The organism is Cupriavidus sp. TMH.W2 (assembly GCF_050847365.1).
Taxonomy (GTDB): domain Bacteria; phylum Pseudomonadota; class Gammaproteobacteria; order Burkholderiales; family Burkholderiaceae; genus Cupriavidus.
The window spans coordinates 1359908-1417578 of sequence record NZ_CP193793.1; the positions used below are offsets into that span (position 1 = coordinate 1359908).

Annotated in this window: 50 protein-coding genes and 2 pseudogenes (2 of these 52 running past the window's edge); 32 read left to right on the forward strand and 20 right to left on the reverse strand. The window is 61.8% G+C overall.

Annotated elements, in window-relative coordinates; genetic code table 11:
• The 12 genes from ACREYQ_RS23760 to ACREYQ_RS23815 all read left to right on the forward strand — a co-directional run.
• Positions 1–104, forward strand: the 3' portion of a protein-coding gene (locus ACREYQ_RS23760; protein ID WP_432260466.1) for a lipopolysaccharide biosynthesis protein. It extends 1099 nt beyond the left edge of the window; only the last 104 of its 1203 coding nucleotides appear in the window; the start codon falls outside the window, past its left edge; its stop codon occupies positions 102–104.
• 33 nt (positions 105–137) lie between these two features.
• A complete protein-coding gene (locus ACREYQ_RS23765; protein WP_432260467.1) occupies positions 138–1157 on the forward strand; it encodes a glycosyltransferase family 4 protein in 1020 nt (339 codons plus the stop codon).
• Positions 1150–2496, forward strand: a complete 1347-nt coding sequence (locus ACREYQ_RS23770) for an O-antigen ligase family protein (protein ID WP_432260468.1) — start codon at positions 1150–1152, stop codon at positions 2494–2496. The genes ACREYQ_RS23765 and ACREYQ_RS23770 overlap by 8 nt, the downstream gene beginning before the upstream one ends.
• A 538-nt stretch (positions 2497–3034) precedes the next feature.
• Entirely contained in the window at positions 3035–3604 is a 570-nt protein-coding gene (locus ACREYQ_RS23775) for a hypothetical protein (protein WP_432260469.1), read from the forward strand.
• Complete coding sequence (locus ACREYQ_RS23780) at positions 3597–4541, forward strand: hypothetical protein (RefSeq protein ID WP_432260470.1); 945 nt, start codon at positions 3597–3599, stop codon at positions 4539–4541. Before ACREYQ_RS23775 ends, ACREYQ_RS23780 begins: the two co-directional genes overlap by 8 nt.
• 35 nt (positions 4542–4576) lie before the next feature.
• Positions 4577–6673 (forward strand): bi-domain-containing oxidoreductase, encoded by a 2097-nt coding sequence (locus ACREYQ_RS23785; RefSeq protein ID WP_432260471.1) that lies wholly within the window; start codon positions 4577–4579, stop codon positions 6671–6673.
• A 371-nt stretch (positions 6674–7044) separates the two neighbouring features.
• Positions 7045–8508, forward strand: coding sequence for a heparinase II/III domain-containing protein (locus tag ACREYQ_RS23790; RefSeq protein WP_432262641.1), 1464 nt, complete (start codon positions 7045–7047; stop codon positions 8506–8508).
• A complete protein-coding gene (locus tag ACREYQ_RS23795) occupies positions 8505–9755 on the forward strand; it encodes a glycosyltransferase family 4 protein (RefSeq protein ID WP_432260472.1) in 1251 nt (416 codons plus the stop codon). Before ACREYQ_RS23790 ends, ACREYQ_RS23795 begins: the two co-directional genes overlap by 4 nt.
• Positions 9756–9778: 23 nt before the next feature.
• Complete coding sequence (locus tag ACREYQ_RS23800; RefSeq protein ID WP_432260473.1) at positions 9779–10387, forward strand: sugar transferase; 609 nt, start codon at positions 9779–9781, stop codon at positions 10385–10387.
• 3 nt (positions 10388–10390) lie between these two features.
• Complete coding sequence (locus ACREYQ_RS23805; protein ID WP_432260474.1) at positions 10391–11041, forward strand: acetyltransferase; 651 nt, start codon at positions 10391–10393, stop codon at positions 11039–11041.
• Between the two features lie 12 nt (positions 11042–11053).
• Complete coding sequence (locus ACREYQ_RS23810; protein ID WP_432260475.1) at positions 11054–12232, forward strand: DegT/DnrJ/EryC1/StrS family aminotransferase; 1179 nt, start codon at positions 11054–11056, stop codon at positions 12230–12232.
• A gap of 84 nt (positions 12233–12316) precedes the next feature.
• Entirely contained in the window at positions 12317–12988 is a 672-nt protein-coding gene (locus tag ACREYQ_RS23815) for a phosphatase PAP2 family protein (protein WP_432260476.1), read from the forward strand.
• Here ACREYQ_RS23815 and ACREYQ_RS23820 read toward each other — a convergent pair.
• Complete coding sequence (locus ACREYQ_RS23820; protein ID WP_432262642.1) at positions 12972–14978, reverse strand: polysaccharide biosynthesis protein; 2007 nt, start codon at positions 14976–14978, stop codon at positions 12972–12974. The two genes, ACREYQ_RS23815 and ACREYQ_RS23820, sit on opposite strands and share 17 nt — an antisense overlap.
• A gap of 2 nt (positions 14979–14980) precedes the next feature.
• A complete protein-coding gene (locus ACREYQ_RS23825) occupies positions 14981–15136 on the reverse strand; it encodes a hypothetical protein (protein ID WP_432262695.1) in 156 nt (51 codons plus the stop codon).
• 532 nt (positions 15137–15668) lie between these two features.
• Here ACREYQ_RS23825 and ACREYQ_RS23830 point away from each other — a divergent pair.
• Positions 15669–16487: a transcriptional regulator gene (locus tag ACREYQ_RS23830; protein WP_432260477.1), complete on the forward strand. Its 819-nt coding sequence runs from the start codon at positions 15669–15671 to the stop codon at positions 16485–16487.
• A 30-nt stretch (positions 16488–16517) separates the two neighbouring features.
• Here the strand turns inward: ACREYQ_RS23830 and ACREYQ_RS23835 are convergent, their stop codons facing one another.
• Positions 16518–17519 carry a helix-turn-helix domain-containing protein gene (locus ACREYQ_RS23835; protein WP_432260478.1) on the reverse strand — a complete coding sequence of 334 codons (1002 nt, stop codon included), beginning with the start codon at positions 17517–17519 and terminating at the stop codon, positions 16518–16520.
• Between the two features lie 458 nt (positions 17520–17977).
• Here ACREYQ_RS23835 and ACREYQ_RS23840 point away from each other — a divergent pair, with 458 nt between their 5' ends.
• The 13 genes and pseudogenes from ACREYQ_RS23840 (at position 17978) to ACREYQ_RS23900 (ending at position 31192) form a co-directional block, all read left to right on the forward strand.
• Positions 17978–18790: a transcriptional regulator gene (locus ACREYQ_RS23840; protein WP_432260479.1), complete on the forward strand. Its 813-nt coding sequence runs from the start codon at positions 17978–17980 to the stop codon at positions 18788–18790.
• 315 nt (positions 18791–19105) lie between these two features.
• Positions 19106–20806 (forward strand): hypothetical protein, encoded by a 1701-nt coding sequence (locus tag ACREYQ_RS23845; protein ID WP_432260480.1) that lies wholly within the window; start codon positions 19106–19108, stop codon positions 20804–20806.
• A 173-nt stretch (positions 20807–20979) separates the two neighbouring features.
• Positions 20980–22101: a hypothetical protein gene (locus ACREYQ_RS23850; RefSeq protein ID WP_432260481.1), complete on the forward strand. Its 1122-nt coding sequence runs from the start codon at positions 20980–20982 to the stop codon at positions 22099–22101.
• Positions 22102–22237: 136 nt separating this feature from the next.
• On the forward strand, positions 22238–22945 hold the full coding sequence (locus ACREYQ_RS23855; protein WP_432260482.1) for a PadR family transcriptional regulator: 708 nt from the start codon (positions 22238–22240) through the stop codon (positions 22943–22945).
• 78 nt (positions 22946–23023) lie between these two features.
• Positions 23024–23284 (forward strand): annotated as a pseudogene (locus tag ACREYQ_RS23860) (siderophore-interacting protein); the annotation flags it as partial.
• 667 nt (positions 23285–23951) lie between these two features.
• Positions 23952–24392 (forward strand): Hsp20/alpha crystallin family protein, encoded by a 441-nt coding sequence (locus ACREYQ_RS23865; RefSeq protein WP_432260189.1) that lies wholly within the window; start codon positions 23952–23954, stop codon positions 24390–24392.
• 15 nt (positions 24393–24407) lie between these two features.
• Entirely contained in the window at positions 24408–24815 is a 408-nt protein-coding gene (locus tag ACREYQ_RS23870; protein WP_078196397.1) for an Hsp20/alpha crystallin family protein, read from the forward strand.
• An 89-nt stretch (positions 24816–24904) separates the two neighbouring features.
• The gene (locus ACREYQ_RS23875; protein WP_432260190.1) at positions 24905–25471 is read left to right on the forward strand and encodes an Hsp20/alpha crystallin family protein; all 567 of its coding nucleotides are present in this window, start codon (positions 24905–24907) and stop codon (positions 25469–25471) included.
• Between the two features lie 238 nt (positions 25472–25709).
• Entirely contained in the window at positions 25710–26090 is a 381-nt protein-coding gene (locus ACREYQ_RS23880) for a hypothetical protein (RefSeq protein ID WP_116322964.1), read from the forward strand.
• Positions 26091–26238: 148 nt separating this feature from the next.
• On the forward strand, positions 26239–26526 hold the full coding sequence (locus ACREYQ_RS23885) for a co-chaperone GroES (protein ID WP_022540319.1): 288 nt from the start codon (positions 26239–26241) through the stop codon (positions 26524–26526).
• 41 nt (positions 26527–26567) lie between these two features.
• Positions 26568–28190 carry a chaperonin GroEL gene (groL, locus tag ACREYQ_RS23890; protein ID WP_432260191.1) on the forward strand — a complete coding sequence of 541 codons (1623 nt, stop codon included), beginning with the start codon at positions 26568–26570 and terminating at the stop codon, positions 28188–28190.
• A gap of 87 nt (positions 28191–28277) precedes the next feature.
• Positions 28278–30215: a molecular chaperone DnaK gene (dnaK, locus tag ACREYQ_RS23895; RefSeq protein WP_432260192.1), complete on the forward strand. Its 1938-nt coding sequence runs from the start codon at positions 28278–28280 to the stop codon at positions 30213–30215.
• 413 nt (positions 30216–30628) lie between these two features.
• Entirely contained in the window at positions 30629–31192 is a 564-nt protein-coding gene (locus ACREYQ_RS23900) for an Hsp20/alpha crystallin family protein (RefSeq protein ID WP_432260193.1), read from the forward strand.
• A 398-nt stretch (positions 31193–31590) separates the two neighbouring features.
• On the opposite strand, the gene ACREYQ_RS23905 is transcribed toward ACREYQ_RS23900, so the two are convergent.
• From ACREYQ_RS23905 to ACREYQ_RS23930, 6 genes are all read right to left on the reverse strand, one after another.
• Positions 31591–32856 carry a sensor histidine kinase gene (locus ACREYQ_RS23905; protein WP_432260194.1) on the reverse strand — a complete coding sequence of 422 codons (1266 nt, stop codon included), beginning with the start codon at positions 32854–32856 and terminating at the stop codon, positions 31591–31593.
• Positions 32857–33105: 249 nt separating this feature from the next.
• Positions 33106–34194: a sigma factor-like helix-turn-helix DNA-binding protein gene (locus ACREYQ_RS23910; protein WP_432260195.1), complete on the reverse strand. Its 1089-nt coding sequence runs from the start codon at positions 34192–34194 to the stop codon at positions 33106–33108.
• A gap of 319 nt (positions 34195–34513) precedes the next feature.
• Positions 34514–34792 (reverse strand): DUF1488 domain-containing protein, encoded by a 279-nt coding sequence (locus tag ACREYQ_RS23915; protein ID WP_317923264.1) that lies wholly within the window; start codon positions 34790–34792, stop codon positions 34514–34516.
• Positions 34779–34925, reverse strand: a complete 147-nt coding sequence (locus tag ACREYQ_RS23920; RefSeq protein ID WP_432260196.1) for a hypothetical protein — start codon at positions 34923–34925, stop codon at positions 34779–34781. The genes ACREYQ_RS23915 and ACREYQ_RS23920 overlap by 14 nt, the downstream gene beginning before the upstream one ends.
• Before the next feature lie 119 nt (positions 34926–35044).
• Positions 35045–35308, reverse strand: a complete 264-nt coding sequence (locus ACREYQ_RS23925) for a hypothetical protein (RefSeq protein ID WP_432260197.1) — start codon at positions 35306–35308, stop codon at positions 35045–35047.
• Positions 35309–35407: 99 nt separating this feature from the next.
• Positions 35408–35695 carry a hypothetical protein gene (locus tag ACREYQ_RS23930; protein ID WP_432260198.1) on the reverse strand — a complete coding sequence of 96 codons (288 nt, stop codon included), beginning with the start codon at positions 35693–35695 and terminating at the stop codon, positions 35408–35410.
• Between the two features lie 370 nt (positions 35696–36065).
• On the opposite strand from ACREYQ_RS23930, the gene ACREYQ_RS23935 reads away from it, so the two are divergent.
• Positions 36066–39146, forward strand: coding sequence for a transglycosylase domain-containing protein (locus ACREYQ_RS23935; RefSeq protein WP_432260199.1), 3081 nt, complete (start codon positions 36066–36068; stop codon positions 39144–39146).
• An 80-nt stretch (positions 39147–39226) separates the two neighbouring features.
• Here the strand turns inward: ACREYQ_RS23935 and ACREYQ_RS23940 are convergent, their stop codons facing one another.
• The gene (locus ACREYQ_RS23940; RefSeq protein WP_432260380.1) at positions 39227–39598 is read right to left on the reverse strand and encodes a response regulator; all 372 of its coding nucleotides are present in this window, start codon (positions 39596–39598) and stop codon (positions 39227–39229) included.
• A 316-nt stretch (positions 39599–39914) separates the two neighbouring features.
• A complete protein-coding gene (locus ACREYQ_RS23945) occupies positions 39915–42878 on the reverse strand; it encodes a Tn3 family transposase (protein ID WP_432260200.1) in 2964 nt (987 codons plus the stop codon).
• Positions 42879–43038: 160 nt separating this feature from the next.
• On the opposite strand from ACREYQ_RS23945, the gene ACREYQ_RS23950 reads away from it, so the two are divergent.
• The 4 genes and pseudogenes from ACREYQ_RS23950 (at position 43039) to alaC (ending at position 47166) form a co-directional block, all read left to right on the forward strand.
• Positions 43039–44730, forward strand: coding sequence for a phage integrase family protein (locus ACREYQ_RS23950; protein ID WP_432260381.1), 1692 nt, complete (start codon positions 43039–43041; stop codon positions 44728–44730).
• Positions 44721–45368: pseudogene (locus ACREYQ_RS23955) on the forward strand (siderophore-interacting protein); the annotation flags it as partial. The gene ACREYQ_RS23950 and the pseudogene ACREYQ_RS23955, both read left to right, overlap by 10 nt.
• A gap of 73 nt (positions 45369–45441) precedes the next feature.
• Positions 45442–45837 (forward strand): hypothetical protein, encoded by a 396-nt coding sequence (locus ACREYQ_RS23960; protein WP_432260483.1) that lies wholly within the window; start codon positions 45442–45444, stop codon positions 45835–45837.
• A gap of 120 nt (positions 45838–45957) precedes the next feature.
• A complete protein-coding gene (alaC, locus tag ACREYQ_RS23965; RefSeq protein WP_432260484.1) occupies positions 45958–47166 on the forward strand; it encodes an alanine transaminase in 1209 nt (402 codons plus the stop codon).
• Between the two features lie 19 nt (positions 47167–47185).
• Here alaC and ACREYQ_RS23970 read toward each other — a convergent pair whose 3' ends face one another.
• The 5 genes from ACREYQ_RS23970 to ACREYQ_RS23990 form a co-directional block, all read right to left on the reverse strand.
• Complete coding sequence (locus ACREYQ_RS23970; RefSeq protein WP_432260485.1) at positions 47186–48337, reverse strand: enoyl-CoA hydratase/isomerase family protein; 1152 nt, start codon at positions 48335–48337, stop codon at positions 47186–47188.
• A gap of 9 nt (positions 48338–48346) precedes the next feature.
• Positions 48347–49117: an enoyl-CoA hydratase gene (locus ACREYQ_RS23975; protein WP_432260486.1), complete on the reverse strand. Its 771-nt coding sequence runs from the start codon at positions 49115–49117 to the stop codon at positions 48347–48349.
• Positions 49114–50019 carry a 3-hydroxyisobutyrate dehydrogenase gene (gene mmsB, locus ACREYQ_RS23980; protein WP_432260487.1) on the reverse strand — a complete coding sequence of 302 codons (906 nt, stop codon included), beginning with the start codon at positions 50017–50019 and terminating at the stop codon, positions 49114–49116. The genes ACREYQ_RS23975 and mmsB overlap by 4 nt, the downstream gene beginning before the upstream one ends.
• A 255-nt stretch (positions 50020–50274) precedes the next feature.
• Positions 50275–51798, reverse strand: a complete 1524-nt coding sequence (locus ACREYQ_RS23985) for a CoA-acylating methylmalonate-semialdehyde dehydrogenase (protein WP_432260488.1) — start codon at positions 51796–51798, stop codon at positions 50275–50277.
• 45 nt (positions 51799–51843) lie between these two features.
• Positions 51844–52977, reverse strand: a complete 1134-nt coding sequence (locus ACREYQ_RS23990) for an acyl-CoA dehydrogenase family protein (protein WP_432260489.1) — start codon at positions 52975–52977, stop codon at positions 51844–51846.
• A gap of 153 nt (positions 52978–53130) precedes the next feature.
• Here ACREYQ_RS23990 and ACREYQ_RS23995 point away from each other — a divergent pair, with 153 nt between their 5' ends.
• Positions 53131–54144 carry an AraC family transcriptional regulator gene (locus ACREYQ_RS23995; protein ID WP_432260490.1) on the forward strand — a complete coding sequence of 338 codons (1014 nt, stop codon included), beginning with the start codon at positions 53131–53133 and terminating at the stop codon, positions 54142–54144.
• Between the two features lie 10 nt (positions 54145–54154).
• Here the strand turns inward: ACREYQ_RS23995 and fghA are convergent, their stop codons facing one another.
• The 4 genes in view from fghA to ACREYQ_RS24015 are tightly spaced (at most 24 nt apart) and all read right to left on the reverse strand, a layout consistent with a single transcriptional unit that may run on beyond the window.
• Complete coding sequence (gene fghA, locus ACREYQ_RS24000) at positions 54155–54997, reverse strand: S-formylglutathione hydrolase (protein ID WP_432260491.1); 843 nt, start codon at positions 54995–54997, stop codon at positions 54155–54157.
• A 13-nt stretch (positions 54998–55010) separates the two neighbouring features.
• Positions 55011–56117, reverse strand: a complete 1107-nt coding sequence (locus ACREYQ_RS24005; protein ID WP_432260492.1) for an S-(hydroxymethyl)glutathione dehydrogenase/class III alcohol dehydrogenase — start codon at positions 56115–56117, stop codon at positions 55011–55013.
• Between the two features lie 24 nt (positions 56118–56141).
• Complete coding sequence (locus ACREYQ_RS24010; protein WP_432260493.1) at positions 56142–57143, reverse strand: xylose isomerase; 1002 nt, start codon at positions 57141–57143, stop codon at positions 56142–56144.
• Between the two features lie 15 nt (positions 57144–57158).
• Positions 57159–57671: the final stretch of a Rieske 2Fe-2S domain-containing protein gene (locus ACREYQ_RS24015; protein WP_432260494.1), read on the reverse strand. It continues 537 nt past the right edge of the window; the window shows 513 of its 1050 coding nt (coding positions 538–1050); its start codon lies off the right edge, out of view; it ends in the stop codon at positions 57159–57161.

Consider the following 57671-nt stretch of genomic DNA (forward strand, 5'->3'; position numbering starts at 1 on the left):
TGGTAAGTACCTTTGGCCTCATAGGGGTGATCATATCGATGTGCTTGGTTGCAGTTTTGTCACTCGGCATAAATTCTTACTGGCTAGTTTCAACTCAAAATTAGAATAATTTAAGACGTGGCTGAGGTTAAGTGATTATGAAGAAGATAGTATTCAATGCGTATCCTCGTTTTGGGCTGGATTTGGGCGGTCTACAAATACAAGTTCTTCGGACCGAAGGTGCACTTCGCAAGCTTGGACACAATGTAATCTATCATAATCCTTGGGCTGATTTGGATTCTACTGCCAATATATTGCACTGCTTTTCAATTGATGCCAGTAACTTGTACTTATCACTGAGGGCAAAAAAGTATGGAATAAGAGTCGTTGTCTCTCCGGTATTAAATGCATTCGAGGTTGGTCGGCGTCTTCTAAAGGCCAAGATTGCAGCCTCTCGACTGCCTGGAATTTACACCGGCTATAGGGTGGCGCGGGCTCTATTTGATGTATCTGACGTGGTTGTCGCTTTGAACGATCAAGAAGCAGAACTGCTGAGCGATTGTTTCAAAATTAACGAAGATAAAATATCAATTATTCCTAATGGTGTAGACGAGAGGTTTTTTTGCTCCACGCCATCTGAATTCGAGACACGTTATCCAGACATTAGAAATATGCTTCTGCAGGTAAGCTCAGTGGAAGAAAGAAAGAATCAATTAAACGTGGTACGCGCAATTCGACTGTTAGAGGAGCAGGGTCTGGCAGACTTCAGCTATGTGAATATAGGGCCTGCTCGAGATGGCAGTGAAGCATACATTGAGAAAATCAACGAGATGCGATCAAGAAAAATACATCTCTTGCCGGCTGTGGACAATGCGGATTCGTTGCTGCCATCTGCCTATGCTGCAGCCAGAGCGTTCATACTTCCCTCATTCAGCGAAGTTATGCCATTGGTTCTCTATGAGGCAGCAGCAGCAGGTTGTCGATTGTTAGTTTCAAACCATGTTCCCGTAGAGGCATCGGTTATGGATAGGGTAGTAAGATTTAAACCGGATGATCCTGCGGACATTGCAGAGAAGATCGCCAGCCTATCCCTTGAAGAGAGGACAGGGTTACCTGCTCCAGCACTCCAAACATGGCTTGGTGTGGCACGTGAAATAGATCGACATTGCTATGAATAGCCCGAAACGGGGAACAGTCGCCTGTGTACTAGCGGCAGGTTTCATCATCCTCTCGTTGATTGGGATTATGACAAGCTCGCAATCAACTTATCGAGCGGTAGTCATAATTTATCTGTTGATTTTGTCAACGAACAGAGTTGCACTGGTTTGCGCCATACCGTATATATTTTTTAGCCCTGTTGCGTTGATGTCAGACCTGCCATTGATTATGGCAATCTGTTGCGCTATTTTTTTTCATGCTCTGTTTTCCGCTGTTGGGAATGGGTTGAGTGTGAAATTTTCCTCCTTCGGGAAGAGTTGGACGGTATCGTTGCTCGCTTTGATATTGGCGTCATTAATTTCGGCTATTATTTCAAATAACGAAATTGCCAGTTTGGGGGCTTTGTCAATTTACGTTCAAGGTTTTTTTCTATTAATTTTGTTGTGCGTGTCAGTTAGAGGAGAGAACGAGTATCAATATCTCTTGGTCAGTATCTGTATTGCCTCAGCATTCGCGCTTGTGTACAAGGTTTTCTGTTACTACTCCGAAATTCCACCGGTACTTTTATCTGCTGCAGTAGATGGTGGATCCTCTTGGGAGTCGAAGGCCCAGATATTTTTGGATTCGGAGTTCGTGAAAAGGCTGCTGTGGCTCGGGCAGGAACCCAACTACACCGCCGCTCTTCACTTCGTTCCCACGGCGATCGCCATTAGCCTGTACGCCAAAGCGAAGAGGTGGAAGCTGCTGTTCTTGCTTTGTGCCGCCGCGAATGCGATGCAGATATTAGGGACCTTGAGTCGATCTGGCGCGGTCTCCTTGCTGCTCATGATGGTGCTACTGGTTTTATTCGGGGGAATGAAGTCGAAGAATAAATTGCAGATAGGTAGCGCGATGATATTGGCTGTAATTCTTCTTTACAGCCAGGTGGGATATTTATTTGACCGGTTGGGGTCAATCCAGAGTTCAGTGGTGAGTGATGGTGCGAGTGGGAGATTTGAGTTCTGGGGGAAAGCGGTTGAATTAATCAATCAATCGCCCGTCTTTGGTATTGGGCCAGGTGGTTTTAGGGCTGATGTGGGAGATGCCGCTCATAATACTTACATTGAAGTAATTGCTGAACTTGGTTTTATCGGAGGGGTAATTTACATTGCATTTGTCGTCTTCCCTGTGGCTTACTCGGTAATCTCAAAAAGGCGTAGTGATAGAATTATTTTGATTGGTTATTTGTCATATCTTTTGATGGGTATGTCAATTTCATTTTATCAATTTTTTTTAATAGTATTTATGGGATTTGTATGTGTGCGCGGATATTCGTCGGTGCGCAGCTCTGCCTCTCATGGGGGAATCTATGTTATGTAGATATAGCGGTTAATTTTGGCGTGACCACTTAATCGCGATTAGCGGTAGTTTTCATTAAAATCTCGGTGCCTTTTTTATGAGATACGCATTTTGTTTTTCTGGGGTTTCGGAAGAAAATGCAGTCGGCCTAGCTTGGTCCAGAATTTTTAATCAGTTCGTTGATGCTGGGGCGAATGCGGAGAAAGTGTTGGTTGGTGGTAGCCTTAGATGTCTATCGATTTCTGATTTGAAATGCCTGAGATCTTTTGACTTTGTGGTTTGCCTCAACGTTTGGCAGGTTCTGGCAATAAGATTTTTGCTTTTTGGGTCGAAAGCGAGAGTTATCTACTGGATCCAAGGGTTGGTTGCGGAGGAGAGTTATCTAAAGCATAAGTCCCGGGTGAGGTACTTGGCTTTGAGGGTATTTGAGTATATGGCACTCTATTTTTCTTATGCCTATATATACGTATCGGAGTTTATGAGGGGTTTATATGGTGATAGATGTTCCGCATCACTGAGTAAGCCTTCGTTGATCTTGCCTTGCACATCCGATTTGACCATGAATGAAAATGTGTATCGGAATCCTTTCTCGTATTGCTATTTAGGTGGGATGGCTCCGTGGCAAAATTTTGAAATAATTGTTCGTTTGATGAGTGGCGTGGTGAGAGGTAATCCTGAGGCTTTTTTCAGTGTTGCTACCAAAGAAGTGGAAGAGTGCTGGAAAATATTGAGCAGTGTGGCGAGTGATGAGTTGCTAGGTAAGGTGAAGGTGGTCTCTTTGTCAAAGAAGAGCGAGGTTCAGGATTTTCTTTCGAGCCAGCAATTTGGGTTTTTGATCAGGGATGATCATGTAATAAATAATGTCTCCTCTCCAATAAAGCTCGCAGAATATTTGTCGTGTGGTGTTAATGTCGTTACCACGAATGCCATCCGGTCATACTCTCCCGTTCTTGGTGTTGCCGGTCATATTATAGAGTTTTCTAGTGAGGCTGATGTGATCCTGGTTGGTGAGTTTTCATATCCTGGTTCTGACGTCTCTATAGGCGTTTTCGAAAGACATTTTTCTGTGAAATCGGCGATGAATGCGATCGAAGTGTTTCTTTGTGAGCTAGGAGCGAGATATGGCTGAGGTGGTGGTAGGTAGATTTCCGCCTCCGCTCGGTGGTGTAAGCGTTTTCGTTCAGAGAAAATTTTTGAGTATTAAGGAGCGAGGTGGGAAATATATTGATTTTGGCGAGAAGGCATGGATTCTTAGTCTGGTAAGGTTGAGCGCCAGGAGAGATAATGTTTTTCTGCTTAATTCTGCAAGCCTTAAAGTGCTGGCAGTTTTTTTTGTTTTCGGGATACTCTCGCGAACAATATTATATGATCACAACGCAAGCCGTCATTTGTGGCGCAATAATCTTTTGGCTTTTGTGTACATTTTCTTTGTTCGGCGACTCTTGGCCGTGAGAGTTGTGCATCAACACTTGGTAGATGAGTACGGACTCAGGGGGTGTGGTGATAAAGTTGCCGTTGAATCGCCGTTTATACCGCCGAATGAAAGTGAGAGGCAGCAAGTTTTGGGGACATATCCCCGAGAAGTTGTCGAGTTCATAAATGACCCGCGCCCGTTCAAAGTCGTCACGGCGGCTTGGAGATACTCCGTGGATGCCGACGGACGCGATTTGTATGGGATAGATTCTTTGGTCTTATTAATTAACCATCTGTTGTCGGCTGGAATTGAATCGAGATTCCTGGTAGCGTTCGGTGATTTCAATGTAGAAAATATTCCGAGGCCCCTCTTGGATCAATTATTGGAATTGAGACGGACGGGTTATTTGATTGTACTGGAAGGGCAGCGCGAACTCTGGCCTATATTCGATAAGGTGGATCTATTCTTGCGGCTGACATCGACGGATGGAGAGAGCGTAAGTGTGCTAGAGGCTTTGCATTTCGATTGTAGTGTTTTAGCATCGAATGTGGTTCCTCGTCCCGCAGCGGTAGTTACCTATAAATATGGCGACAAGTCTGATTTGATAGAGAAATTTTTCGAACTTTACAAATGTTGTGCTTCTGAAAAATGAAACAGCTACTGCAGAATCTACAGGACGGAAGCACCATGATCAAGGTTGCTCCATCGCCGGCCAATAACTATAACTGTCTAATTGCACAAACTCGCATAACGCTTATTTCCGCAGGTACCGAGCGAATGCTGGTGGATTTTAGTCGGGCGTCGATGCTACAAAAGGCCCGGCAGCAACCGGACAAGGTCAAGATGGTACTTGAGAAGGTTCGAACCGACGGACTCGTGACCACAATTGAAGCGGTGCAATCAAAATTGATGCAACCTTTGCCGCTGGGCTACTGCAATGTGGGTGTGGTGTCTGAGGTCGGCGAAGGGGTTGACGGCTTCAAATGCGGTGACCGAGTAGTGTCCAATGGCCCCCACGCCGACGTGGTCAGAGTGCCAAAGAATCTGTGTGCCCGTATTCCGGATTCGGTGGATGACGAATCCGCATCATTTGTTGTTGTCGCCAGTATTGGCTTGCAGGGTATTCGTCTTGCCCAGCCGACATTGGGCGAGTCTTTCGTAGTGACAGGCGCCGGGCTTATCGGTTTGTTGACCGTTCAGCTTCTACGGGCACACGGTTGTCGTGTATTGGCGATTGATTTTGATGAAGCTAAGTTGGCTTTGGCGCGGAAGTACGGGGCGGCTACCTGCAATCCAGGTGCCGGCGAGGATCCCGTCGCTGCGGGCATGGCGTTCAGCCGTGGATATGGTGTCGATGGAGTGATTGTTACAGCATCTACTAAATCGACGGATCCAATAACCCAAGCCGCCAGGATGAGTCGAAAGCGAGGGCGCATCGTATTGGTAGGCGTCACCGGACTTGAACTCAATCGTGCAGATTTTTACGAGAAGGAGCTGAGCTTTCAGGTGTCCTGCTCCTATGGACCAGGACGATACGACCCGGACTATGAGGATAAAGGACAAGACTATCCGCGGGGTTTTGTCCGCTGGACAGAGCAGCGTAACTTTGAAGCGGTGCTTGACATGCTGGCCAGTGGTCAGCTGGATGTTAGGGAACTCATAACGCACCGCTTTTCATTTGAGGACGCAACCAAAGCCTATGAAACGCTCACTCAAGACAGGCGTGGGCTGGGCATTCTCTTGCGATACACTTCGCCAGTTGATGAGCGGGCAGGTCGTAGCGTTGCCCTTTCCACTAACGTGCGATTCGACCGACAGCGACCCGTACTCGGTTTTATCGGTGCGGGAAACTATGCATCTCGTATGTTGATGCCTGCGTTCAAGGCGGCCGGCGCTCAGTTGCACACGATCGTCACTGCGGGTGGGATCAACGGCGTGATCCATGGTGAAAAGCTAGGGTTTGCAGTTGCCTCCACTGATCTGAGCGCCATGTTGGCCGACAACGCAATTAATACGGTGGCGATCGCCACTCGCCACGATACTCACGCGAATTTTGTTGCACAGGCACTCCGCGCAGGTAAGAACGTGTTTGTGGAGAAGCCGCTAGCGATCCAACGCGACGGACTGGCGGCCGTTGAGGCTGCGTATGCCGAGGCGCATTATGCCCCGAAAGGCCCGCAATTGATGGTGGGATTCAATCGCCGTTTCTCGCCTCAGGTTCAAAGAATGAAGGCGTTACTGCATGCAGTGAAGGAACCAAAGTCCTTCATTATGACCATGAACGTTGGTGCAATTCCGGCTGACCATTGGACACAGGACGAAGCAGTGGGGGGAGGGCGCATCATTGGGGAGGCTTGTCACTTCATTGACTTGATGCGTTTCTTCGCCGGTAGTCCGATTGTCTCCGTTCAAGCGCGCCGCATGGGCAACGCTCCAGGGATGGAAATTACCGAAGATAAGGCTTCCATTACTCTCGGCTTCGAAGACGGTTCGTTCGGTACCATTTTGTATCTCGCTAACGGGGCAGCTAGCTTTCCAAAGGAGCGGGTAGAAGTATTTGCTGCTGGTCGCGTACTCCAGTTGGATAATTTTCGTAAGCTCAAAGGCTATGGCTGGCCGGGTTTCAATAAGTTCAACCTTTGGAAGCGAGATAAAGGTCAGAAGGCGTGTGCTGCGGCATTTCTCCGGGCGATCGAAAGTGGTTCTCCCGCCATCCCTTTGGAGGAGATTTTTGAGGTTGCACAGGTCACGATAGGGGTGGCTGAACAATTGCGCAGACAATGAACGCGCTCGTGACAAAGGCACGCACAGTCCTCTCGTTGGGACTACCTAACATCGCCCGCGTTGCGGGCTATCGTTTAGGTGTCAAGCTAGGCCTGAACCCAGTGCGACGACTACGGGCCACCGTGCCCAAGGGGCCATTTTACTTGGCACCGTCAGAGGGCACGCGGTTTGCTGCGCCTGCTGTCGGTGATTGGGAGGTATCCGCGCGGTTGTTTAGCCACTGGCCGATTCGGTTGACAATGCAGCCACCCGATTGGCTTGCTAACCCGTTCAATGGCCAGCGTATACCAGCGCCGAAACGCCCTTGGTGGCTAATTCCAGACTTTGATCCTGTGGCAGGCGACATCAAAGTCATTTGGGAATTATCCCGCATGGATTGGCTGCTAGCGTTCGCCCAGCGGGCACACAAGGGGGACTCGGAGGCACTAAGCCGTTTGAACGCTTGGCTAGCCGATTGGTGTGAGTCTAATCCACCCTACTTGGGACCTAACTGGAAATGTGGCCAGGAGGCCGCGCTGCGAGTAATGCAACTGGCGGTGGCGGCGCAAATGCTGGGGGACGTGAAGCAGACGACGCCAGGGCTAATGGATTTACTCCGGGTTCACCTACAGCGCATTGAGCCCACGCTGCAGTATGCAATGGCACAGGACAATAACCATGGGACATCCGAGGCGGCTGCTCTATTTATCGGTGGGAGTTGGCTAGCAGGGGCTGGTGTTACGGAGGCGGTGCGCTGGCAGGATAAAGGGCGCTATTGGCTGGAGAATCGCGCCGGGCGCTTGATTGGGGACCAAGGGAGTTTCAGCCAATATTCACTGAATTACCACCGTGTGATGCTGGATACCTTCTGTATCGTGGAGGTATGGCGAAGAGAGAACAGGCTGCCTAGATTTTCCGATCATTTCGAAACGAGAGCACGAGAGGCTGCGCGCTGGTTGCACGACATGGTCAGTCCGACAAGCGGCGATGGTCCAAATCTTGGCGCGAATGATGGCGCGCGGTTACTGCAATTAGCCGATACAGCTTATCGAGACTATCGCCCGACTGTGCAACTGGCGATGGCCGTTTTTGCAGGGCAGTGTGCCTATAAGGAGGACGGTCCATGGAATCACGTGCTGCATTGGTTAGGAGTTCGAACGCCTGAGGAGTGCGCTCCGGGGCCGAGCAGCCGCGTCGCGGATGATGGGGGCTTCGCAGTTCTTCGTCGTAGAGATGCTATGGCAATGCTGCGCTATCCCCGCTTTCGATTCCGGCCAAGCCAAGCTGATGCTCTCCATCTCGATTTTTGGGTGGATGGTGAAAACCTGCTGCGTGATGGTGGTACCTTTAGCTACAACGCCGACCAGCGATGGTTGAACTATTTCGCCGGTACCGCGAGTCACAACACAGTACAATTTGACGATCGCGACCAAATGCCGCGTTTGAGCCGATTTCTATTCTGCGATTGGTTGAAGACAACGAAGGTTGCGCAATTAGAGGTGGGCCAGCTTACTTCAACATTTTCCGCCTCATACATCGACAGACTGAAGGCTAGTCACAGTCGTCATGTGAATCTTGCCGATTCCCATCTGCAGGTTATAGATGAGATTGCTGGCTTCGCGCACAAAGCTGTACTGCGCTGGCGTATCGCGCCAGGTAATTGGCAGTTAGATGGGCATCGTTTGACTAACGGTGCTTGTTCGCTGGCAGTGCGGGCAAGCGTCCCCATAGTCCGTTTGGAATTGGTGGAGGGCTGGGAGTCGCGCCACTATCTTGAGAAAGCCCCCGTGCCTGTTCTCGAGATTGAAGTCACGCAACCGGGCACCTTGACAACGGAGTTTCGCTGGACTGTATGAGAGTTCTCTATTTTCATCAGCATTTTTCTACCCCGCAAGGCTCAGTTGGCATTCGCTCTTATGAAATGGCGCGCCAGTTGTTGGGCCGAGGCCACCAAGTCACTATGGTCTGTGGTAGCTACGGGGGCGGGGAAACGGGCCTAACTTTGCCGTTCGCCAAGGGGAGCCGACGAGGGGTGGTAGACGGTATCGATATCGTAGAATTCGACTTGGCTTATTCCAATAGCGATGGGTTTGTTAAGCGCGGATTCACATTTTTGAAGTTCGCGATGCGCAGCGTTGGTTTGGCTTTCACCGAAGAGTACGACGTACTGTTCGCCACAACGACTCCGCTAACGGCGGGCATTCCTGGTGTTTTTGCCCGCTGGCTGAAAGGGAAGCCCTTTGTGTTTGAGGTGCGTGACCTCTGGCCAGAACTCCCCCGCGCTATGGGTGTGATTCGTAATCCGCTGGTGTTGCAGGCTATGTCGCTGCTTGAATGGGCCAGCTATCAGTCCGCTCACCGGCTTGTCGGTCTTTCTCCTGGCATTGCAAAGGGCATTGCGCATAGGGGTGTGTCAGCAGAGCGCATCGCTTTGTTGCCAAATGGATGTGACCTCGATATTTTTGCCAGCGCGGTGGAGCCTTGGCGACCAGACGGAGTGAAATCAAGTGACTTGTTAGCCGTATTCGCTGGGACCCATGGGGTGGCAAACGGGCTGGATGCGGTACTTGATACTGCGGCCGAACTTAAGCGTCGCGGCCGGGATGATATCAAGCTCCTGCTGATTGGTCAGGGAAAACTGAAAGTCGGTTTGCAGGAGCGGGCAGTGCGCGAGGGTCTGGACAATGTGGTGTTCCACAACCCTGTCAACAAGACTCGCCTAGCGGGTCTGATGGCCGCTACTGATGTGGGGCTGCAGATATTGTCCAACGTTCCGGCATTCTACTACGGCACATCTCCAAATAAGTTCTTTGATTATATTTCGTCTGGATTGCCAGTACTGAACAACTACCCGGGCTGGCTGGCAGAGTTGATCGAGCAACATCGCTGCGGATTTGCTGTGCGTCCTGGCGATCCTGTCGCATTTGCTGACGCGCTCGAAGTTGCGTCCAATGACCGAGCTGCCCTCAAGACTATGGGCGAGCGTGGCCGCGCTCTTGCGGAGAGGGAGTTTAGCCGGGCGGTGTTGGCGGACAAGTGGGTGGATTGGCTTGAAGGCGCCCTACCTATCGCCGGCAAGACGCACGTAGCGATCAACAAATGATGTATTGAGACGGGAGCTGATTGATGAAGCGCGTTTTCGATATCGTTCTTGCAACCTTAGCCCTGCTCCTTTTCGGGCTGCCACTTCTACTCTTGACTTGGCAGGTACGGCGCAAGTTGGGCAGCCCAGCGTTTTTCCGCCAAACTCGCCCGGGACTGCAGGGACGGCCATTCCACATGATCAAATTTCGTACCATGACAAATAGCCGCGGATCGGATGGCGAGTTGTTACCCGATGCCGTTCGGTTAACGCCTTTTGGCCGTTTTCTCCGGTCCACTAGCCTGGACGAATTGCCCGAGCTATGGAACGTGCTTAAAGGGGATATGAGCTTGGTAGGCCCAAGGCCGTTGCTCATGGAGTACCTACCTTTGTACACTCCCGCGCAAGCTCGTCGGCATGAGGTACGTCCTGGTATCACCGGTTGGGCGCAGATCAACGGCCGGAACGCGCTGTCCTGGGAGCAGAAGTTTGTCTTGGATACGTGGTACGTAGACCATCGTACGCTCGGGCTGGATCTGAAGATCCTGGCATTGACCATAAAGAAGGTACTGGTGCGCGACGGGATCAGCGCAGCCGGCGAAGCTACCATGACGCGATTCACCGGTGTCCCGACGAACGAACAGAAGGAGTAAGCGATGAGGTTGATTGGAATCTATGGCGCGAGCGGATTCGGGCGCGAAGTCATGCCTCTGGCGCGCGCGCAATTGACGGCTGCTCGAACCGGACCGTTTGAGCTGGTGTTCGTGGACGATGGAGAAAATGCGCCGCTAAGCAATGGCCATCGGGTGCTGTCATATGCGCAGTTTTTGGAGGTACCGGCGGACAAAAGACAGCTTGGTTTCGCGATTGCGGACAGCCAGGTACGAGAACGGCTGGCCTTGCGCGCGGAGCAGGATGGCGTTGGTTGCATCGACATACTTGCATCCAATACGGTGATGCTGGATGACGTCAGCATCGGCGCAGGCGCGGTGATTTGTCCTTTTGTCACCCTGACAAGCAACATCCGGATCGGCAAGCAATTTCACGCCAATCTCTATGCCTACGTGGCTCACGATTGCGTCATAGGGGATTACGTAACCTTCGCTCCTGGGGTCAAGTGCAATGGAAACGTGCTGATTGAAGACCACGCCTACATCGGTACCGGCGCGGTACTCAAGCAGGGCAAGCCAGGCAAGCCGCTGGTTATCGGGCGCGGGGCGGTGGTTGGCATGGGTGCCGTGGTAACGCGCGATGTGCCCGCTGGCGCGACGGTAGTGGGTAATCCTGCGCGCTCGATGATCAAGTGAGAGGATAGAGAGATGCTGAATACCGGATTTTCACCTTGGCCGAGTTTTTCGCCCGAAGAGATGGCGAGCGTGCAAGCCGTGCTGGCTTCCAACAAAGTCAATTACTGGACCGGCACGGAAGGCCGTGAATTCGAACGCGAGTTCGCCGCCTGGGTGGGCGTGGAACACGCCGTCGCACTGGCCAATGGCACCCTGGCTCTGGACGTGGCCCTGAAGGCGCTGGATATCGGTCCGGGCCACGAAGTGGTGGTCACCTCGCGTACCTTCCTGGCCTCCGTATCCAGTATCGTACTGGCCGGTGCCACCCCGGTCTTCGCCGACGTGGATTGCGATGACCAGAACATTACCGCCGAGACCGTGCGGGCGGTGCTCAGCCCACGCACCAAGGCCATCCTCTGTGTACATCTTGCGGGCTGGCCCTGCGATATGGATCCGCTCATGGCGCTGGCCAGGGAGCATGGTCTTGCTGTGATCGAAGATTGCGCCCAGGCGCATGGGGCGGTTTATAAAGGGCGGGCGGTAGGCTCAATCGGTCATGTCGGAGCCTGGTCCTTCTGCCAGGACAAGATCATGACGACTGGCGGTGAAGGCGGCATGGTAACGACGAACGACCGTGATCTGTGGTCGCGCATGTGGGCTTACAAGGACCATGGCAAGAGCTACGAAGCGGTCTATGAGCGGGAGCATCCGCCGGGCTTCCGCTGGTTGCACGAGTCGTTTGGCACCAACTGGCGCATGCTGGAGATCCAGGCGGCGATCGGCCGTATTCAACTGAAGCGCATGGTGGACTGGACCGCACGGCGTACGGCAAACGCCATGACGTTGGTCGAGGCACTGAAGCCGTGCAAAGCGCTGAGGGTTCCTTTGCCGCCGGCAGGCGTGGATCATGCCTGGTACAAGTTCTATGCCTTCGTACGGCCCGAAGCATTGGCTAATGGCTGGGATCGGGACCGGATCATGGCGGAGATCAACGCAGCGGGCGTGCCGTGCTATTCGGGTTCCTGCTCCGAGGTGTATCTGGAAAAGGCGTTCGATGGTACGGGGTGGCGTCCGGCCGAGCGTTTGCCGGCGGCAATGGAATTGGGCGAGACCAGCTTGCTGTTCCTGGTGCATCCGACCTTGACCGAGGCAGAGATTGCGCGGACCGCACAGGTGGCTCGCGCGGTGGTGGAGCGGGCTACGCGTGGTTGACATGCTAAAGCCCGCAAAAGCGGGAGAGCGGCAAGCGGCTTGCCCCGATGATGGTGGCCGTTTATTTGCGAGGGTCACCTCGTTATGACGCTGTGGGCACATGTCGTTCCCTTCGGCGATAGCACGTGGACTTTGCCGCTTGCCGCGGCAATCGCTCTTGCATTGCTGCTTGCAGGGTATCGAGCCCATGCAGCGCGTTGGCTAGTCTGTTTCAGCGCCGGCATCGCGATGATTGTTGCAGGCAAGCTGGTGTTCGATCTTGGCGGCTGGAGCTTGCCATCGATTGGCTTCTACAGCATCAGCGGCCACGCCATGCAGACTACAGCAATCTATCCGCTGCTGTTCATGATGATTTTATCCGCATTTGGCACACGCGCCGCGCGATGGGGCTTCTATCTGGGGCTGGCTGCAGCCCTGTTCATGGCGATAACCCTACTGAGCGGAAACTATCACACGCTGTCAGAAACTCTGGCTGGCTTGGTCGTTGGTGGAGCGGTAGTCTGTTCGTATCTGCGCTGGCAACTGAGCTTCCGGCCGGCGCATCTGGCTTCGCTCGTCCTGTTGCCACTCGCTGCTGCGGTACTTGTCGATATGCATGGCACGGTCAATCCGGCCAAGGCTGCACTCTGGCAGCGTGCAGCGCATTGGCTGGGTGCGACCGAAAAATATACTCGGCAGATTTATACTGATCCAGCCAGTGGTATGCGGCTGGTTTCTGTGCGGCTGCGGAGCATTCTGTCTAGCTGCTCACCTTGATCTGTTTGGCGTTCAGTTCCGCGAAATCCGCCAGCACGTCCTCCCGCCCGCGCGCACGGGCCCCGAAGGGGAAGGGGAGCAATACACGCGGACGCGATGCCTTGCGGCTCTTGCCGTCCAGCGAGCTGTAGGGTGCGTACTCCGGCACGATCGCTTGCACCAGGTTCTGGATCTTGAGCGAATCGCGCGTCTCGCAGGCGGCAAACAGCGCGGCCAGCAGATCGTGCAGCGTGGCCTCTTCAGTGGAGTCCTCTTTTGCACACAAGATGCGCTCGTGCGAACTGGGTATGACATCCTCGCCAATCAGCAGTTCTTCATAGAGTTTCTCGCCGGGGCGCAGGCCCACCACCTTGATCTCGATATCGCCGCCGGGGTTGTCCCTGGTCTTCTCCTGCAGTCCGGACATATCGATCATGGTACGTGCCAGGTCCACGATGCGTACGGGTTCTCCCATGTCCAGCACGAAGACCTCGCCGCCCTTGGCCATTGCGCCGGCCTGGATCACCAGTTGTGCCGCTTCGGGGATCAGCATGAAGTAGCGGACCACGTCGGCGTGGGTGATCGTGATCGGTCCGCCGGTTTCGATTTGCCGGCGGAACAATGGCACGACCGAGCCCGATGATCCCAGCACGTTGCCGAAACGCACCATCGAGAAGGTGGTGCGGGTGCGCGGACGCGCCGCGGCGGCCTGGAAGACCAGTTCGGCCATGCGCTTGCTCGCGCCCATGACGTTGGTCGGGCGTACCGCCTTGTCGGTCGAGACCAGGACGCAAGTCTCCACGCCGTACAGGTGGGCGATATCGGCGACGGTCAACGTGCCCAGCACATTGTTGCGGATGCCTTCGGGCATGTTCGACTCAACCAGCGGCACATGCTTGTACGCCGCGGCGTGGTAGATGGTATCGACGCGGTTCCGGTGCACCGCAGCGGTGACGGCCTCGGGATCGCACACCGAGCCGATGCGCGCCGATATGTCCAGCCCCGGAAAGAGCTGCCGCAATTCCTGTTCGATTGTATATAGCGCGTACTCGGAGTGTTCGAACAGGACCAGCTTGCGTGGTTCCTGCGTGGCGATCTGCCGGCACAGCTCGCTGCCGATCGAGCCGCCGGCCCCCGTCACCATCACGACCTTGTTGCGCGTGCACCTGGCAAACAGGTTTTTGTTAGGCAGCACCGGCTCGCGGCCAAGCAGGTCCTCGATGCGAATTTCCCGGATTGACTGCGCCGTGATCTTGCCATCCACCAGTTCCAGCAAGGTGGGTAGGGTACGCACTTCTACCGCATGCGTACGCAGGCTTTCCAGTACCTCCCGGCGGCGCTGGGGTGAAATCGAAGGAATGGCCAGGACCACTTCGTCGATGCCCAGCCGACTCAACTGCTCGACCAGGCGACTGTCGTGATAGACCGGCAAGCCAGCGACGGTTTTATTATTCAGCGTGACGTCGTGGTCGAAGAAGCAGAGCGCCTGGTGATCCGGGCTAGCGCGCATCGCGAGGGCAAGCTGGAAACCAGCCTCGCCGGCGCCAAATATCGCAAGGCGAGCCACTTTGCTGTGATTCTTTCGGTAGTGCGAGGTGCGCAGCAGCGAGCGCGCCAGGAAGCGCGAAATAACCACATAGGCGAAGGCAATGAACCAGTAAATCAGCAGACCTGTACGCGGCAGGTAGTCATCCTGTACCACCACCGACACCGTGTATGTGAGCACGATCAGGGCGGCCAGGCTGATACCTGAAACCAACAAGACTTTGATGTCGATATACCGCAGCACCGCGCGGTAGAGACCGCTCAGGTAAAACACCGGAATGGTCAGGAGCGTGATCGCCAGCGGCGGTAGTACGCCATAGTGCTTCAGCAGTTCGGCGCCTCCCGTCCGCAGCAGGAGCGCGAGCGAGAAGCACAGCGGCAGCGCCAGTATGTCGGCCGCAACCATCAGAAGGAATTTTCTGCGGCGCGGGAGAGTGAGTAGCCCGCGGGTAAGGGCGGATGTCATTTTCACTGGACGAACCGGTGTATCGGCGCGTGCGCGGCGGCAAAGCGCAGTTCGCTGGCCAGCAGCGCGGCAAGCCAGATGGCGCCGGCGTCCAGCAGGCGCACCATCAGCGCTAGCTGATCGTGATGCCTGGCAAACATATCTCGATAGACACCCACTGATTTCCCCCGAAAGCATTCGCGTCACTGGCACCCATTTGGGTGCCGATGCTTTTTCCCCTGGCCGAAATGAAGGGGACGCTCTCTGGCGGCCCGGCTCGCCAAGAGCATGCGTCTTGTCTGCGCATGCTTCCTGGCATGGACAAAGCAAAGTCGTGCAGGACTGCTTCCGCGGCAGTGGGTTCCTGGGCGTGACTGCGTTCAGGTGGTGACCTCCACCAGCAGCGTCGTCTGAGGACGATCCCTGGAACTGCAACGCTTTCTTACTGCCGGCACGCTGGTGGCGCCGGTGTGCTTCGTTTTATCTGGGCCGGATCATGCGGCGCAGCGCGATCTGTCGGTACCCTGCAGAGGAAGGGAATGTGCGGTGATGATTGTGTGGCAACTTTGCATCATGCGCTGTCGTTCTGAGACGCACGGTTAAGTGTAAAGGGGAAGCACGGCTACGCTCTGCCCCGTGCATTCAGCACTAAAGTAATGCCTGTCTCATGCCGATATCTATGCCCCTCACCTCAGCAAGAAGCAGCAGGTCATGAAAGGAAACGTCTTTACCCGCGATCAGCTCGATACCTATTTTTCTTCTTTCGTCGGCATGGAGGGGGGAAATCCGACGGCGGCCGTCTGGATTTGCGATCCGGTGCCCACCACGGCGGTGGCGCCGCTAGCGGCGCCACTGGTTCCAGAGCGAGTGCCGCACGCCTGGGACGCGAACTTCCGTGCCGACCATGCACAGGATATGGCAAGGTGGCAGACGCACCAGCGCATCGCGCGCATCATGTCGGCAGCGTGGGAAATGGCGCTGTTCGGCCGGCACGATACCGGCGACTGGCACCGTTATCTGTCTGAATATCTGTACCGTGCACGCGGATGGGAATTCAAGCTGAGTCTGTTCCCGCTGCCGATTCGCGCGGACAACGGACCGCCCTGGAAGCGGCTGTATGGCATGCAGCCTGAACTCAATCCCAAGACCAGTTACCTGGCACTGTGCCGCGATGGCGGGCGGTTCCGCTTTATCGAAGCTTTGCGCCGGCGCCAGCGCCCAAAGGTGGTGATCTGCCTGGGCGAGCGTCACGAGGAAGATTATCTGCACGCCTTCGGCATGCGTGGTCTGCGGTGCACCGAGCATGTTCTGCAGCCGGCCGATCAGGCGCGGATACTCCGCGTCTATCAGGACCAGGGTACGCATCTGGTTGTCAGCCCCGCGGTGGCCGGCGCTGCCGGGCTGGCGTCGGACGTGCTGCTGACTGCGATGGGGCGCTTCATCAGCCAGTGGCTGACGATCGCTGACTTCCAGTTGCGGCCGGAAGAGCCCGATCGGTATCGATGGGAAGCACCCGAAGCCGCGGTGTGACGGCAATTTTCCGGCACGGCCGGCGTGCCCTCACGGGCTACTGCGCAGTAGCCATTGCCGGAAATCCTCGCCTTGGGCGGCGTTCGCAGCTTGCCAGAAGGCGCGGTTGCCGGCGTCGGTAGCGTAGGCGCGCAGGTCACTGGGCGACATGCCGAGCGCGCGGCGGAAGGCGCGCGTAAAGTCGGACGGGCTGTTGAAACCCAGCCCGTAGGCAACATCGTTCACGGCTAGCTGGGGATAGCACACCAGGTCCCGCGCGGCGGCGCGCAGCCGGCTGTTGCGGATATAGGCTTGCACCCCGCCTTCTGGTTCGAACAGGCGGTAAAGGGTAGCTCGCGAGATTCCCAGTTTTGCGAGTAGCGTGGCAGGTGATAGCTCAGCGTGGCCGGGATTGGCGTCGATCAGGCGGCGGGCGCGTGCAAGCAGGGCGCTGCGGGCAGCGGCGCGCGCACTGCCGTCCAGGCCGACTCCCCGCCGGAAGGCCGCTGCAAGCAGTTCCACGCCGGTGCGCATCGCGTCAGCGGCAGCTTCCGGTGACATTGTGGGGAGATCAATATTGAGTGCCATGGCGTGCGCGACCGCCAGGCGGCTCAATGGCGTGTTCGTTTCCACGATGCGTCCGTGCGCGGCCTCAGCTTGCATGAAGATTCCATCCATCATCGCGCGCGGCACAAAGAACGACAGCGCGCGCGACGCCTGGCGCCGCATCTGGATAGGCTGTCCGAGGTCAGTCAGCAGGATTCCGCCCTGAGCCGGCTGTGGATTGCCTCGGTCTCCGGAAACGACTCCGGCATTGCCTTCGACGAAAACCTGCATCACGTGGTGCCGTACGGAATCCGTCGAAATCCGGGCGAGACTGCGCTGCAGCGTGACCGCATCACAGCGGCAGTCGGTGAAAGACATATCCCCGACAAGGTAGCGGTCAATGCCACCCTGGAAGGGCGCGCGAATGCTTTCGCGCGTGACTTCCAGGTCCATGATGTGCCCGACGCGTTCTCGCCATGCAAGGATCTGGCCCTTGGCGGCCTGCAAGCCACCGGTACCCACCTCAAAGTTGCTATGCGGCAGGCGTTCGGGTTCGCTTCGGATGCGGCGGACGCAGCGCGATCTGGCTGTAGCGTTTGGCATGATCGGCGGGCGGGCTCAGACCGGTACAGAGTGTAGATACATCAAGTTTGCGCTGATCCAGGGCTGCGATCCGAAGCGAACGTTCTTCATGCAAGCGAACTTGCCGCTTCCTCCATGGCTGAATGCCGGATTCGCTCGCCATCCTGTCATGGATAGCTTTTATCGCGCGCGACAGATTCGTGCAAGGGAGTTGAACGTTACCCCTCTCATGTAGGGAAACGTGATGACAACGAATACTTCCTAAGTGGGGAAAAGAATGCGCGATTCGCACGCAAAATCTTTGGCGGTCATTTAGTGTTTCGCCCGAACGTGTACAAGCCTCGGCGTTTGGGTAACTTTTACTCAACCAAAGCGGTAGAGGCATGGAAAAAGAAGAAAAAACGGTTTTTACACGTGAGCAGTTGGACAGGTTCTTCGCGTCCTACGTGGGTATGGACGGGGGAAATCCGGGGGCGGCAGTGTGGTTTTGTGACCGCGCGCCGCATCCGAGGGAAGAGTCGCTGGTGGCACCGCTGGTCCCGCACATGGGGCCGAACGCGTGGGATGCCGCTTACCGCGACAAGCACCGCAACCACATGGAGCGCTGGCAATCGCACAAGAAGATTGCCAGGATCATGGCTGCGGCGCGTGCGCATGTCGTCGGCACGGCAGCAGGCGAGCAGGACTGGAAGCATTACTTCCAGCATCAACTGTACGCGCCCGACGGCGCCGAGTTCAAGCTCAGCCTGTTTCCCCTGCCGATGCATCTGATTGGGCAGACGCCGTGGTCAAAGGCATTTCGGGGCCAGCCGGAACTGGTGCCCAAACAGCGCTACCTGGCGCTTTGCCGCGACGGTGAGCGCTTCGCCTTCATCGATAGCATCCGCCGGTACTGGAGGCCCAAGGTGGTGGTCTGCCTTGGCGGGCGGCACTTCGACGACTTCGTGCAGGCTTTTGCGCTTGCGGACGTGAGCGTCACCAACTACATCCTGCAGCCCGCTGACCAGGAAAAGACCCTGCATGTGCTGGAGCGCGACGGCACCACGTGGATTGTCTGTCCGGCGCTGGCCGGCGCATCAGGGTTGACGTCGGACGTGCTGCTCGACGCGATGGGGCAGTTCCTTGCTGGCTGGCTGGTGCCAGGGGATTTTCCTGAGGTGGCATTGACGCAACTGGCGCAAAGGCGAGTGGGGTAGTAGCCAGCCATGGCGGGCTGGCGCGCATTGACGATGCCGCTGACTGGTCCCTCGGACTGTCCGCAAGCGCAGGCTTTCCCCCGCCAAGTAGGGATGACGCCGATGTGAGGATTGTTTATCAAGTGGGCTGGCACGAAATGCAAGTTGCTGCCGCAGGAACCGCGTGCGTATCCCGGCTGACGTGTCCGTGAAGCGCAATATGACGCGGCGGGGCGGGTGCGCGGCGCAGCTGTGGACGGTCGCAGGATTGCCAGATCCATAGACCACAAATCGAAGTATCGAAGTATCGAAGTATCGATCTCAGGAGTGAGAAGCGTGCAAACCAATACCCGGAATATCTTTACCCTCGGCATGATGGCAGCCGCCACGGCGGCTGTGGTCGCTTGCGGAGGGGGCGGCTCGGATTCTCCCTCGACGCCTTCCCAGCCTGCGGCCACCGTGAGCGGCAAGGCCGTGGACTTCTACCTGTCGGGCGCGACGGTCACCTTCCTCGATTGCGCAAACAAGACCGTGACGACGAATGCAACAGGTGACTTCACCTTCCCGGCCGGTTGCACCAAGAGCGCCCTCAGTGTGTCCGGCGGCACCGATATCGGTACCAACGTGCCGTTCACCGGCGTGCTGCAGGCACCGGCGGTGGATTACAAGGCTGGCGTGACACCAGTGGTCTCGCCCCTGACCACGCTGGTGGCGCAACTCGGCGCGGACCAGGCCGCGGCACTGGCGACCAAGCTCGGCCTGGCGGGCAAGGACCTGACCACGCTGGACCCGATGCAGGATGCAGCCGTGCTCAAGGCGGCCGTGGTGGTGCAGCAGTTGGTGGACCAGGTCGCCAAGACGCTGACTGGCCTGGCCAAGGGCGGCACGCTGAGCAGCGCGGATGCGGCCGCCGCGGCGGCAAAGGCAGTCGCCACCGCCGTGGGCAATGCGTCCGGCACGGCCGACCTCGCCAGCACCGCGCTGGTGACGAACGTGGTGTCTTCCGCTGTGCAGAACGCCCAGGCCGGCCTGCCGGCAAGCCTGCAGTCAAACATTGCCGCGGTGGCGGCCAACGTGGCTGCGCTGACCGCTTCGGCGGTGGTGAGCCAGGTGTCGGCCGTGAGCACGGCGTTGAATGGTCTTACGCTGGGCAGCAGCCCGACCGATACGCTGTCCAAGCTGAAGTCGGGCGGTTCGCTCAACGCGGTGGTCGATAGCGCCAAGTCGGCAACGACCACGGCGCTGGTGTCGGCGGTGACGCCGGCCGCGCTGAGCGATGCGTCCAACACGGCCAAGCTGGCCAAGCTCGGCGACGCCGTGGCAACCGGCAACACCACCGCGATCCAGCAGGCGGCCACCGACCTGGGCAGCGCAGTGGATGGCACCGCGGTCAGCAAAGTGGCGGATGCGGTCAAGCCGACCAACTACATCCAGCTGGCGAATCTGACGATCAACGGCTTGCCGTACCCGATTGCCGATACGGTGTCGGTCACGGGCGGCACGCTGAGTTCGATCAAGGTGGCGGCAACGCAGAACGGTGACGCTTTCGCGGGAGGTGCATCGCAAGTACGTGCCGGCCTGAGCTACAGCTACGGTGGCAATCAGGTCGACGTCATCATCGAGAACGTCACGCTGACCTTCAACGGTTCGCAGCTGATCAACGCGGTGGTGCCGGCCAATACGACCTACTCGTTCCGTATCAGCGGCAACCTGTCGACCGCCGCGAGCCTGACCAACGCCACGGCGGACAGCCTGTACGACAGCGCCAACGGCGGCTCGCTGAACCTGCCGTTCACGGTGTTCCTCGGCAAGCTCAAGAACGCCGGCGCGCTGAGCCAGACGCAGATCGACTCGCTCACGCCGAAGTCGGTCAGCACCTTCCCCGTGACGTTGGCGGTCACTGGCATGGGCGGCAAGGCGGTGAGACTGGGTACGCTGGTCAGTGGCAGCGTGCAGAATGCGAAGGCGCAGTCGGTGCAGAGCGGCGTGGCAACGGTGAGCGGCGCCGGCATCAAGACTACGGTCACGCTCAACTAATCTCCGGCGCGTAGTCATGCCCTCTGCCTGGATGGAGAGGGCCATGCCCGGTCAGCTGATGCTCGCCCCCAAGGGGCGCTGCAGCGGGTGACCGGCTTCTTTTTGTCTGCGCGCGGCGGCCCTGGGTCCGCCGCGCGCCATGCCTGAGGCCGGCCTTGGGCCGCGGAGTCTCTATGCTGTTGTATCGCAAGCGCCGGTTCGCCCGGACCGGCGCCCTGATGCTGGGATTATCGTGCGCAGGCGCGGCCAGCGCCGCCCCGGACGACGTATTCATGCAGGCAGAGCCCGCCACGGGCGAATTTACCTCCGTGCGGCTAGAGGCCAGCTACGACATGGTCAATCGCGCCGTGGACGTTTTCGACTTGCGCCAGAGCCAGGGCAGCGTGCCGGACAATGCGGGCGACTATCGTGGCGGCAAGCTGATGCTGGGCTATAAGTTCTCGCCGCATTGGTCGGGCTCGGCCACCTACTGGCGCCGCGACATCGACTACGGCCCGGACACCAATCAGATCAACAGCTGGATGCTGGCCCTGCACTATGACCCGCTGGCCGAGCCGGGCGCCCGCGACCGGATCATGATGCGCTTTGCGCTGTGGGGAGATCACTCCGGCAGCCTGGACCGCTCGTCGCCGCTGAAGGTGCGCAATACTACGTTCAACAGCATCAGGGTGAACAACGCCAACGATATTCAAGGCCAGGCCGACGTGATCTTCTCGGGCGAGCTGACTGAGCGCAACCAGCTCACGGGCTTCTTCGGGCTAGGTGTCAGCCGTGTGACCATTGGCGGCATCAATACGCGTCTGCAGCAGGGCAACTGCAATTTCAATGTCGCCATTGGCTCGGACAATATTGCCAACGGCGCGCTGGCCGCACCGTGCCGCGTAGGCAACGTCAACCTGCAGTCAGCCTCGTTCGCGGTCGACGCCAGCCAGTTCGGGCTCAATATCAACGACGATTTCAACTACACGGCCGGCTACGTGAGCCTGGGCGGCTCATGGCGCTGGAAGTACCAGAACTTCGCCGCGCGGCTGGGCTACCAGTTCCAGTACCTGCTGCGCAGCAATGTCGATAGCCGCGCGCAAACCTATGGCTACTCGCCGATACGCTCGAACCATACGCTGGGGATGGAGCTGTCGTATGCGGTCGTGAAAAACATGGAAGTGTTCGTGCGCGGCCAGGCGTCTCTGCACAATTTCGTCGGCACCATCCCGTTCCTCTACAACGCCGCGACCGCTGGCAAGATGGACCGGTACTACGGCTATGGCTCCATCGGCATTCGCTTCTCGGGGTTCTGACCAGGGGTGGCGACACTTGACGCCGGTATGTGCGGCACACACCAGGAGTCGCCGGCGGCCATGACCGTCTAGCGCTTGACTTTGCCTCGTACGATATATATCGTAAGATATGTTTTACGACATATCGGAGCTAGCCATGCGCCATCATTCCCACCCTTTCGGCTTTTCAGGGCAGGGCCGTCACCTGCTGATGCGCCTTGTGCCGCACTTTGACCGTCATTTCGCCCGCCACGCCGTGGGCCGCCACGGCGGCGGATTCTGGGGCGGCGGCCATGACGATGGCTTCGGCCCGGGCGGCCCCGACGGCCCCGGCAGCTTCGACGGCGAAGGCTGGCGCCGTGGCCGCAAGTTCAGCGCCGATGACCTGCAGCTACTGCTGCTTGCCATGCTCGAGGAGAAGCCGAGCCACGGCTATGAACTGATCAAGGCGATCGAGACCCGCACCAACGGCTTCTACAAGCCCAGCCCCGGCGTGGTCTATCCGGCCCTGACGTATCTGGAAGAAGTCGGCTACGCCACCGTCGATACGGAAGGCAACAAGAAGCGCTACCAGTTGTCCGAGACCGGCAAGGCCCACCTGACGGCCAACCGCGAGCGGGTCGAGGTGATGATCGCCAAGCTGCGCCACGTGGCGCGCAAGGTGGAGTGGATGCGGCGCGCCATGAGCGGCGAGCCGCAGCCTGAGCCGGAGCAGGGTGGCTGGCTGCCCGAGCTGATGCAGGCCCGTGCCGCGATCAAGCGCGCGCTTGCGCTGCGCAGCGATGCCGGCGTCGACGAGCAGCGCCGCATCGCGGAGATCCTGCTGCGCGCCGCGGCAGAGATCGAAGCGGTCCGCAAGGCCTGATACGTGGCACTGACGCTGGCCGCGGCCATCGGCAACCTGACCCGGCAGGTGCCGGGTTTGAATCCAGGGAATTCCAAGATGAGTGAAAACAACCAGGCATCCGCACGCGACCTGACTGTGCAGCGCGTGCGCCATGCGCTCAAGATGCGCTTGCTGCAGGTGGTGCGTACCACGCAGGTGTCGCCGCAACTGCTGCGCGTCACGCTGGGCGGCGCCGACTTGCAGGACTTTGTCTCGGCGTCGTTCGATGACCACGTCAAGGTCTTCTTCCCGGTGGATGGCGCCGACAAGCCGGTGCTGCCGCAGGTCAGTCCGGACGGCATCAACTTCCCTGAAGGGGGTCGCTTCAGAAAACGGAAAATTTTGCACTCTAAGCGATCGCTAGCCCCCCGCCGGGCGCCAACTACCGGGCGACGAACCTGACCCATAGAATTTGGAGATAGTGTCCCGGCGGAGACCCCGGACGGTCCGCGGCCACATTCTACGACTCAGCCAATTCTGCTCAACGAGAGGCAAGCCGGCGCCGCCGTGTAGAGCATAAACTAAAAAGTGTCGCTAGGAGCACATTGCGCTGCCAGCTAGTTGATCTGTGTCCGCGGACCGCGACCTGCGTGAGACGTGCCGAGCCGGCCACTGTTATCCGGCGAGCCACGCCACAAGGCAGGGCCCCAGTCGAACTGTGCGTCTCTGCTGGGCAGGCGGCGACAAATACGCTCCATGCGGCACATAGATGTGGCGCCGTGTAACGGAAGCAACCCCGGTGATGCAATGTAAGCGTATCTGCCCAACCGTGACCGGGGGCAGCACGAATCGGCCGATGTCCTTTCGCGGAACGGCGCAAGCTGGACCCCTTGAAATTTGGCTGCGCAATTACTATTTTATTTTCGCTCAGGCAGTCGCGACCATTGCGCGCTGCGTGTTTCTGTTTGTTTGCCAGCGGCTTGGCAGGTGGATGGGAGCGCGTATGCCCCTTCGCCTCCTTGCTGCATCGAAGGAGGATACGACCATGAGCGATCTTTTCTTTGGAACTGACCTCTTCAGCGAACTCGACCGCATGCAAAGGCAGATGGCGAGTTTGTTCGGCGGCTTCCCATCCAGCCTCCGCTCCGGCCGCTTCGGGGCATTTCCCCCGGTCAATATCGGTGCCACGGACGATTCCATCGAGATCGTCGCGTTCGCCCCCGGGCTCAAGCCAGACCAGTTCGAGGTGTCGATCGACAAGGGCCTGCTGACCATCAGCGGCGAGCGCGAAGCGGCGCAAGCTGCGGACGATCCCGAGGTCCGGCTGTATGCGCAAGAGCGATTCACCGGCACGTTCCGGCGTGTGGTCGAATTGCCGCAAAGCGCCGATCCCGACAAGGTCCAGGCGCGCTATGCCAACGGCTGCTTGTCTATTAGTGTGGGCAAGCGGGAAGCCTCGAAGCCTCGGGCGATCACGGTCCAATAGCGCGAGGAGAATGCCATGAACGAGACTACCCAAATGGTTGAACGCGACCAGAATGCCGTGACAAAAGGTCAGGAGGACAGGTCGACCCCGACCATGACCCTGCTCCCCGCGGTCGACATCGTCGAGGACAGCAACGGCGTCACCCTCTGGGCCGACCTTCCGGGTGTGACCAAGGACAAGCTCGAGGTGAATGTCCACGACGGCAACCTCCATATTGAGGCGGAAGCGGTCGTGCCCACCCCCCAAGGGCTGCGGGTGCAACACGCGGAAATTCGCCAGCCGCACTTCGCCCGCGCTTTCTCGTTGAGTGCGGACCTTGACGCGTCAAAGATCGAGGCGAACCTGCAGGACGGCGTGCTCAAGCTGACGATCCCGCGTCGCGACGAAGCGCGTCCGCGTCGCATTGCAGTCAACGTGGCGTGAGTTGCCGTCGCCGGGTTACCGGTGGCGTCTGCAAGGGCGCCACCGCAGTACCCGCGGAAATGGGCTGGACATACGTCGGTGAGGACAAGATGAAAACAGACCTGGGCAAATGGAACCCATTCAAGTTCCTACGCAAATCGACAGAGGATAGGCAGCCGACGGGCGAGTCGTCGAATGTTCCCGCGCCAAGGCACTGGACACCGGACTGGCCCGACGTTTCACGGCTGTTTTCCAGCGATCCCCTGCGTGCGATGGGCGAGTTTCTGCATGAACCCTTCGCGGGCTTTGGCGGCTTGGATCGATGGTTCGGTGACTTCAGTTCGTCGCGCTTCCAACCTCGCATCGATGTAGTCGATGATGGCACGGCGCTGAGGATCACGGCGGAGCTGCCCGGCATGGATCGCGAGGACCTGCAGACCACCATCGAAGATGGCGCCCTGGTATTGCGAGGTGAGAAGAAGCAGGACATTCGGAGCGAGGAAAACGGCTGCTACCGCCTGGAGCGGGCATACGGCGCCTTCATGCGCAGTATCCCGCTGCCCGATGGCATCGACCTCGATCACATCGATGCGAAGTTCGACAGAGGCGTATTGACGCTGCGTCTACCCAAGACCGGCTCGTCGCAATCTGCGGTGAAGAAGATCGAGGTGAAGTGAGCGAAAGATGGCGAGCTGCGTCAAGGGAATACACTCGCGTGAGTCTGCTGCGCTCAGCTGGGAGATTCCAGCTGGCCGTGCAAGGTAGCGCCTCCGAGGCCCTTTCTGGCATAGGCGGCGCTCGGAACGCGCGGTGCTGGCTTGCAACTGCAGCGAATCCACGTGCCACGCTAAGGTCTTGAAATCGCCGGACTGGCCTCTATTTTCACGGCAAACACTTCCCGAGATGGAGACTTCGATGGAATTCGATTCTGAGTGGGTGACGCTAGGCAGGCATCGGGTGCGGCTCAAGTGCACGCGCGGCTTTCCTACCGAGCGGACGCGGCGCGTAGCGGAGTTGGTCACAGTCGCGATCGATAACAACCTCAGCGCGCGGGCCCGTTTGGTCGACGTCACAGCGCAAGGCGATGCTTACGTGATCAGCATCGGCACGACGTTCGACAAGGACAGAGTGGCGGCCCCCCACCTGGAGGTGGCGCTGGCCACGATGTTCGGCTTGTCGCCCGAGCAGGTCACGATTGACGTTGTCGTCGTCAGTCAGGCAGAGGTGGATGTGCATTTTGGCGTATATGAGCGGATGCTGGCAGAGAAGCTCGGCACCGTGCCGGCCATTCAGTGAAGCGCCAGGATCGGTTCCTGGCCAATAATGCTAGCGGCTTGAATCCAGACGCCGGCGTTGACACGTGAATGCCCTGAACGGCGGCCCGGACACGACCCGATCGGCCGGACAAGCTCATGATCACAGTGATCGGACGAGGAGCAAGGCTATGAACATCCGTCCACTACACGATCGCGTCATCGTCAAACGCTTGGACGCAGAACACAAGACGGCCAGCGGTATTGTCATCCCCGATACCGCCGCCGAAAAGCCGGACCAGGGCGAAGTCCTGGCTGTCGGCCCCGGCAAGCGCCTGGGCGATGGCCATGTCAGCGCGCCGAGCGTGAAGATTGGCGAGCGCGTGCTATTTGGCAAGTATGCGGGCACCACCGTCAAGCTTGAAGGCGAGGAGGTGCTGGTGATGCGTGACGAGGACATACTGTGCGTCGTTGAATAGAGGAAGGAACCGAAAACTAGCGTCTCGCGAGGAGTCTCATCATGGCAGCCAAGGAGATCCAATTTCAGGAGTCCGCGCGCCGCCGCATCGTGGCGGGAGTCAACCTGCTGGCCAACGCGGTCAAGGTCACGCTCGGCCCCAAGGGGCGCAATGTGGTCCTCGAGCGATCGTTCGGGCCGCCGCTGATCACCAAGGATGGGGTATCGGTCGCCAAGAAGATCGAGCTGCGCGACACGTTCGAGAACATGGGGGCCCAGTTGGTCAAGCAGGTTGCGGCCAAGACATCCGACGTGGCCGGTGACGGCACCACGACCGCCACCGTGCTGGCCCAGGCGATGGTTCAGGAGGGCATGAAGGACGTGGTGGCGGGTCTGAATCCGATCGATCTGAAGCGCGGCATGGACCTGGCCGTGAGCGCGGTCGTCGAGGCGCTGCGCAAGCTGAGCCGGCCCTGCACTACGAGCAAGGAGATCGGCCAGATCGGCGCGATCTCCGCCAACGCTGATGAGGCGATCGGCAAGATCATCGCTGACGCGATGGCCAAGGTCGGCAAGGACGGGGCCATCACGATTGAAGACGGCAAGTCGCTGGAGAGCGAGCTGGAGGTGGTCGAAGGCATGCAGTTCGATCGCGGTTATCTGGCCTCTTACTTTATCAACCAGCCCGAGAAGCAATCCGTCTTGCTCGAAGAGCCGTATATCCTGCTGCATGACAAGAAGATATCGGCGATTCGCGATCTGCTGCCGGTGCTCGAGGCCGTGGCCAAGACCGGCAAGCCGTTGCTCGTCGTGGCCGAAGACGTGGAAGGCGAGGCACTTGCGACCCTGGTCGTCAACTCGCTGCGCGGCACCTTCAAGGCCGCCGCGGTGAAGGCACCGGGCTTCGGCGACCGGCGCAAGGCCATGCTGGAAGACATTGCCATCCTGACCGGTGGCACGCTGATCGAGGAACAGACGGGCAAGCAGCTCAAGAATGTCGTGCTGGAGGATCTGGGGCATGCCAAACGCGTCGAAATTGAGAAGGAGAACACGACCCTCGTCGGCGGCGCGGGCGAACCCGCAGCAATCGAGGCCCGCATCAAGGCCATACGGCGGCAGATCGACGAGGCCACCAGCGACTATGACAAGGAGAAGTTGCAGGAGCGGGTCGCCAAGTTGGCCGGTGGCGTAGCGGTGATCCGGGTTGGCGCGGCCACTGAGGTGGAAATGAAGGAGAAGAAGGCGCGCGTCGAAGACGCTCTGCACGCCACGCGGGCCGCGATCGAGGAAGGTATCGTTGCGGGCGGCGGCGTCGCGCTGCTGCGCGCCCGCGCCCAGCTTGCGCCGCTCCAGGGCGCCAACGCCGATCAGGAAGCCGGCATCCGAATCGTGCTGCGTGCCCTGGAGGAGCCGCTGCGGCAGATCGCCGCCAATGCCGGCGAGGAAGCGTCGGTGGTGCTTAGCCGGGTACTCGGACATGACGGCAACTTCGGCTGGAATGCGGCCACCGGTGAATACGGCGACCTGTTCGAGATGGGCGTGATTGACCCAACCAAGGTGACCCGTACCGCACTACAGAACGCGGCATCAGTCGCCGGACTGATTCTGACCACGGACGCGACCGTGGCAGAGATGCCAAAAGACCACGGCAAAGCCGCTGCGGTGTCATCGGAGCTGGAGTATTGACGAGACACGCAAGGCGTGCGGCGAGTCCCATACGGCTGTGGATTTACAGGGAGTCTCCTACCAGGAAGCGCCAGGCGCTTGGACATCATGAGCAAGATCATCGGGATTGACCTCGGCACCACGAATTCGTGTGTGGCGCTGATGGAAGGCAACCAGGTCAAAGTGATTGAGAACTCCGAAGGCTCGCGCACGACCCCTTCGATCGTCGCCTATGTGAACGACAGCGAAATCCTCGTCGGCGCACCCGCCAAGCGGCAGGCCGTCACGAATCCAAAGAACACGCTGTTTGCCGTCAAGCGGTTGATCGGCCGCCGCTACGAGGAAAAGGAAGTGCAGAAGGACATTGGCCTGATGCCCTTCACGATCTTGAAGGCCGACAACGGCGACGCATGGGTCGAAGCGCAAGGCCAGAAGCTCGCCCCGCCGCAGGTCTCGGCTGAGGTGCTGCGCAAGATGAAGAAAACCGCCGAAGACTATCTCGGCGAGCCCGTCACCGAAGCCGTGATCACGGTGCCCGCCTACTTCAACGACAGCCAGCGACAGGCGACGAAGGATGCCGGGCGCATCGCCGGCCTCGACGTCAAGCGGATCATCAACGAGCCGACCGCGGCGGCGCTCGCGTTCGGGCTGGACAAGAGGGAAAGCCGCGACCGCAAGATCGCCGTGTTTGACCTCGGCGGCGGCACCTTCGACATTTCCATCATCGAGATCGCTGACGTGCAAGGCGAGAAGCAGTTCGAAGTGCTGTCGACGAACGGTGATACCTTCCTGGGGGGCGAAGACTTCGACCAGCGCATCATCGACTACCTCATCGGCGAGTTCAAGAAAGACCAAGGGGTCGACTTGTCGAAGGACGTGCTGGCGTTGCAACGCCTGAAGGAAGCCGCGGAGAAGGCCAAGATCGAGCTCTCGTCGAGCCAGCAGACGGAAATCAGCCTGCCGTACATCACGGCCGACGCCAGCGGGCCGCGGCATTTGAACCTGAAGCTCACACGTGCCAAACTCGAAGCTCTGGTCGAAGACCTGATCGAGCGCACGATGGAGCCGTGCCGCATCGCAATCAAGGATGCCGGTATCGCGGTCGAAAAGATCGACGACGTGATTCTGGTGGGCGGCATGACCCGCATGCCCAGAGTGCAGGAGAAGGTCAGAGCGTTCTTCGGCCGCGAGCCGCGCAAGGACGTCAACCCCGACGAGGCGGTGGCAGTGGGTGCGGCGATCCAGGGTGCGGTACTAACCGGTGAGCGCAAGGATGTGTTGTTGCTCGACGTGACCCCCCTGTCGCTCGGGATCGAGACCCTGGGCGGCGTGATGAGCAAGATGATCACCAAGAATACCACCATCCCGACCAAGTTTTCTCAGGTCTTCTCTACGGCCGACGACAACCAGGCGGCGGTAACCATCAAGGTGTACCAAGGCGAACGCGAGATCGTTACGGGCAACAAGATGCTGGCCGAGTTCAACCTGGAGGGCATTGCACCGGCGCCGCGCGGCATGCCGCAGATCGAGGTGACGTTCGACATCGACGCCAACGGCATCCTGCACGTGTCGGCGAAGGACAAGGCTACGGGCAAGGAGAACCGGATCACCATCAAAGCCAACTCCGGCCTGTCTGAAGGCGAGATCCAGCACATGGTGAAGGACGCCGAGGCTCATGCTGACGAAGACCGTCGACAGCGGGAGTTGGTCGATGCGCGCAACCACGGCGACGCGCTGGCACACAGTTCGCGCAAGGCTCTGACCGAATACGGCGAGAAGCTGGACGCGGACGAGAAGGAGAAGATCGAATCCGCAATCAGGGACCTTGAGGCGGCACTGAAGACCTCCGACAAGGCCGAGATCGACGCCAAGGCGCAGGCCCTGGCCACGGCCTCGCTGAAACTCGGCGAAAAGGTCTATGCGGACGTTCAGGCTCAGCCGGACACTGGCTCCGGTCGCGCCGCGGACGCGAAAGAGGCGAGCGCCGAGAAGAAAGGCGAGGACGTGGAGGATGTTGAGTTCAAAGAAGCGGGCGCCAAGCAGTAAATTAGCCGACGTCCGTCAAACTTTTGGGTGCGTTCAAGAAACGGTTTTTTTGTACGTTAGCGGCCTCTGTCGGTGTTTCTTGTAATGATTTCGCGGCCGGCATATACGGCCAAGAACACGCTTATGTGGCCGCGACAGCCAGGGGCTTGTCAAACCGGCTAGCAACGACTGACGCCTTCGCAGAGAACCGAAGACCAACCCCTACGGCTGTCATAACGTACCGAAAATATACCGGTCCTGCTTTCTGCAACTGCCATCTGCGAGATGTCTTCAGGGAGTTTTCCCCGTGCGCTATTCATATACCGTCGGGAAACCGCACATCAGGGGGTTCCTACGGTCAATAGATCATCGACGATGCGGCTGACACCAACTGGAATCCGGTTCTCCTGCCAGACCTCTTAGAGGAGGATACGATGAACACCGACCCGAAAAAGTGGAATCTCTTCAAGTTCCTTCGCGGGGCAGCCCGCAAGTCCGATGGGGACAGCCCGGAAAGCCCGCCGGCGAGCGAACAATGGCGCGCCTCCTTGCCTGACATTCCGCGACTGTTCTCACGCGAACCGTGGCGCGCAGTGGAGGAGTTCTTTCATGACCCGTTTGCCGGCCGTGGTGCACTCGAGCGATGGTTTGGCGACTTCAGTTCATCGCGCTTCCAGCCGCGCATCGACGTGGTCGACGAAGGGCAGGTGCTGCGCGTGACCGCCGAATTGCCAGGGATAGAGCGCGAAGACCTGAACGTGAGCGTCGAGGACGGGGCGATCGTGCTGCGCGGCGAGAAAAAGCAGGACGTGCGCAGCGACGAAGATGGCTGTTACCGGCTAGAGCGCGCCTATGGAAACTTCGTGCGCACGATTCCCATGCCGGAAAACGCCGACCCCGATCACACCCTGGCAAAGTTTGACAATGGTGTGCTCACGTTGACCGTGCCGAAATCGGAGCCGGCGCGATCCGCGAGTCGCACGATCGATATTGGCTAGGGCAAGCAGGCAAGAAATGTCTTGGTGGCGGGCGGATATCGTGTGGGCCGGCCATTAGCTCAACTGGTAGAGCAGTGGACTGTTGATCCGTTGGTCGCTGGTTCGACTCCAGTACGACCTACCGGACAAGGCCACTAGCGCCGGGGCCGGTCCAGTGGCGCCGGTCGGCGTGGTCGAGATTCCTGAGCCACTGCTCACGACGATGTTCGAGACGATAGTGGCCGGCCACGAAGATTGTCGCAATCGCCCGCGCAAACGACCCCACCACCATTGCCCACATCACGCAAGCTCCTTCGCCTCGGCCCCGGCGCAGCGTGTGACCTGACGAAACGCGAGGATTGCCTGCTACCATGGTCAGCGCCGTCAGAGCCGGAGCAGTCGAAGGACACGACGACCAGTCAGCATCGCGTAGAACAGTGATCACCGCCCGCATTCAGCCCCCCGTCGGTCTCCGGCTCCCTGAGCCTCACCGGAAAATGGATCTCGAAGCTTGTGCCGTGCCCTTTACGCGATTTGAAATGGATGACGCCCTCAAGCGTCCGGCAGAGCTCCTTCACGATTGCCAGTCCCAGTCCGGCGCCTGGGATGTCCTCGTCTGCCGCCCGCTCGAATTCGTTGAACACACGTGCCTGGTCAGATGGCGCGATGCCCACGCCCGTATCCGACACCCGCAGATACCAGTGATCCGCGTCCACCCAGCCCACCGTCAGGCGAACCTCGCCCTCGGGCGTATACTTCAGGGCGTTCGACAGCAGATTCGTCGCCACCTGCTTCAGCCGGAGCCGGTGCGAGCGAACGGCACTCAACCCGGGGTCACGCTCGGCTTCGAGCCGCAAGCCTTTGGCTTCAACCAGCGGACGTGAAGTCGCCACCAGTTCGTCGAATAGCTCGCCCAGGTCAACCGTCTCGGGGAGGACAGGTGAGACGTCGCCGAGGACAACTGAATACTCCACCATCTGGTCGACCAGTTGCTTCATGTCGGCAGCCTGCCGGCTCGCCAATGCAACCCCGGCTTCCGTTTTTGCCGGTGCACGGGAGATCAGTTGCAGCGCAATCGAAAACGCGTTCAGGAAATTGCGCAGGTCGTGGACGACGCTGCGCGTCATCTGCATGCGCGACTCGTGCAGCTCGCTTAGCAGCCGCTGCCTGAGTTCGAGCTCATCATTGGCGCGCTCGAGACGAGCGGTATATTGGTCGATCTCGCGCTCGCGCTCGGACACGACCTCCCGGATCGATGTCAGCGTCACGAAACTGCGCGCCTCATCGATCAGGCGACGCGCGCGGGCTTCGTATTGCCGGCTGAAGCTCGGGACCGACTGCGCATATTCGTCGAGCGCGTCATCCAGCACCTGACCCAACAGGTCCAGCTCACGCACCAGTTCCACGATCTGGTAACCCTGGCGCCAGCGCACATTGCCGTGCTGACGCGCCCCCCGTCCGATTGCCGGCTCGGCCTGGTCGAGATCTTCCGCCTCGAGCGCCACGCAGATGCTGTGGATAATCTGGGGCAGATGGTCTGCGAGCTGTTCGTACGTCAGCCGGTCAGCCTCCGTCAGGATTTCATCCGCAGATACCGCGCGCATCCACCGCTCAGTCAGCGCGGTTCGGCTCTGCTGGAGAAAGGCGGCAAGGCCGCGAAGCGGCGCCGGTTGCAGGTCGGGCATGATCAGGTTGGGTCGGCAAACGGGAAACGAGGATTGGCCCGGACGGGTTGGCGGGTGACCAGCGAGGAGGCGGCATGGCTTGATTATCCGTCAGACCGGCCCTCTCCCTCTGGAACGGGATTTGCATGATGCACAGGCAATCTACAAGTATCAAGCTCAGACTCGCTTTGGAACCTACATGTGGGATCCCGACCCATCGCGCCCCTGCTACGATCTGACCCGGCGTGCCCATCCAATCCTGACATGTGCTTAGGTGTCAGGCAGTTGGCCCTCCGTCTCGGCGCCACTTTCTCGCCCGTGTCGTTTCTGGCCAGTCCCGCTCACGGGTTGCAGCCCGTCCTCTTCGAGCCTGGCCTTGAGAAAGGCATCGGCGTGATCCAGCCAGCTCCGTACCTCGCCTTCCGGTGTGTTCAGCAAGCGCGCAATGTTGCGCACTGGCACGTCGTCCACGCGTGCTAGCAGCACAGTTCGACGCCACTGGTTAGGCAGCTGCGACAGCAATTCGCCGACGATCTCGTGCAATTCGTTCTGGGCGGCTACCACGTCCGGGCTAATGGCAGCGTCAGGCACCACATCTTCCATCCGCAGCAACTCATCCGGTTGCCAGTACTCGAATACCGCGTCATCAATGTCATCATGAGAGCGTGCCGGCACAACCGTGGCCTTGGCCTCGAGCGAAACCCAGCGGCCTTCTTCGCTGCGCCGCCGCGCAACCTCAGCTTCCAGCACGGCCAGCGCGAGCCCGTGCAGTTCATCCTCGCTCAGTACCACCTGCGGGGCCTGGTTCAGTCGCTCGAGGGCGCGAGTCAGTACCTCGTCGACCACATCGTCCAAGGCCGGATCCGCTTCTGCCAAGTCGCCGCGCGCCCGCAGATAGGACAGTTCGCGCTGCGCGAAGCGTTGCAGCGGCGATAGCAGTGCCCGAACCTGTTCGTCGAAACGTGCCGATTCCGCCGGGGTCGCCGCCGCGGTGGCGGCCTTCAGTCGTCGCAGCCCCTCACGGCGCTGTTTGCGCCGCCAAGTATCCTCCCGGCGCAGGCGCGCCAGGTGGCGCTCGATCTGGCGCCCAAGGTCGACGAACGACGCCCTCAGCGCGCTTCGGATCGACTTCCCGTCTTCTGTGCTGACTAACGTGGCACGCGGCAGCGCCAGGCGCAGCCTGACATGATAGGAGGGGTGGGCGGCGTCCCTCGCGAGATCGGCGCGCAGCAGCACCGTTCCGCCAAAAAACCGTTTGAAATGACGCTTGAGATAGTGCGCGGCAGACTCGGTGAGCATTTGCTCGCACCGCGCGTGCGAGGCCTCGGTGATGTTTTGGTATCTTACCAGCAGTTTCACGACATGCCCGCTGCAATAGCCTATCGCGCCCCGGGACGATGGCAGCCAACATCCAACCTTCTCTCCACGAAGGGCCTCCGCACGCGTGAGCCTCGCCAGCACGCTTGCGGCCACATTCCCCCACGGGCCCCGTTGCTGTGGGCTGAAGTTGTCCGCTTCGCCTTGCCTGAGCCAAAGAACCAAGGGCAACAAGGATACCTGTTGCGTGCTCCACCTGGCACCACGGCGGTCAACCAAAACTTGGGAATCGGTCCTGCCTTGGCGAGTTGGTGTGCCGGTTCAGGCGCGCCCGACCAATCCGATCCCCAATGCACGGCCCTTACAGGGCGAAACGGAAATGCCCACTGTGCAGCACGATGTTGCGTGATCCAGTCAAGTCGAATAGGGTGCGTGCGACGCTTTCAATATCATCGCGGTGTCCCTGTAGGGCCTGTACCAGATCCTCTGGCCGATGCGAGCGCGCCCCAAAGTGATCCTCAAGCGCCTCCGCAGTAATGGCATAGCATGCTGGCGTTCCGTCCACGCGAGCAGCGCATTCGAGGCTCAAGTCGGCGGCACGAAAGCGCGGTTCGGTGCGAGGAAAGTCAATCTGTTGCATTGCGATAACCAGGAGAGAAACCGAGGTTGCCAGCGAACACCGTCGCCGCGCCGATTTGTTGCCAGTGTAGGCAGATTTCGATGGACGACAAAGTCGCGAAGCACGCGATTCGCGGCGCGGCGATCCGGTTCATCCGCGTTGCCGGCTATGCGGACGGCGTCAGGCACCACACTCGGCCTATCGTTTGCGTTGATGGCCGCATGAGCTTGGACCGTGGGGCGAGCGTCGGGCGCGCCATGCCCGGATCGCCGGCTACCCTGGGCGGCCCGACGAATCGAAATCCGGCGACTCGTCGTCCAGAATTTCGAATACCTCTTCCGCCTTGCGTCCCGAGCCGAACTCCGGGTTGCGCAATTGAGGCTCGTCGGCACGCAACCATTCGCAGGCCCGCCGCACATCCTCAACGGTCGGCTCGATGTCCTGGATCCGTGCGATCACTTCATCGTCAACGGGACCCACAATCTCGCGGATCTCACTCGCGCTCGCCAATCGCGAATCGCTCTTGGTCGTGTGCATGGCGATGTCTCCTATGCGGTGGGGGCGGCGTCTTGCCGAATCCGACCCCAGTACGGATGCGGGCGCCGCAGCCTGAAGCGACGTGCCTCTGATCCGAATTTAAATGGTTCCCGAAGGCGGCGCCAAGGGCTTGTCCTCTTCGCACCGGCCGGGATAGGTGGTCGCCGCCTTCACCAGCCGTTCTTGCGTGTAGGCGCCGGCGAACTGACCATCCACCAGCAGGTAGAATTTCCATGGCTGGTTACTCTCGCGCGTGGCGTTCTGGTCGAGCAGGATCGCGGTGCGGCGCACCACCTCTTGCCAGTCTCGGCTGACGACAATGTCGTGTGCGCTCTGATTGGCGCCATCGGGACGGTAGGTGACCAGTGTGTAGGTCAGCGTGTTCATGCTCCCTCCTCTTTGGTGCCGTTGTGTTCGTCCTGCCCCCGCGAACGTGCGGTCCGAACATAAAGCCTACCAATCCGAGGCCCCGCCCGGCTTCGCCCCTAATAGCTTAGCGCACTTGGCTGGCGACGCCGGCGCACACCCTTATCGCGCCGCCACAGGTGCCCGCCCGGCATACGGTGGGGGATCAGCCCGCGCTCAGCCAGGCCATCGCGGCTAGTAGCGTGACGCACGATCAGGCGCTTGCAACGCGCCTGCTCGCTTCTAATATTAAATGAGGCGGTGCGCGCGAAGGCGGCCCGCCTCGCTTGCGCTTGGAGCCGGCATGATCCCCGTGCCGACGGGCGCCGGTAGCATTTCGGATAGCCAAGAAGTGTCGCGTCGTGGCTGGATTTTCGCGGGCGTGGCAGTCGCCCTGTGCGGGGGTGGCTATGTCGCCTACGGCCTTGTTGCAAACGAAGTGCGCAATTCGCAATGGCAGGCGCACTATCTTGGTCGCTTCGCCAGGCAGTTGAGCGTCGCGGTGCAGCCGGGCGCCAGCGACAGCATCCGCTTTCCCCATTCCGGCCCCTATGACGTGCGCCTGGGCTACGGTCGGATGCCAGACTTCACCGAGCGGCTGACGCAACACGGCTACGTGACAGCGGAGCAGGCGCGCATGTCGCCTGCGATGGTTCGGCTGATGGACTACGGCATCTTCCCCCCGTATCGCGAGAAGAGCCAGGCCGGCCTGGCGCTGCGCGACTGCAACGGCCTGACGCTGGCGTTTGAACGCTATCCGCAGCGGCAATATGACAACTTCGCGGCGGTGCCGCCGGTGCTCGTCGGCGCGCTGCTGTTCGTGGAGAACCAGGGGCTGCTGAATCCGGAGTACCCGAACCTGAACCCGGCGCTCGACTGGAAACGCCTGTCACGGGCGGTGATGGACCAGGTGATCCGCCTGGCCGACAAGTTGCACGAATCGCCTGGCGGCAGCACGCTGGCCACGCAGACCGAGAAGTATCGGCATTCGCCGGAAGGTCGCACGCAGTCGATCGCGGAGAAGTTCCGGCAGATGGCCTCGGCCTCGCTGCGCGCCTACCTGGACGGGCCGGACACGCGTCGCGCGCGCGAACGCATCGTGGTCGACTATCTCAACACGGTGCCGCTGTCGGCACGGGTGGGCTTTGGCGAGGTCAACGGCATTGGCGATGCGCTGTGGGTCTGGTATGGCGAGGATTTCGCCGAGGCTAACCGGCTGATGACGCAGATGGACCCGAACGCGCCCACCGGCCGCGAGGCGCAGGCGTTCAAGCGCGCACTGTCGCTGATCATCGCGCAGCGCCGGCCTTCCTACCACCTGCGCCGCGACGACACCAACCTAGAGGCGCTGACTGGCAGCTACCTGCGCCTGCTGGCGACCAACCGCATCATCACGCCCGCGTTGCGCGACGCCGCGCTGCGGCAGCCGCTGGCCAAGGCGGCGCCGCCACCCAAGCCTGAGCCGCAGCCCTTCGTCACGCGCAAAGCTATCAACCGAGTGCGCGCGGACATCGGCTGGATGACCGGCGTCGATAGCCGCTATGACATGGACCGGCTGGACCTGACTGCGGACAGCACCATCAACCGCGAGGCGCAGCGCATTGTTACCGATATCCTGCTGCGCATGCGCGACAAGGACGAGGCCCGCAAAATGGGCCTGTACGGCCACAACCTGCTGCGCGATCCGGATGATCCGTCCAAGTTGACCGCCAGCTTCACGCTGTTCGAGCGCGTGGGCAATGCCAGTGTGGTGCGGGTGCAGGCCGACAACGTGGATCAGCCGTTCGACGTCAATAGCGGGGGGCGCTTCAACCTGGGATCCACCGCCAAGCTGCGCACGCTGGTGACTTACCTGGAGATCGTCACCGAGCTGCACGGTCGCTATGCCGGCATGAGCCGCGCCGATCTGGCCGGTGTAAAGCTGGCGAAGCAGGATGCACTCAGCCGCTGGGCAGTCGATTATCTGAGCCAGGCCCCTGCGCCGGCGGAGCGCGAACTGACGCCGATGCTGGAAGCGGCCCTGGAACGCAAGTATTCCGGCAACCCGGGCGAAGCCTTCTTTACCGGCGGGGGACGGCAGAGCTTCAGCAATTTCGAGCGCTGGGAAGGCGAGCGCATCATGACCGTGCGCGAAGGTTTCCAGCATTCGGTTAACCTGGTCTTCATCCGCCTGATGCGCGACATCGTGCGCCATGAGATGTTCCACGCCAGGCCCGACATGAGCGACATCTTCGAAGACCGGAACTCGCCCGAGCGCCGCGCTTACCTGGAGCGCTTTGCCGACCAGGAGGGCAGCGCTTACATGACCGGCTTCTACCAGCACTACCGCGGCAAGAATTCGGACCAACGCCTGGCAACCCTGCTTGGCCGCGTGCGCATGAGCACGCCGCACTATTCCGCGGTGCGCCTGTCGGTGACGCTGCTGAGCGTGCGGCCGGACTTGGATGAGGAGAGCTTTATCCGCATCATGCGCTCGCGATTGACCGACAAGCGGCTCGCTGGCGAAGATCTGCCCGCGCTCTACCGCAAGTATGGCCACGACAAGTTCAACCTCAATGACCGCGGTTACCTGTCGCGCATCCACCCGCTGGAGCTGTGGATGGTGGAATACCTGGGCAAGCATCCGGATGCGACGCTGGCGCAGATCCTGCGCGACAGCACTGCCGAGCGCCAGGAGGTGTACCGGTGGCTGTTCCGCTCCCGCAGCAAGGCCGGCCAGGACAACCGCATCCGCACCCTGCTGGAGCAGGATGCATTCCAGCGCATTGCGAAGCGCTGGCAGCGCCTGGGCTACCCCTTCGATTCGCTGACCCCGTCGTATGCCACCGCCATCGGCGCCTCGGGCGACCGACCCGCCGCGCTGGCGGAGTTGGCTGGCATCCTCCTCAACGGCGGGGTGGCCACTCGGACGGCCACGGTGCGCAGCCTGGATTTTGCCGCCAATACTCCCTATGCCACGCGCTTTGTCCTGCAGCCGGCGCCGGGCAAGCGACTGCTGCCGACCGAAGTGGCATCCCTGGTGCGGCGCTCGATGCTGGATGTGGTGGAGCGGGGCACGGCCAGGTCGATCCGGGGCGCGTTCGTGATGCCCGGCAAGGGCGGCGCGCCGCTGGCGGTGGCCGGCAAGACCGGCACGGGCGACCAGCGCTTCCAAGTGTATGCCCCGGGCGGGCGGCTGATCGCGTCACGCTCCGTGACCCGTTCGGCCACCTTTGTCTTCGTCGTGGGTGAACACTTCTTCGGCACCGTCACCATCAGCGCGAGGGAGCCGTATGCGGCGCGGTACAGCTACACCAGCGCCCTGGCGGTGCGGCTGCTGCGCTACATGGCGCCGCAGGTGGCGGCCATGGTCGCGCCGGGCAGCGACCAGCCGCTGCTGCGTTGCCGCGACCGACTTCAAGAAGATCCGCTTCTCGGCGTCATGGCCCATTGACCGAAACGCGCGCGAAATGTCATCGCTGCCTAGCCTTTCGGCCGGCTTGACGCGCCCGGCAAACCAAGAACCAGGCTCCGTCAACCCGAGCCACTACGTGGCGCGTCCCATAATTCAAGGTACTCCGGACGGTAGGGCTTGGGGCAGAAATGATCGAAGCCTGCCTCCATGACTTCGCTTGGCATTTTGTCGCCGCGCCCGCCACTGAATGCGACGATCACGGCTTGCTGTGCCCAGGGTTGTGCACGCAGGCGCCGGGCAACCTCCAAACCAGTGATTCGGGGCATATCCAGATCGAGCACGAGCAACTGCGGCCGAAAGCCCGCGGCAAGCAGCATCATCGCCTCGCCGTCGTCGCACCACTGGGCGTCCCACTCGGATTGCCGCAACAGTTCACAGAGTGCGGAAGCACCGTTGGGATCGTCATCGGGAATGAGCGCACGTCGCAACACGAGTTCCAATTTCCAATTGGGCTTCTCATCTATTCATAGCGAACGGTTGCCGCGGATGCAACGGTGTCTTTGGGGCTTCCTGCGATGGACCCGATCTCGATCTAGAGATTTTCGATCTGGCGTTCTGGCATGACTCGTGGTCGGCGACGTCGAGCACGTAGGCGCGGTAGGCGCCTCCCTGCGCCGCAAAGCGCTCCAATCTATCCATGGATGGCGCCAGCGTTGTTCGGCGCATAGTTACCACCACCGTAGCGACGCGTAGCGACTGGCATAGTGCGTGGCCTCGTTGATGCGATCAGAGCACTTATAGTGCGACTCAGCGCTCCGGCAGCCGTAACGGCCGGAACTTCCCTGCCTGTAGCTTGTTGCTTTGGCGCCACACGTAATCGCCGGTCAGGTTAATGTGTTCCCATCCCAGCGGGGACAGGTAAGAAAACAAGGCTGGATCGATTGGCATGCCACGGCCCATCAGTGCCTGCACAGCACGTTCGAGATAGACGGTGTTCCACAGCACGATTGCCGCCGTGACCAGGTTCAGCCCACTGGCGCGGTAGCGTTGCTGCTCGAAGCTGCGGTCGCGAATTTCGCCAAGACGGTAGAAGAAGACGGATCGCGCCAGCGCGTTGCGGGCCTCGCCCTTGTTGAGGCCCGCATGGGTGCGACGGCGCAATTGCAGGTCCTGTAACCAGTCCAGCGTGAACAATGTCCGCTCGATGCGGCCTAGCTCGCGAAGCGCCACTGCGAGGCCATTTTGTCGTGGGTAGCTGCCGAGCTTTCGCAACATCAATGAGGCGGTCACCGTGCCCTGGCGGATCGACGTGGCCAGGCGCAGGATTTCATCCCAGTGTGACCGGATCAGCGTCTCCTTGCAGGCGCTACCGATCATCGGAGCCAACGCCGGATAGTCGTCTGGGCTGCCGGGGATGTACAGCTTCGTGTCTGCGAGATCGCGGATCCGGGGCGCGAACCGGAACCCGAGCAGATGCATCAGGGCGAAGACGTGATCGGTGAAGCCGTTGGTATCCGTGTAATGCTCCTGGATCCGCAGATCGGACTCATGGTACAGCAAGCCGTCGAGCACGTAGGTCGAATCACGGATGCCGACGTTGACCAGATTGGAGTGATACGGCGCGTACTGATCCGAGATATGCGTGTAGATCATCCGGCCGGGTTCGGAGCCGTACTTCGGATTTACGTGCCCAGTGCTCTCGGCTCGGCCGCCGGCCTTGAAGCGCTGACCGTCTGACGAAGACGTCGTGCCGTCCCCCCAATGCGCAGCGAACCCATGGGCCGACTGTGCATTGACGAGATCGGCCAGGCCCTGAGTATAGGTTTCGTCCCGAATATGCCACGCCTGCAGCCAGGACAGCTTGGCGTAGGTAGTGCCCGGGCAGGATTCCGCCATTTTGGTCAGACCGAGATTGATGGCGTCGGCAAGCACAGTCGTGAGCAACAGCGTCTTGTCGGCGGCCGGCTCGCCCGTCTTCAGGTGCGTGAAATGGCGGGTGAAGCCGGTCCATCCGTCGACTTCCAGCAGCAGCTCCGTGATCTTGACGCGCGGTAGCATCAGCGCGGTCTGGTCGATCAAGGTCTGCGCCTCCATTGGAACGGCGGCGTCGAGCGGCGAGATCTTCAGGCCGGACTGGGTGATGATCGCGTCCGGCAGCTTGTTCGCGGTGGCTAGCCGATCGACGGTGGCCAGTTTCAGTTCCAGCAATCGGCGTCGCTCATCCAAGTAGCAGTCGCAATCAGTGGCGATCGGCAGCGGCAGCAGGCGCCTCTGTCGGAGCGCGACGAACTTCTCGGCGGGCAACAGGTACGTCTCGAAATCCTTGAATTGCCGCGAGCCCTGCACCCAGATGTCGCCGGAACGCAAGCGGTTCCTGAGTTCCACCAGCGCGCACAACTCATAGTAGCGACGGTCGATGCCGTTCTTGGCGCGTACCAGCGGCTCCCAGCGCTTCTTGATGAAAGAGGTGGGCGCATCGGCCGGGACTTTGCGCGCATCGTTGACATTCATCTTTCGGATGGTGTCAATGGCGGCCAGCACATCCTTGGCCGCCGGCGCGGCACGCAGCTTCAGGATATCGAGAAACTCCGGCACGTAGCGGCGCAGCGTCGAGAAATGGTCGCCAACCAGATGCAGGAAGTCAAACGCCTCAGGTTGGGCGAGCTGCTCGGCTTCGGTGACGCTCTTGGTGAAGACCTGCCAGGGCATCACCGCTTCAATCGCCTCGAAGGGATCGCCGCCGCGCTCCTTCGCCTCCAGGATGGCCCGCCCGATTCTCGAGTACTGCCGGATCTTGTCATTGATCGACTTGCCGGACAGATGAAATTCCTCGCGGTGCTTCTTCTTCGCCAGATTGAACAGACGCCCCAAGATACGGTCGTGTAGATCGACGATTTCATCGGTGACGGTCGCGCAGGCCTCGATCACGATCGCGGTCAGCGTCGCGTGCCGGCGCTGCGGCTCGAACTTGGCGAGATCATGGGGCGTCATCTGACCGCCCTCCCGGGCGATCTTCAGCAGCCGGTTCTGGTGAACCAGCCGCTCGATCCCCTCCGGCAAGCCGACGGCTCGCAGCAGCTTCAGGCGGTTGATGTGCTGCAACATCTGGCGGGAGCTGGCCTTGCCCGGCGGCAGCCGCAGCCAGGCGAGCCAGGTCAGCCGCCCGTCTGGCCGGCGCTGCAGGAGCAGGTCGAGTTGTCGCCGGTGGTGTTCCGTGAGCGGCTCGGTCAGTACCTGGTAAATGCGGCGGGTCGCGCGCGTCACGGCCTCCGCGCATATGCGCTCCAGCACGTTCGTGCCCGGCAGCAGCAGCGACTGCTGGCGCAGGAAATCGATCAACGCCGTGGCGAGGATGATGCCCTTGTCGGTTTGCTGCGCCAGCTCCGACAGCGACTGGACGGCGGCGCGGTAGTCGGCCATGGTGAATGGGCGCATGCGAAGCACGGTCTGCAGCTCCGCCTGGTGCTCCCGTCGGGTCTGGTCACGCCGCCCGTAGTCTGGCCAATGCGAGGGCGCAACGCGCAACTGCTGCGCCACCACCTGCAGCAATGCCTGTGGCGGTTCCTCGCCCGCCGCCAGCATGATGCCGGGATAGCGCATGTAGCAGAGCTGGACCGCGAAACCCAACCGATTGTCGGCGCCCCGGCGCTGCCGGATCAGCGCAAGATCCGACTCGTTGAATGTGTAATGACGGATGAGTTCTTCGTCGGTGTCCGGAAATGAGAGCAGGTTCTCCCGCTCGGTGGCGGAAAGTACGGTACGGCGTGACATGCCAATGCTTTCGATGAACCGGAATCAGCGGTCTTGGTCGGTGCTGCGCCGGCTTCAGTGGGCAGGTTTCAGGAAAGAATACGCATTTTAAAGCGTTCTATTCAGATAATCCTTGTTATCGTAATAAGCCTGTTTCTAGCATAAACTGGTAGCCATGAAAATGCCCCAGACACCGCCACTCGGCATCCCGGAATCCCGCGACTTCCCCGATGAAGCCGCGCTCGCGGCGCTGCGTGGCTGGTATTCCGGCTTGTCGTCCCGCGCGGCGGTGGAGCGTTATCTGGCCCATGCCAAGGCGCCCGGCGAATCGGCACGCGGCATGCTTGGCCGGATCCGCCGGCAACTGATCGCCTTCGCCCAGCACCGCCAGCGCGCCGACCTGGCGGATCTGCTGCGGCATCCCGTCAGCGAACGGCTGCAGTGCGCCATTGCTGTGGGCCATGCGATCGAGGTCCTGCGTTCCCTTCCAGCCCCGCAGCCTCAGGTCACGGACGACATCGGGCTTTGGCTGGCACCCCGGGCCGTTCGCGCCCTGCGCGCCCATGGCATCCAGACGCTGGCGGACCTGACCGTGCGGGTGCCGCGCCGACGCCGCTGGTGGAGTGCGATCCCAGACCTGGGGCAGGCCAGCGCACGGCACATCGAGGACTTCTTTCGCGCGCACCCGCAACTGACCGAGCGGGCGCGCGCGCTGATCGTCACCACGTCGCCGAGTGCGGTGGTGCCGTGGGAGCGGCTGCATCTGCCGCACGAGGTGGACGGCTCGCGGGGCAGTTTCCGGGCGCCGCGGCAGGCCTGCACGCTCGACGCGTCCAACGACTACGAGGCGGTGCAGGCCTGGCTCGCCCTGCACGAAGCGCCGACCACGCAGCGCGCCTACCGGAAGGAAGCCGAGCGGCTGATCCTGTGGGCGATTGTCGAACGGGGTCGGGCGCTATCATCGCTCACCACAGAAGATGCCATCGCCTATCGCACCTTTCTGCGAAGGCCAGCGCCGCGCGAGCGGTGGGTCGGGCCGCCGCGAGCACGTAGCGGCCCCGATTGGCGGCCGTTCGCACGAGCGCTTTCGGCTCGCTCCACGGCATACGCGCTATCGGTGCTCGGCGCCTTGTTCCGCTGGCTGATCGAGCAACGCTATGTGTTGGCCAATCCGTTTGCGGGGATCAAGGTCCGTGGCCGCACTCGCGTCGCCGCCCTCGATACCTCCAGAGGATTTACCGAGGGCGAATGGCTGCTGGTGCGTACCATTGCCGACGGCCTGGAGTGGTCCTATGGCTGGGATGCTCCCGCAGCCCAGCGCCTGCGCTTTATCCTGGATTTCGCTTATGCCACCGGCTTGCGCGCCAGCGAACTGGTCCGCGCAACCCTGGGCGACATCCGCGTGGATGAACACCATGATCACTGGCTGCATCTGGTTGGCAAGGGCAGTCGGCCCGGAAAAGTGGCGCTACCGCCACTGGCACGCTCGGGGCTCGACCAGTATCTGGTGCAACGAGGACTGCCGGTGACGCCGGCCCGTTGGGACCCCAAGACACCTCTCCTCGCCAGCCTGGACCAGGATAGCGCGAGCAGTATTACCGGGACCCGCCTCTGGCACGTGATGCGGCGCTTCTTTGACCAGGCCGCCGATGTGATTGCGTGCGACGACCCTGCAGTGGCCGAGAAGCTGTGCCGAGCTAGCCCGCACTGGATGCGGCATACCCATGCCACACACGCTCTGGCCCGCGGCGCGGAATTGACCAGCGTGCGCGACAACCTTCGTCACGCTTCGGTGGCGACCACCTCGATTTATCTACAAAGCGACGAGGTCAAGCGGGCACGCCAGATGAATCAGGCCTTCGCGGCCCGGTAGCCAGCGCTCGGCCAGGCCTCCCGTGGCTTAGCGTGCAATATTTTCCGTTTTCTGAAGCGACCCCTGAAGGCCAGCCGCGCCCGGTCGCGCGCGACTACACGCCGCGCCGCTACGATGCGGCGAAGCAGGAGCTGGATATCGAATTCGTGCTGCACGGTGATGGCCCCGCGTCGACGTGGGCGGCGCAGGCGCAGCCGGGCCAGTGCCTGGGCGTGGGCGGGCCGCGTGGCTCGTTCGTGGTGCCAACGGCGTTCGACTGGCACCTGCTGGTCGGCGATGACACCGCGCTGCCGGCAATCGGCCGGCGCCTGGAAGAGCTTGGCGCCGATACCCACGCCATCGTCGTGGTGGAAGTGGGCGATGCCGCCGCGCAGATCCCGCTGCCGACGTCTGCAAAATGCGATATCCACTGGCTGCATCGTGGTGATGCGCCGGAAGGCAGCCTGCTGGAAGCCGCGCTGCGCAAGCTCACGCTGCCGCGCGGCGAGGGCTATGTGTGGGCCGCCGGTGAGGCTGCGGCAATGAAGGCGGTGCGCCAGTACCTGGTGACGGAACGCGGCATCGACAAGAAGCGCATCCGGGCATCGGCTTACTGGAAGCGCGGTGCGTCGGCGGTGCACGAGACGCTGGACGACTGAACCAGGCTTTGCGGTGTACGCGGGCGGGGGCATGCCATAAGATGGCGGCATCGCTGCCGCCAGGAGAAACGCCGTGCTGTCCGCCATCAAGCCGTTGCGCATCGCCGCTGTCGCTGCCGCGTCCGTTGCCATGCTGGCCGGGTGCGCGCCGGATTCCGTGCGCAACATCGAGGCCAGGGGCTTCAATGCCTATCTCGATTCGCTGAAGACCGCATGCCCCAATATGGTCGTCGGCTCCAGCAATATCAGCGACTGGCTGCGCACCAACGGCGGCAACGGTGACGATAACTACGTCTACTGGCTGGATCAGACTTCGCGGCTCTACTACCGGCGTATCTCGGCGGCACAGTATCGCGACTCGGTCAGCGCGGCGCTTGGCGGCAAGTCCGATGCGCGCGCGCTCGACTGCATCGTGCGGCATCTGCCGGCGGACCGGCCCACGCATCCTCCGGGCGGCAAGCTGCTTTGATCGGCTGCACCTGCCCGTTGTGCAATCGCCGCATCCCCGCTAACATAAGTCCCCGGTGGCCGAGACAACGGCTGCCGACGTCGCTCGGACGGTTCCGGGCGCTTACGTAAAGGACCCCTCATGACTGCCGCTTCTGGCAAGCGCCGCTTTGCGCGCATCGATCGCCTTCCCCCGTACGTTTTCAATATCACCGCCGAGCTGAAGATGGCCGCCCGCCGCCGTGGCGAGGACATCATCGACATGAGCATGGGCAACCCCGATGGCGCCACGCCTGCGCATATCGTGGCCAAGCTCACGGAGGCGGCGCAGCGGCCCGATACGCACGGCTACTCGGCTTCCAAGGGCATTCCGCGGCTGCGCCGCGCGATTTCGCACTGGTACCGCGAGCGCTATGACGTCGAGATCGATCCGGATACGGAGGCCATCGTCACCATCGGTTCCAAGGAAGGCCTGGCGCACCTGATGCTGGCCACGCTGGACCGCGGCGATACGGTGCTGGTGCCCGATCCCAGCTATCCCATCCATATCTACGGCGCGGTCATTGCCGGCGCGGATATCCGCTCGGTGCCGCTGGTGCCGGGCATCGACTTCTTTGCCGAGCTGGAGCGGGCCATCCGCGGCAGCTATCCCAAGCCCAAGATGATCGTGCTGGGCTTTCCGTCCAACCCCACCGCGCAATGCGTGGAGCTGGACTTCTTCGAGCGCGTGATTGCGCTGGCGCGCAAGCACGATATCTTCGTGGTCCACGACCTGGCCTATGCCGACATCGTCTTCGATGGCTGGAAGGCGCCGTCGATCATGCAGGTGCCGGGCGCCAAGGACATCGCGGTGGAGTTCTTCACGCTGTCCAAGAGCTACAACATGGCGGGCTGGCGCGTGGGCTTCATGGTGGGCAATCCGGACCTGGTGGCGGCGCTGACGCGCATCAAGAGCTATCACGACTACGGCACCTTCACGCCGCTGCAGATCGCGGCCATTGCCGCGCTGGAAGGCGACCAGCAATGCGTCAGCGAGATCGCCGCGCAGTACCAGTCGCGCCGCGACGTGCTGGCGCGCGGGCTGATCGAAGCGGGCTGGCCGGTGGAGATTCCGAAGGCGTCGATGTATATCTGGGCGCAGATTCCCGAGCCGTACCGCGCGCTGGGCTCGCTGGAGTTCTCCAAGCAGTTGCTGGCCAAGGCCAAGGTATCGGTCTCGCCGGGCATCGGGTTTGGCGACTATGGCGACGAGTACGTGCGCTTTGCCCTGATCGAAAACGAATCTCGCATCCGGCAGGCGGTGCGCGGCATCAAGGCGATGTTCCGCGCGGACGGGCTGGTGAAGGGCTGAGGCCCGGGCGCCGCAGCGCCTACGGCGTGGCAGCCGTCCCGGCCGGTATGGCCAGTGGCAGCGGCTGTTCGCCGGGCGCCCACCATGGGCGGAACAGCGCCTGGACGGCGTCCAGGCTGACCGCCTCATAGCTGCTGGTGCGCCACCGGGGCGTGTTGTCCTTGTCGACGATCAGCGCGCGCACGCCCTCGATGAAATCCCCTTGCGAGAACGTATTGACCACCACCGCCAGTTCCATGCGGAAGCATTCGGCCAAGTCCATGCGGCGGCCGCGCAGCAGCAGTTCGCGCGTGGCGCAGGCGGACAGGGGCGAACGGGTGCGCAGCACGTCGATCGTGCGGGTGGCCCACGCGGTGTAGGCCGGATCATCCTGGCAGGCCAGTCCGGCCAGGATCTCGGGCAGCGTTGCGTGTGCCGGGAAATGCTGCAGCAGCGCCGGCAGCACCTGCAGCAGCGGCGCGTCGGCAGCGCCGGCCACGTGCTCGCGCACCAGCGCATGGCGCAAGTCAGCGAGCGTGTCATGGCCCCAGGCGATGCCGGCGAGCGTCTGCTCCAGGCCGGCCAGCGTGGCGCTGTCGACCGCCGCATCGGCCAGTCCGCACAGCAGCGCGTCGGCCGTGCCGATGGTGACGCCGGTCAGCCCCAGGTAGAGGGCCAACTGCACCGGCAGCTTCGACAGGAAATGGCTGGCGCCCACGTCCGGCACTAGGCCGATGCCGGTCTCCGGCATGGCCACACGAGAGCGTTCGGTGACGATGCGCAGGTGCGCGGCTTGCGCCAGGCCCATGCCGCCGCCCATGACGATGCCGTCCATCAGCGCCACCAGCGGTTTCGGAAAGCGGTGCAGGCGGTAGTCCAGCGTGTATTCGTCGATGAAGAAGCGCCGGTGCAGCGGGGTGCCGTCGCGGTAGCTGTCGGTCAGCGCGCGGATATCGCCGCCGGCGCAGAACGCCTTGGGGCCGGCGCCGCGCAGCACCACGGCGCGCACGGCGTCGTCCTGCGCCCAGGCTTCCATCTGCGCACCTAACGCGACGATCATCGGGTATGACAAGGCGTTGAGCTGGCGCGGCCGGTTCAGCGTGGCAATGCCGACGCCGTTGACGACCTGGAACAGCACCTCCGGCTCGGCGGCATCCAGGTTGGCGGCCTTGGTCTCATCAGTCAGGCGCATGGCGGGTTCCTAGGCGTTGCGCCATTGCGGCGCGCGTTTCTCGAGGAAGGCGTTGACGCCTTCGCGCTGGTCGGCATCGTCGAACAGGTCGACAAAGCGCTCGCGTTCCAGCGCCAGCGCGGCCTGGCGCGGCACGCCCTGGCGTGCCAGGTGCACCAGCCGCTTGCTGTGCGCGGCGGCGCGCGGGCTGACGTTGCAGGCGCGCTCGGCCATCGCCAGCGCGGTGGCGAAAGCGTGGCCGCGCGGCACGACTTCCTCGACCAGGCCGATGCGCAACGCGGTGGCGGCATTCACGCGCTCGTTGGTCAGGATCATGCGCTTGGCCATGCCTTCACCCACCAGCCACGGCAGCGTTTGCGTGCCGCAGCCGCACGGCAGCAGGCCGACGGCGGCTTCGGGCAGGGCCATCTGCGCCTGTTCCTCGGCGATGCGGATATCGCAGGCCAGCGCGCATTCCAGCCCGCCGCCCATGGCATAGCCGTTGATCGCGGCAATCACCACGGGCCGCGCGTTCTGCAAGGCCTCGAAGGCGCTGCCGAACTGCTGTGCCATCACGCGGGCATGGGCGCGGTCGCCCTCGGCAAAGCCGTTCAGATCCGCACCGGCGCTGAAGAACTTCTCGCCGGCACCGGTGACCACCACGGCGCGCACTTCGGGGTTGGCGTCGATCTTTGCCACCAGCTCACGCAACTGCTGCAGGCCTTCGGCGGTGAAAGCGTTAGCGGGCGGGCGGCTCAGCGTCAGCGTGGCAACGTGGCCTCGCAGGGCGAACTCGATCATTGCTTGCTCTCCTTGTCCGCTGCGGACAGGTACTGGCGGATCACGCCGGAGAAGTCGAGCTGGCCGTCGCCGGCATGGCTCACGGCCTGGTAGACCTGCTGCGCCAGCGCGCCCAGGAACAGCGGCTGCTTCACGCTGCGCGCGGCGTCGTTGGCCAGGCCCAGGTCCTTGAGCATCAGGTCGGCGCCAAAGCCGCCGCTGTAGCCTCGCCCGGCCGGCGCGGTCTCGATCACGCCGGGCCAGGGGTTGCAGGTGTCCGAGGCCCAGCAGCGGCCGGTGGAGGTATTGACGATGCCAGCCAGCACGTTGGCATCGATGCCGAGCTTGACGCCCAGCGCCATCGCCTCGGACACGCCGATCATCGAGATGCCGAGGATCAGGTTGTTGCAGATCTTGGCGACCTGGCCGGTGCCGGTGCCGCCGCAATGGACCAGGTTGCGGCCCATGCCGGCCAGCACCGGGCGCACCTGGGCGAACAGCGCTTCGGTGGCGCCGACCATGAAGGTCAGCGTGCCGGCCTGTGCCCCGACGGTGCCGCCGGAGACCGGCGCATCGGCCAGCGCATTGCCGTGCGCCTCGGCGGCGGCGGCCAGTTCGCGTACAGTGGCGGGGTCGATGGTGCTGGAATCGACCAGCGGCACGCCCGCGCGCACGCCGGCCAGCACGCCTTCCGGGCCAAGGTAGGCGCTGCGTACATGGGCGGCTGCGGGCAGCATGGTGATGACAAAGTCCGCTTCGGCCACCGCCTTGCGGGCGGAGTCGGCGGTGGCGGCGCCCTCGGCGCACAGCGATGCCACCGCGGCAGCGTTCAGGTCGAATACGGTCAGCGTATGGCCAGCTTTAAGCAGATTGCGCGCCATGGGGGCGCCCATGTTGCCGAGGCCGATGAAGGCGATATGCATGGGGTTTCCTTCGATGAAGGGCGCTTTGAATCCCGCTCGGTTTGCTCCCCTCTCCCGCTCGCGGGAGAGGGGCGGGGGTGAGGGCGGGGATGTCAATCGCTACCAAGTCAGCACAGTTATGCAGGCCGGTCGTGCGCCTGCGGTTTGTCAAGAGGCTCAGGTCCTGCCGGCGCCGGCCCTCACCCCCAGCCCCTCTCCCGCAAGCGGGGACCAAACAAGCAGTTCGCGTCCGGCGTCAGGTTTTGGTCGCCTCGCTTATTTCAAACTGATCGTCGTATTCACCCCATCATTGACCGTCGCGTCATCAAACCACCGCGCCGTCACCGTCTTGGTCTGCGTATAGAACTGCACCACCTGCTTGCCATACGGGCCCAGGTCGCCCAGCTTGGAGCCGCGCGAGCCGGTGAAGCTGAAGTAGGGCACCGGCACCGGGATGGGGATGTTGATGCCGACCTGGCCCACGTCGATCTCGCTCTGGAACTTGCGCGCCGCGGCGCCGCTCTGCGTGAACACGCCGGTGCCGTTGCCGAACGGGTTGCGGTTGACCAGCGCGATGGCGTCGTCCAGCGTATCGACGCCGATCACCACCAGCACCGGCCCGAAGATCTCTTCGGTGTAGATCGACATATCGGTCCGCACATTGGTAAAGATGGTCGGGCCAATGAAGTTGCCCTGCGGGTAGCCGGGCACCTGCGCGCCGCGGCCATCGAGCACCAGCGTTGCGCCTTCGCGCTCGCCGGCGGCGATCAGGCCGAGGATCCGTTCCTTTGCCGCCACCGATACCACGGGGCCGACATCGGTGCCCGCCTCGGCGCCGGCGCCGACTTTCAGGGTCCTGGCGCGTTCGACCAGGTCGGGCACCCAGTCGCGTGCCGCCCCCACCAGCACGACCACCGAGGTGGCCATGCAACGCTGGCCGGCCGCGCCGAAGCCTGCGCCCGCGAGGGCGTTCAGTGTCTGTTCCTTGTGCGCATCCGGCAGCACCACCGCATGGTTCTTGGCGCCCATCATCGACTGCACGCGCTTGCCGTGCGCGCCGGCCAGGTTGTAGACGTGGGTGCCGACGGCGGTCGAGCCCACGAACGACACGGCCTTGATGTCCGGGTGCGTGCACAGCGCGTCGACCACGTCCTTGGCGCCGTGCACCACGTTCAGCACGCCCGGCGGCACGCCGGCTTCCAGCGCCAGCTTGACCAGTTCCATGGTGGACAGCGGATCCTGCTCCGAGGGCTTGAGCACAAAGGTGTTGCCGCACACGATCGCCATCGGGAACATCCACAGCGGGATCATCGCCGGGAAGTTGAACGGCGTGATGCCGGCGCAGACGCCGATCGGCTGCTGCAGCGTGTAGGTGTCGACGGTGGCGGCCACGTTCTCGGCAAAGCCGCCTTGCTGCAGGGTGCCGATCGAGCAAGCGTGCTCCACCACCTCCAGCCCGCGGAAGATATCGCCCTCGGCATCGGCCAGGGTCTTGCCTTGTTCGGCGGTCAGGATGGCGGCGATGCGCTTGCTGTGCTCGCGGATCAGTGCCTGGAAGCGCAGCATGACGCGCAGCCGCGCGCCGATCGGCGTGTGGCGCCAGGTGGCAAAGGCGCGGTGCGCGGCACCGACGGCGGCGGCGACTTCGCTGGCGGTGGCCAGCGGCACGCGTGCCAGCACTTCCTGCGTGGCGGGATTGACCACGTTGCGGAATTCGGTGGCGGACGAATCCACCCATTCGCCGTTGATCAGCAGCGGCACGGTCGGCACGGCAATGTCGGTCTTGGGCACGGCAGTCATGGTTGTCTCCGGAAGGTCTGGTTCTGTTGGCAAGGGAAGGTCGGACTACAGGCTACGGGCGATCAGCATGCGCTGGATCTCGCTGGTGCCTTCGTAGATCTGGGTGATGCGGGCGTCGCGGTAGTGACGCTCGACCGGGTAGTCTTCCAGGTAGCCGTAGCCGCCGTGGATCTGCAGCGCCTTGGAGCACACGCGCTCGGCCAGCTCGGATGCATACAGCTTGGCCTGCGAGGCTTCGGACAGGCACGGCACGCCATCGCTGCGCATGCGCGCGGCGCGATGCACCAGCAGGCGCGCGGCATTCAGTTCGGTGGCCATGTCGGCCAGCATGTTGGCAATGGGCGGATGTTCACGCAGGGCGCGGCCAAACTGTATGCGTTCCGATGCATAGCGGCACGCGGCTTCGAAGGCCGAGCGCGCGATCCCGATTGCCTGCGCGGCGATGCCGATGCGCCCGCCTTCCAGGTTGGACAGCGCGATGCGCAGCCCTTCGCCGGGCTCGCCGAGCAGCGCGTCGTGCGGTACGGTGCAGTCTTCCAGCGTAATCGCGCAGGTGTCCGAGGCGCGGATGCCAAGCTTCTTCTCCGGGGCGTGGACGATAAAGCCCGGCGTGCTGGTGGGGACCAGGAAGGCCGAGATACCTTTCTTGCCGCGTTCCGGCTCGGTCGAGGCAAACACTACCGCGACGCTGGCGCGCTGGCCGTTGGTGACAAACTGCTTGCTGCCGTTGAGCACCCAGCCGTTGTCGGTGAAGCGGGCGCGCGTGCGCAGGTTGTGCGCCTCGGAGCCGGCCTGGGGCTCGGTCAGGCAGAACGCGCCGATCATCTCGCCGCTGGCCAGCTGTGCCAGGTATTGTTCTTTCTGCGCATCGGTGCCGTAGTGCAGGATCGGTCCGCAGCCGACCGAGTTGTGCACGCTCATCATGGTGGCGCAGGCGGCGCAGCCGGCGGCAATCTCTTCGATCGCCAGCGCATAGGCGACGTAGTCGGTATAGGTGCCACCCCATTCCTCGGGCACGATCATGCCCAGCAGGCCCAGCGCACCCATTTCGGCGACCACCTCGTCGGGCAGGCGGCCGTCGCGGTCCCATTGCGCAGCGCCGGCGGCCAGCCGCTCGGTGGCAAAGGCGCGCGCGCTGTCGCGGATCATGGTTTGCTCTTCGGTGTAGTCGCTGTGCATGGCAGATTGGGGTGGGGCGTTTGGAGCCGCGCGGCAAGTCAGGCAGAATGCGCGCTCGGCGTTTGACCTGTGGGCAGTGTAGGAACGCCGGGGGCGGGCTCCTATGCCAAAATCCGCCAATCTTCGTGAACTCGTTTGCCACCCGCCAGCGCCATGGAAAAAGGCAGTGTCGCCATCTGTTTCGTCCACCACGCCATTGGGGGGCTGCGCGCGCGCGGCATCGACCCCGATCCGGTGCTGCGCAGCGCCGGCATTGCACCGGCGCTGCTGGCGGTGCCGCAGGCGCGGGTCTCGTCCGCCAGCTACAGCGAGCTGTGGCTGGCCGTGGCGGCGGCGCTGGACGATGAATTCTTCGGCCAGGACTCGCGCAGCATGAAGTGCGGCAGCTTTGCCATGCTGTGCCACGCGGTGGCCGGCAGCCGCACGCTTGCGCAGGGGCTGGAGCGGATCACGCGGTACTTCCGGCTGCTGCTGGACGATATCGGCGTGCGGCTCGAACGCCACGGCGACGAGGCCGCGCTGGTGCTGACCGCGCCCTGCGCGCACCTGGGACGGCAGCCGGGCGTGTTTGCCAAGGAAACCATGCTGATCATGCTGCATGGCCTGATGAGCTGGCTGCTGCGGCGGCGCGTGCCGGTGCGGCTGGCGGCTTTTGACTATGACGAGCCGTCGTACAGCGCTGAGTACCGCGTCATGTATTCGCGCCAGCTGGCGTTCGCGCAGCCGGCGACGGCGCTGGTGTTCGATGCCGCGCTGCTGGAGCAGCCGGTGCGCCAGGACGAGCGCAGCCTGAAGGCTTTCCTGCGCGATGCGCCGCACAACGTGGTGGTCAAGTACTCCGACCGCGCCAGCGTGGGCGCGCGCGTGCGCCGGGTGCTGCGTAACCAGCGTCCGGATCAATGGCCCACCTTTGAAGATCTGGCCGTCAGCCTGAACCTGTCGGCATCATCGCTGCGGCGCCGGCTGATGGAAGAGGGCGTCAGCTACCAGGACCTGAAGGATGCGCTGCGGCGCGACCTGGCGATCGAGGCGCTGAGCCATTCCGGGCGCGCGGTCGCGGATATCGCGGCCGAACTCGGCTTTGCCGAGCCGGGCGCGTTCCACCGGGCGTTCCGGCGCTGGACCGGATCGCGCCCGGGGGCTTACCGCCGGTTGGCCGAGGGTTGAAGCCGCGCGACTACAGCTGCGCGGCGTGGTGGCGGATGTGGTCGGCGATAAAGCTGGCGATGAAGTAATAGCCGTGGTCGTAGCCGCTGTGGCGGCGCAGCGTCAGCGGCTGGCCGACGGCCTGGCAGGCCGCGGCGAAGGCCTCCGGGTGCAGCTGGGTTGGCAGGAACTGGTCGTCCAGGCCCTGGTCGACCAGGATGCCGGCCGGGAACGGCGCCTGCTGCTGGCGAGCCATCAGCTCGCTGGCGTCGTGCGCGGCCCAGGCGGCGCGGTCGCTGCCCAGGTAGCCGGTGAAGGCTTTTTCTCCCCACGGGCAGCGCGAGGGCGCGGCGATCGGCGCAAACGCCGACACCGAGCGGAAGCGCCGCGGATGACGCTGCGCCAGCACCAGTGCCCCGTGCCCGCCCATCGAATGCCCGAAGATGCCGACACGGCTGGCATCGCCAGGCAGCGCGGTGGTGACCAGCCCGAACAGTTCGTCCGCGACGTAGCTCTCCATGCGCCAGTGCTGGTTCCACGGCGCCTCGGTGGCATCGACATAGAACCCGGCGCCCACGCCAAAGTCCCAGGCATCCGCCTCGCCCGGCAGGCCCGCGTTGCGCGGACTGGTGTCCGGCGCCACCAGCATCAGGCCGTGTTCGGCGGCAAAGCGCTGCGCGCCGGCCTTGATCATGAAGGTCTCCTCGGTGCAGGTCAGGCCGGCCAGGTAAAACAGCACCGGCACCCTGCCGCCCGCCTGCGCCTGCGGCGGCAGGTAGACCGAGAAACGCATCGGCAGCCCGATCGCCGCCGAGTCATGGCGATAGAAGCGCTGCACGCCGCCGTGGCAGCCGTGTTGCGAGATCAGTTCCATGTCGGCGCCGTCCTCAGTACAACACCACGGAGCGGATCGACTCCCCGCGCTTCATCAGGTCGAAGCCCTCGTTGATGCGCTCCAGCGGCAGCGTATGCGTGATCAGGTCGTCGATATTGAGCTTGCCTTCCATGTACCAGTCGACGATCTTGGGCACGTCAGTGCGCCCGCGCGCGCCGCCGAAGGCCGAGCCCTTCCACTCGCGCCCCGTCACCAGCTGGAACGGGCGCGTCGAGATCTCCGCGCCGGCCTCGGCCACGCCGATGATGATCGACTTGCCCCAGCCCTTGTGGCAGCACTCCAGCGCCTGGCGCATGACCTGCGTGTTGCCGATGCATTCGAACGAATAGTCGGCGCCGCCATCGGTCAGCTGGATGATGTGGTCGACCACGTTGTCCACGTCCTTCGGGTTGACGAAATGCGTCATGCCGAACTTGCGCGCCATCGCCTCGCGGCCCGGGTTCAGGTCCACGCCGATGATCTTGTCGGCACCGACCATCTTGGCCGCCTGGATCACGTTCAGGCCGATGCCGCCCAGGCCGAACACGACCACGTTGGCGCCGGCTTCGACCTTGGCGGTGAACAGCACCGCGCCCACGCCGGTGGTGACGCCGCAGCCGATGTAGCAGACCTTGTCGAACGGCGCATCCGGGCGGATTTTGGCCAGCGCGATCTCCGGCACCACGATGTGGTTGGCGAAGGTGGAGGTGCCCATGTAGTGGAAGATCGGCTTGCCGTCGATCGAGAAGCGCGAGGTGCCATCCGGCATCAGGCCCTTGCCCTGGGTGGCGCGGATCGCCTGGCACAGGTTGGTCTTGCGCGACAGGCAGAACTTGCACTGGCGGCATTCCGGCGTGTACAGGGGGATCACGTGGTCGCCCGGCTTGAGCGAGGTCACGCCCGGGCCGACATCGGTGACGATGCCCGCGCCCTCATGGCCCAGGATCGCCGGGAAGATGCCTTCGGGGTCGGCGCCGGACAGGGTGTAGTAGTCGGTGTGGCAGATGCCGGTGGCTTTCACTTCCACCAGCACTTCGCCGGCGCGCGGGCCATCCAGGTCCACGTCTTCAATGGTCAGCGGGGCACCGGCTTTCCAGGCGATGGCGGCTTTGGTTTTCATGTGCGTTTCCTTCAGTGAGGCGTGTCAGGGGTTAGCCGTGGGCGGAACCGGCGCTTCGGCCTGGATCTCGCGCCACGTGCTGCGGAACCATTCGGCGATGGCGATATTCTGCTCGAAAAGTGAGTACTTTACGCCACCACCGTAATCGGGCATATCGATCATGTCGGTGGTGATGAAGCGCAGGGGGCTCCCGGGCGTGTCGCGGTGGTGGCGCAGCACCCGCCGTACCACCTCTTTGCACGGCTCCACGCGGTAGGCATGCCAGGGCAGGTGCCACTCGCCCGGCGCCGGGCGGAAAAAGGGGTACTGGCAGGCGCGGCCCCAGGTGCCGCCGTCCTTCAGCTCCCACGGGTTCTTCGGGCCGTTGGGCGACACCGGGCGGATCTGCAGCCAGTGCGTCATGTTCATGGCGATCCACTCGTCGAGGACATTGCCGGGCTCATAGGGGTCGATGATGCAGTGCCCGGCCTCCACGTCGGCGCGGATGCCGCTGACGTCCTGCTCCTCCGGGTTGTCCACCTTCAGCAGCACATGGCTGTGGTCCAGCACGAAATTGAACGGCACGCCGCGTGCCTGTACCTGCCGCGCCACCGGGGTGATCCGGCGCAGGTCCTCGGACCACATGTAGATGTGCACCTCGAAGCCGATGCCGATGCCGATCTTCTGCGCCAGTTCATGGGCATGCAAGTAGAAGGCGACGACTTCGTCATCCGTGACCACATGTCCGCGTGCATGGCGCGTGTAAAGCATGATGTTGTGGAACTTGCCGCCAGCGTCCTTGCTCAGCCGCAGGTTCTTCTCCAGCAGGGCTTCATCGCGGCCGGCGGTATAGGACCACAGGCCGGTGCGGATCGGGATGCCGTGCTTGTCGGCGGCGCGCAGGTACTCTGCCTCCTGCCCGGGTTGCGGCATGCGGTCGAAGTGGTCGAATACCCGTGCCTCCTTCATCATGCGGAACTGTTCGTCCACCGACACCGGGCGGGTGTGCTGCACGCCGCGGCCATTGCAGCCGATCGAGAATGTCATGGTCTGTCTCCGTTGTCAGGCCCTGGAATCCGGGCCCGGGGGGGTGGCTTCCGCTGCCTGCAGCCGTTCGACCATGCGGCGGATGCGTGCCGGCGCGTTGTCAATCGCCAGGCGGGTGTATTCGCGCACGCCGGTGCGTTCCTGTTCGCGCTGCACGAAGGCAAGCAGGTCGGCGTCTTCCTGGAAGGTCAGTGCCATCAGGCTGGCGACGTCGGCGGATACCTTCGGATCGCCGGGGTGGTAGTTGCGCAGATGCAGCCAGAAGTAGTGGGTGGTGGACTCGGTCTCCGGGGTCAGGAAGTTGAAGCTGAACGAGCGGAAGCCGCTGTCCTTGTTGGCTTCGCTGGGCTCCGTGCCGGCATCGATGCTGCCGAAGTCGACATACGAGGTCGACGGCAGGTGCAGGTAGTAGTACTGCCAGCGGTCGGTCACGCCGCGGAAGTTGCCCATGCGCGCGACCAGCGGCACCGGCGGCGCATTGCGGATCCAGCGGTAGGCCAGCACGTGCGCATCGCCTTGCTCGACCGT

Bases quoted from the DNA above. Each gene is read 5' to 3' on its own strand.
- ACREYQ_RS23765 (WP_432260467.1), top strand. From the start codon at position 138: ATGAAGAAGATAGTATTCAATGCGTATCCTCGTTTTGGGCTGGATTTG.
- ACREYQ_RS23770 (WP_432260468.1), top strand. From the start codon at position 1,150: ATGAATAGCCCGAAACGGGGAACAGTCGCCTGTGTACTAGCGGCAGGT.
- ACREYQ_RS23775 (WP_432260469.1), top strand. From the start codon at position 3,035: ATGAATGAAAATGTGTATCGGAATCCTTTCTCGTATTGCTATTTAGGT.
- ACREYQ_RS23780 (WP_432260470.1), top strand. From the start codon at position 3,597: ATGGCTGAGGTGGTGGTAGGTAGATTTCCGCCTCCGCTCGGTGGTGTA.
- ACREYQ_RS23785 (WP_432260471.1), top strand. From the start codon at position 4,577: ATGATCAAGGTTGCTCCATCGCCGGCCAATAACTATAACTGTCTAATT.
- ACREYQ_RS23790 (WP_432262641.1), top strand. From the start codon at position 7,045: ATGGATTGGCTGCTAGCGTTCGCCCAGCGGGCACACAAGGGGGACTCG.
- ACREYQ_RS23795 (WP_432260472.1), top strand. From the start codon at position 8,505: ATGAGAGTTCTCTATTTTCATCAGCATTTTTCTACCCCGCAAGGCTCA.
- ACREYQ_RS23800 (WP_432260473.1), top strand. From the start codon at position 9,779: ATGAAGCGCGTTTTCGATATCGTTCTTGCAACCTTAGCCCTGCTCCTT.
- ACREYQ_RS23805 (WP_432260474.1), top strand. From the start codon at position 10,391: ATGAGGTTGATTGGAATCTATGGCGCGAGCGGATTCGGGCGCGAAGTC.
- ACREYQ_RS23810 (WP_432260475.1), top strand. From the start codon at position 11,054: ATGCTGAATACCGGATTTTCACCTTGGCCGAGTTTTTCGCCCGAAGAG.
- ACREYQ_RS23815 (WP_432260476.1), top strand. From the start codon at position 12,317: ATGACGCTGTGGGCACATGTCGTTCCCTTCGGCGATAGCACGTGGACT.
- ACREYQ_RS23820 (WP_432262642.1), bottom strand. From the start codon at position 14,978: ATGACATCCGCCCTTACCCGCGGGCTACTCACTCTCCCGCGCCGCAGA.
- ACREYQ_RS23830 (WP_432260477.1), top strand. From the start codon at position 15,669: ATGAAAGGAAACGTCTTTACCCGCGATCAGCTCGATACCTATTTTTCT.
- ACREYQ_RS23840 (WP_432260479.1), top strand. From the start codon at position 17,978: ATGGAAAAAGAAGAAAAAACGGTTTTTACACGTGAGCAGTTGGACAGG.
- ACREYQ_RS23850 (WP_432260481.1), top strand. From the start codon at position 20,980: ATGCTGTTGTATCGCAAGCGCCGGTTCGCCCGGACCGGCGCCCTGATG.
- ACREYQ_RS23855 (WP_432260482.1), top strand. From the start codon at position 22,238: ATGCGCCATCATTCCCACCCTTTCGGCTTTTCAGGGCAGGGCCGTCAC.
- ACREYQ_RS23865 (WP_432260189.1), top strand. From the start codon at position 23,952: ATGAGCGATCTTTTCTTTGGAACTGACCTCTTCAGCGAACTCGACCGC.
- ACREYQ_RS23870 (WP_078196397.1), top strand. From the start codon at position 24,408: ATGAACGAGACTACCCAAATGGTTGAACGCGACCAGAATGCCGTGACA.
- ACREYQ_RS23875 (WP_432260190.1), top strand. From the start codon at position 24,905: ATGAAAACAGACCTGGGCAAATGGAACCCATTCAAGTTCCTACGCAAA.
- ACREYQ_RS23880 (WP_116322964.1), top strand. From the start codon at position 25,710: ATGGAATTCGATTCTGAGTGGGTGACGCTAGGCAGGCATCGGGTGCGG.
- ACREYQ_RS23885 (WP_022540319.1), top strand. From the start codon at position 26,239: ATGAACATCCGTCCACTACACGATCGCGTCATCGTCAAACGCTTGGAC.
- groL (WP_432260191.1), top strand. From the start codon at position 26,568: ATGGCAGCCAAGGAGATCCAATTTCAGGAGTCCGCGCGCCGCCGCATC.
- dnaK (WP_432260192.1), top strand. From the start codon at position 28,278: ATGAGCAAGATCATCGGGATTGACCTCGGCACCACGAATTCGTGTGTG.
- ACREYQ_RS23900 (WP_432260193.1), top strand. From the start codon at position 30,629: ATGAACACCGACCCGAAAAAGTGGAATCTCTTCAAGTTCCTTCGCGGG.
- ACREYQ_RS23905 (WP_432260194.1), bottom strand. From the start codon at position 32,856: ATGCCCGACCTGCAACCGGCGCCGCTTCGCGGCCTTGCCGCCTTTCTC.
- ACREYQ_RS23915 (WP_317923264.1), bottom strand. From the start codon at position 34,792: ATGCAACAGATTGACTTTCCTCGCACCGAACCGCGCTTTCGTGCCGCC.
- ACREYQ_RS23920 (WP_432260196.1), bottom strand. From the start codon at position 34,925: ATGAACCGGATCGCCGCGCCGCGAATCGCGTGCTTCGCGACTTTGTCG.
- ACREYQ_RS23925 (WP_432260197.1), bottom strand. From the start codon at position 35,308: ATGCACACGACCAAGAGCGATTCGCGATTGGCGAGCGCGAGTGAGATC.
- ACREYQ_RS23930 (WP_432260198.1), bottom strand. From the start codon at position 35,695: ATGAACACGCTGACCTACACACTGGTCACCTACCGTCCCGATGGCGCC.
- ACREYQ_RS23945 (WP_432260200.1), bottom strand. From the start codon at position 42,878: ATGTCACGCCGTACCGTACTTTCCGCCACCGAGCGGGAGAACCTGCTC.
- ACREYQ_RS23950 (WP_432260381.1), top strand. From the start codon at position 43,039: ATGCCCCAGACACCGCCACTCGGCATCCCGGAATCCCGCGACTTCCCC.
- alaC (WP_432260484.1), top strand. From the start codon at position 45,958: ATGACTGCCGCTTCTGGCAAGCGCCGCTTTGCGCGCATCGATCGCCTT.
- ACREYQ_RS23970 (WP_432260485.1), bottom strand. From the start codon at position 48,337: ATGCGCCTGACTGATGAGACCAAGGCCGCCAACCTGGATGCCGCCGAG.
- ACREYQ_RS23975 (WP_432260486.1), bottom strand. From the start codon at position 49,117: ATGATCGAGTTCGCCCTGCGAGGCCACGTTGCCACGCTGACGCTGAGC.
- mmsB (WP_432260487.1), bottom strand. From the start codon at position 50,019: ATGCATATCGCCTTCATCGGCCTCGGCAACATGGGCGCCCCCATGGCG.
- ACREYQ_RS23985 (WP_432260488.1), bottom strand. From the start codon at position 51,798: ATGACTGCCGTGCCCAAGACCGACATTGCCGTGCCGACCGTGCCGCTG.
- ACREYQ_RS23990 (WP_432260489.1), bottom strand. From the start codon at position 52,977: ATGCACAGCGACTACACCGAAGAGCAAACCATGATCCGCGACAGCGCG.
- ACREYQ_RS23995 (WP_432260490.1), top strand. From the start codon at position 53,131: ATGGAAAAAGGCAGTGTCGCCATCTGTTTCGTCCACCACGCCATTGGG.
- fghA (WP_432260491.1), bottom strand. From the start codon at position 54,997: ATGGAACTGATCTCGCAACACGGCTGCCACGGCGGCGTGCAGCGCTTC.
- ACREYQ_RS24005 (WP_432260492.1), bottom strand. From the start codon at position 56,117: ATGAAAACCAAAGCCGCCATCGCCTGGAAAGCCGGTGCCCCGCTGACC.
- ACREYQ_RS24010 (WP_432260493.1), bottom strand. From the start codon at position 57,143: ATGACATTCTCGATCGGCTGCAATGGCCGCGGCGTGCAGCACACCCGC.